The 48,162-nt window shown below is 64.4% G+C and carries 37 protein-coding genes and 1 tRNA gene; 21 read left to right on the top strand and 17 right to left on the bottom strand.

Going from position 1 to position 48,162, the window contains the following annotated elements:
- A partial coding sequence (locus VAE54_RS01765) for a glycosyl hydrolase 2 galactose-binding domain-containing protein (RefSeq protein ID WP_322800211.1) occupies nucleotides 1–787 on the bottom strand: 787 nt, incomplete at its 3' end.
- Here VAE54_RS01765 and VAE54_RS14490 point away from each other — a divergent pair.
- A complete protein-coding gene (locus tag VAE54_RS14490) occupies nucleotides 681–1,148 on the top strand; it encodes a DUF5615 family PIN-like protein (RefSeq protein ID WP_416223754.1) in 468 nt (155 codons plus the stop codon). The genes VAE54_RS01765 and VAE54_RS14490 overlap by 107 nt on opposite strands.
- Before the next feature lie 9 nt (nucleotides 1,149–1,157).
- Here the strand turns inward: VAE54_RS14490 and VAE54_RS01760 are convergent, their stop codons facing one another.
- The 3 genes from VAE54_RS01760 to VAE54_RS01750 all read right to left on the bottom strand — a co-directional run bounded on the left by VAE54_RS01760 (nucleotide 1,158) and on the right by VAE54_RS01750 (nucleotide 4,406).
- Nucleotides 1,158–1,994, bottom strand: coding sequence for an HAD-IIA family hydrolase (locus tag VAE54_RS01760; RefSeq protein ID WP_322800210.1), 837 nt, complete (start codon nucleotides 1,992–1,994; stop codon nucleotides 1,158–1,160).
- Between the two features lie 64 nt (nucleotides 1,995–2,058).
- Nucleotides 2,059–3,444: a selenium cofactor biosynthesis protein YqeC gene (yqeC, locus tag VAE54_RS01755; RefSeq protein ID WP_322800209.1), complete on the bottom strand. Its 1,386-nt coding sequence runs from the start codon at nucleotides 3,442–3,444 to the stop codon at nucleotides 2,059–2,061.
- A gap of 185 nt (nucleotides 3,445–3,629) precedes the next feature.
- Entirely contained in the window at nucleotides 3,630–4,406 is a 777-nt protein-coding gene (locus VAE54_RS01750) for a YhfC family glutamic-type intramembrane protease (RefSeq protein WP_322800208.1), read from the bottom strand.
- Between the two features lie 328 nt (nucleotides 4,407–4,734).
- Between VAE54_RS01750 and VAE54_RS01745 the strand changes: the two genes are divergently transcribed.
- Together VAE54_RS01745 and VAE54_RS01740 are read left to right on the top strand one after the other, a co-directional pair.
- Nucleotides 4,735–5,409, top strand: coding sequence for a response regulator transcription factor (locus tag VAE54_RS01745; RefSeq protein ID WP_322800207.1), 675 nt, complete (start codon nucleotides 4,735–4,737; stop codon nucleotides 5,407–5,409).
- Nucleotides 5,406–6,446: a sensor histidine kinase gene (locus VAE54_RS01740; protein WP_322800206.1), complete on the top strand. Its 1,041-nt coding sequence runs from the start codon at nucleotides 5,406–5,408 to the stop codon at nucleotides 6,444–6,446. The genes VAE54_RS01745 and VAE54_RS01740 overlap by 4 nt, the downstream gene beginning before the upstream one ends.
- 50 nt (nucleotides 6,447–6,496) lie before the next feature.
- Here the strand turns inward: VAE54_RS01740 and VAE54_RS01735 are convergent, their stop codons facing one another.
- Nucleotides 6,497–7,537 carry a phosphatase PAP2 family protein gene (locus VAE54_RS01735; RefSeq protein ID WP_322800205.1) on the bottom strand — a complete coding sequence of 347 codons (1,041 nt, stop codon included), beginning with the start codon at nucleotides 7,535–7,537 and terminating at the stop codon, nucleotides 6,497–6,499.
- 228 nt (nucleotides 7,538–7,765) lie between these two features.
- On the opposite strand from VAE54_RS01735, the gene VAE54_RS01730 reads away from it, so the two are divergent.
- Genes VAE54_RS01730 through VAE54_RS01720 form a run of 3 tightly spaced genes read left to right on the top strand, consistent with a single transcriptional unit; the run spans nucleotide 7,766 to nucleotide 10,898 of the window.
- Complete coding sequence (locus VAE54_RS01730) at nucleotides 7,766–8,776, top strand: TIGR03617 family F420-dependent LLM class oxidoreductase (RefSeq protein WP_322800204.1); 1,011 nt, start codon at nucleotides 7,766–7,768, stop codon at nucleotides 8,774–8,776.
- A complete protein-coding gene (locus VAE54_RS01725) occupies nucleotides 8,746–9,966 on the top strand; it encodes an ATP-binding protein (RefSeq protein ID WP_322800203.1) in 1,221 nt (406 codons plus the stop codon). The genes VAE54_RS01730 and VAE54_RS01725 overlap by 31 nt, the downstream gene beginning before the upstream one ends.
- An 8-nt stretch (nucleotides 9,967–9,974) precedes the next feature.
- The gene (locus VAE54_RS01720) at nucleotides 9,975–10,898 is read left to right on the top strand and encodes an RluA family pseudouridine synthase (protein ID WP_322800202.1); all 924 of its coding nucleotides are present in this window, start codon (nucleotides 9,975–9,977) and stop codon (nucleotides 10,896–10,898) included.
- A gap of 21 nt (nucleotides 10,899–10,919) precedes the next feature.
- Here VAE54_RS01720 and VAE54_RS01715 read toward each other — a convergent pair whose 3' ends face one another.
- Nucleotides 10,920–11,738, bottom strand: coding sequence for a ParB N-terminal domain-containing protein (locus VAE54_RS01715; RefSeq protein ID WP_322800201.1), 819 nt, complete (start codon nucleotides 11,736–11,738; stop codon nucleotides 10,920–10,922).
- A 265-nt stretch (nucleotides 11,739–12,003) separates the two neighbouring features.
- A complete protein-coding gene (locus tag VAE54_RS01710; RefSeq protein ID WP_322800200.1) occupies nucleotides 12,004–13,017 on the bottom strand; it encodes a S1 RNA-binding domain-containing protein in 1,014 nt (337 codons plus the stop codon).
- Between the two features lie 207 nt (nucleotides 13,018–13,224).
- Here VAE54_RS01710 and ndk point away from each other — a divergent pair, with 207 nt between their 5' ends.
- The gene (gene ndk, locus VAE54_RS01705) at nucleotides 13,225–13,677 is read left to right on the top strand and encodes a nucleoside-diphosphate kinase (RefSeq protein WP_416223756.1); all 453 of its coding nucleotides are present in this window, start codon (nucleotides 13,225–13,227) and stop codon (nucleotides 13,675–13,677) included.
- A gap of 85 nt (nucleotides 13,678–13,762) precedes the next feature.
- Here ndk and fabD read toward each other — a convergent pair whose 3' ends face one another.
- From fabD to VAE54_RS01680, 5 genes are all read right to left on the bottom strand, one after another.
- On the bottom strand, nucleotides 13,763–14,710 hold the full coding sequence (fabD, locus tag VAE54_RS01700) for an ACP S-malonyltransferase (protein WP_322800198.1): 948 nt from the start codon (nucleotides 14,708–14,710) through the stop codon (nucleotides 13,763–13,765).
- On the bottom strand, nucleotides 14,707–15,651 hold the full coding sequence (locus VAE54_RS01695) for a hypothetical protein (protein ID WP_322800197.1): 945 nt from the start codon (nucleotides 15,649–15,651) through the stop codon (nucleotides 14,707–14,709). Before VAE54_RS01695 ends, fabD begins: the two co-directional genes overlap by 4 nt.
- Nucleotides 15,652–16,031: 380 nt before the next feature.
- A complete protein-coding gene (locus tag VAE54_RS01690) occupies nucleotides 16,032–16,793 on the bottom strand; it encodes a ParA family protein (protein ID WP_322800196.1) in 762 nt (253 codons plus the stop codon).
- A gap of 65 nt (nucleotides 16,794–16,858) precedes the next feature.
- On the bottom strand, nucleotides 16,859–18,247 hold the full coding sequence (locus VAE54_RS01685) for a replication-associated recombination protein A (RefSeq protein ID WP_322800195.1): 1,389 nt from the start codon (nucleotides 18,245–18,247) through the stop codon (nucleotides 16,859–16,861).
- Between the two features lie 17 nt (nucleotides 18,248–18,264).
- A complete protein-coding gene (locus VAE54_RS01680; protein ID WP_322800194.1) occupies nucleotides 18,265–18,969 on the bottom strand; it encodes a guanylate kinase in 705 nt (234 codons plus the stop codon).
- A 360-nt stretch (nucleotides 18,970–19,329) separates the two neighbouring features.
- Here VAE54_RS01680 and VAE54_RS01675 point away from each other — a divergent pair, with 360 nt between their 5' ends.
- From VAE54_RS01675 to coaBC, 3 genes are all read left to right on the top strand, one after another.
- Nucleotides 19,330–19,761 (top strand): zinc ribbon domain-containing protein, encoded by a 432-nt coding sequence (locus VAE54_RS01675; RefSeq protein WP_322800193.1) that lies wholly within the window; start codon nucleotides 19,330–19,332, stop codon nucleotides 19,759–19,761.
- 100 nt (nucleotides 19,762–19,861) lie between these two features.
- Nucleotides 19,862–20,434, top strand: a complete 573-nt coding sequence (gene xpt / locus VAE54_RS01670) for a xanthine phosphoribosyltransferase (RefSeq protein ID WP_322800192.1) — start codon at nucleotides 19,862–19,864, stop codon at nucleotides 20,432–20,434.
- A 76-nt stretch (nucleotides 20,435–20,510) separates the two neighbouring features.
- Nucleotides 20,511–21,737, top strand: a complete 1,227-nt coding sequence (gene coaBC / locus VAE54_RS01665) for a bifunctional phosphopantothenoylcysteine decarboxylase/phosphopantothenate--cysteine ligase CoaBC (RefSeq protein WP_322800191.1) — start codon at nucleotides 20,511–20,513, stop codon at nucleotides 21,735–21,737.
- Nucleotides 21,738–21,858: 121 nt separating this feature from the next.
- On the opposite strand, the gene VAE54_RS01660 is transcribed toward coaBC, so the two are convergent.
- Entirely contained in the window at nucleotides 21,859–22,401 is a 543-nt protein-coding gene (locus VAE54_RS01660) for a CvpA family protein (RefSeq protein ID WP_322800190.1), read from the bottom strand.
- A gap of 555 nt (nucleotides 22,402–22,956) precedes the next feature.
- On the opposite strand from VAE54_RS01660, the gene secA reads away from it, so the two are divergent.
- The 3 genes from secA to add all read left to right on the top strand — a co-directional run bounded on the left by secA (nucleotide 22,957) and on the right by add (nucleotide 34,946).
- The gene (gene secA / locus VAE54_RS01655) at nucleotides 22,957–27,030 is read left to right on the top strand and encodes a preprotein translocase subunit SecA (protein WP_322800189.1); all 4,074 of its coding nucleotides are present in this window, start codon (nucleotides 22,957–22,959) and stop codon (nucleotides 27,028–27,030) included.
- A 357-nt stretch (nucleotides 27,031–27,387) separates the two neighbouring features.
- Nucleotides 27,388–33,774, top strand: a complete 6,387-nt coding sequence (locus VAE54_RS01650; protein ID WP_322800188.1) for a GAF domain-containing protein — start codon at nucleotides 27,388–27,390, stop codon at nucleotides 33,772–33,774.
- An 80-nt stretch (nucleotides 33,775–33,854) separates the two neighbouring features.
- Nucleotides 33,855–34,946: an adenosine deaminase gene (gene add, locus VAE54_RS01645; protein ID WP_322800187.1), complete on the top strand. Its 1,092-nt coding sequence runs from the start codon at nucleotides 33,855–33,857 to the stop codon at nucleotides 34,944–34,946.
- 136 nt (nucleotides 34,947–35,082) lie between these two features.
- Here add and VAE54_RS01640 read toward each other — a convergent pair whose 3' ends face one another.
- Nucleotides 35,083–38,316: an ATP-binding protein gene (locus VAE54_RS01640; RefSeq protein ID WP_322800186.1), complete on the bottom strand. Its 3,234-nt coding sequence runs from the start codon at nucleotides 38,314–38,316 to the stop codon at nucleotides 35,083–35,085.
- Nucleotides 38,317–38,596: 280 nt separating this feature from the next.
- Between VAE54_RS01640 and VAE54_RS01635 the strand changes: the two genes are divergently transcribed.
- The 3 genes from VAE54_RS01635 to VAE54_RS01625 all read left to right on the top strand — a co-directional run bounded on the left by VAE54_RS01635 (nucleotide 38,597) and on the right by VAE54_RS01625 (nucleotide 40,715).
- A complete protein-coding gene (locus VAE54_RS01635; protein ID WP_322800185.1) occupies nucleotides 38,597–38,959 on the top strand; it encodes a hypothetical protein in 363 nt (120 codons plus the stop codon).
- A 57-nt stretch (nucleotides 38,960–39,016) separates the two neighbouring features.
- Nucleotides 39,017–39,490 (top strand): RpiB/LacA/LacB family sugar-phosphate isomerase, encoded by a 474-nt coding sequence (locus tag VAE54_RS01630; RefSeq protein WP_322800184.1) that lies wholly within the window; start codon nucleotides 39,017–39,019, stop codon nucleotides 39,488–39,490.
- Between the two features lie 82 nt (nucleotides 39,491–39,572).
- Nucleotides 39,573–40,715 (top strand): helix-hairpin-helix domain-containing protein, encoded by a 1,143-nt coding sequence (locus VAE54_RS01625; protein WP_322800183.1) that lies wholly within the window; start codon nucleotides 39,573–39,575, stop codon nucleotides 40,713–40,715.
- A 257-nt stretch (nucleotides 40,716–40,972) separates the two neighbouring features.
- Here VAE54_RS01625 and VAE54_RS01620 read toward each other — a convergent pair.
- The 3 genes from VAE54_RS01620 to VAE54_RS01610 all read right to left on the bottom strand — a co-directional run bounded on the left by VAE54_RS01620 (nucleotide 40,973) and on the right by VAE54_RS01610 (nucleotide 43,010).
- Nucleotides 40,973–41,048: transfer RNA gene (locus VAE54_RS01620), tRNA-Asn, on the bottom strand.
- Between the two features lie 22 nt (nucleotides 41,049–41,070).
- Nucleotides 41,071–41,784 carry a Maf family protein gene (locus tag VAE54_RS01615; RefSeq protein WP_322800182.1) on the bottom strand — a complete coding sequence of 238 codons (714 nt, stop codon included), beginning with the start codon at nucleotides 41,782–41,784 and terminating at the stop codon, nucleotides 41,071–41,073.
- A gap of 83 nt (nucleotides 41,785–41,867) precedes the next feature.
- Nucleotides 41,868–43,010 carry a hypothetical protein gene (locus VAE54_RS01610; protein WP_322800181.1) on the bottom strand — a complete coding sequence of 381 codons (1,143 nt, stop codon included), beginning with the start codon at nucleotides 43,008–43,010 and terminating at the stop codon, nucleotides 41,868–41,870.
- 191 nt (nucleotides 43,011–43,201) lie between these two features.
- Between VAE54_RS01610 and VAE54_RS01605 the strand changes: the two genes are divergently transcribed.
- From VAE54_RS01605 to VAE54_RS01585, 5 genes are all read left to right on the top strand, one after another.
- On the top strand, nucleotides 43,202–44,113 hold the full coding sequence (locus VAE54_RS01605) for a patatin-like phospholipase family protein (RefSeq protein ID WP_322800180.1): 912 nt from the start codon (nucleotides 43,202–43,204) through the stop codon (nucleotides 44,111–44,113).
- Between the two features lie 19 nt (nucleotides 44,114–44,132).
- Nucleotides 44,133–44,801 carry a response regulator transcription factor gene (locus tag VAE54_RS01600; RefSeq protein WP_322800179.1) on the top strand — a complete coding sequence of 223 codons (669 nt, stop codon included), beginning with the start codon at nucleotides 44,133–44,135 and terminating at the stop codon, nucleotides 44,799–44,801.
- Nucleotides 44,802–46,082, top strand: coding sequence for a hemolysin family protein (locus VAE54_RS01595; RefSeq protein ID WP_322800178.1), 1,281 nt, complete (start codon nucleotides 44,802–44,804; stop codon nucleotides 46,080–46,082).
- 93 nt (nucleotides 46,083–46,175) lie between these two features.
- On the top strand, nucleotides 46,176–46,904 hold the full coding sequence (locus tag VAE54_RS01590; RefSeq protein ID WP_416223755.1) for an amino acid ABC transporter ATP-binding protein: 729 nt from the start codon (nucleotides 46,176–46,178) through the stop codon (nucleotides 46,902–46,904).
- 202 nt (nucleotides 46,905–47,106) lie between these two features.
- Nucleotides 47,107–47,997, top strand: coding sequence for a transporter substrate-binding domain-containing protein (locus VAE54_RS01585; RefSeq protein WP_322800176.1), 891 nt, complete (start codon nucleotides 47,107–47,109; stop codon nucleotides 47,995–47,997).
- The last annotated feature ends 165 nt before the right edge of the window (nucleotides 47,998–48,162 follow it).

Below are 48,162 nucleotides of genomic sequence, written 5' to 3'. Positions count from 1 at the left end.
GCTGCGCTCCCAGCCCGCTGGGCCACCATAGAAGGGGACGCTCGATAGGGATTTCGATGGTGAGGCTCTCTTCCCGCAAGGGGAACTCCCAGCGGGAGACGTTGCCTTCCGGGTCCACCAGGGCAATCCGGAGCGAGAGGGGGAGATCCTGCCATCGCTCCACGCGGGCTCGCAGCATGAGGGTCACGCGCCCGTCGGCATGGCGCTGACGGATGTGCAGATCCTCGATGCGGGCGATGGAGAAACCCTCCAGGGCGACTGCCTGCCAGATCCCCAGGGTGGGGAGCTCCGGTCCCCAGTCCCATCCGAAGTGAGCGGGCGCCTTGCGCAGATGGGCGACCCCGGGATGTCCGAGGCCGGGGAGCGGGCGACGGCGATGCTGTGTGCGGACGAAGGCAAGGGGCGAGCGCAGGCGGATCATCAGCGTGTTCATGCCAGGCCGGAGAAGCGCCCGGATCTCCCAGCGATACGAGCGGAACATGTTGCGGGTCTCGCCCAGGCGTTCCCCGTTGAGGAAGACCTCGGCCAGGGTATCCAGGCCGGCGCAAACCAGCTCCACCCGCTCGCAGAGGGCGAGCGCGTCGTCGGGCTGGAAGTCGCACCGGTATTCCCAATCCGTCTCGGCGATCCAGGCGACGCGGGAGAGGTGATCGCTCAGGAAGGGATCCGGGATCCGACCTATGGAGAGCAGATCCAGATGGACGCTGCCAGGCACCCGCCCCGGCAGCCACTCCGCACCCCCTACCGGGCGAAACCACCAGGTTCCCGAGAGGATCTGTCGGCGCATGGTCGGCGGGCATGTTCCGATGTCTTGCCTTCGCTGCGGACGATCTGGCCTAGGAAGAGATTGTCTTCGCCGAGGGAGAACACCCGTGAGATTCCTGGCCGATGAGGGCTGGGATGCCGGGCGGATAGACGCCTTGCGTAGCGATGGTCATGATATCCTCTACGTTGCGGAAATCCTGCGCGGAGCTACGGATGACGAGGTTCTGATCCGCGCCTTCTCCGAGGGCCGTCTCCTTTTATACTGTCCTTCACTCCGCCTGTTCCCGTTGCCTATGGCGAAGATGACGGAGACCCACCTCCTGGTATCTAAAGGCCATAGGGGTAATCCCACGATGGGTAACACCGCTCGGTATCCGGACTGATCGATGGGATCACCTGAGGCGTTGAGGGCATTCCTTCGGATCGGGTGCGGTGAGGGCTGCTTCCCAGGCCGCGGTGAGCGCCCGGATATCGGCGAAGACCATATCCGGCTGCACCGGGCTTTCGGCCAGCATCGATGGGGTAGTCGCCCCGGAAAGCATCAGGATGGTGCGGAGGCCGGCCCGCTTCCCCCCGAGGATATCCGTGGGCAGCTGATCGCCGATCACCGCGGTGGTTTCCGGAACAGCGCCCATCCGCTGCATCGCGATCTGGAACATGAGAGGCTCTGGCTTGCCGACCACGATCGGCGAGACGCCGGTGGCCCGTTCCAGGAAGGCCAGGGTCGCTCCATTGCCCGGATACAGGCCGTCTTCCCCCGGCCACACCGGATCCGGGTTGGTCCCGATGAAGCGGGCGCCGTTCCAGATCGCCCGAGCGGCCCGGGCCAGCTTGGCATACGTCAGGCCCCAATCCAGGCCGACCACAACGAAATCCACATTCTCCTCATCGACCACCTGAAAGCCCGCCTCACTCAGGGCGGCGCGGAGGGCCTGTTCCCCCACGACCAGCACCCGGGCACCGGCAGGGGCGATCTGCTGAAGGTAGAAGGCCGTGGCGTCGCAGGAGGGCAGCACCTCCTCGGGGCGCACGGTCACCCCGAAACGGGCGAGCTGCTCCACGTAATCCATCCGGGAGCGGCTGGCGTTGTTCGTGGCCAGGACGAAGCGGATCTCATGGCGTCGCAGGAAAGCGAAGAAGTCCGTGAGGCCTTCCATCGGCCGCTTCCCCCGCCACAGGACGCCGTCCATATCGATGATCAGATGGCGAAGGCGACGAAGTTCTTCCATGATGGATCGCCCCCATGAGAGAAATGAGACAGCTTTTCAGGTGCAGGCGATGGGCTGCGCGCGCTCAGAGCCTGGATAGCCGCTGATAGGCCTCCGGGGTGTCGAAATCCATCACCCACGTGGGATCGGGCACCGGGATCCGCGCGACAGCTTCGGGGAACGCCTGGATCAGCGGGCGCCCGCCCTGATCCCCCCGGAGCTCCCGCAGCGCGGGGAACAGCGGTCGGGCGAACAGCGCCGGCGGACGCGGATCTCCGCCCACCGTGCCGACGACCAGCGGCCGGGCGGTTGCCCGGTGGACCTCGATCAGCTGGCGTAGCCAGCGCGGGCGCACCATGGGCTGGTCCACCTGAAGGAGCACAAACGCTTCCACCTCCGGGGGAAGGGCCTGCAGGCCGGCCTGGATGGAACGGCTCATCCCCTCCGGCCACGCGGGGTTCTCCACGATGCGCACCGGCAGGCCGATCAGCGCCTTCCGCACCGAGGTCGCTTGGGCTCCTACCACCACGATCACGGGATCCAGCCCGGCGCGTTGGGCCAGCGCGACCACATGGCGCACCAGGGGGCGGCCGTGCCAGTCGGCCAGCGCCTTGGGCCTGCCGAACCGCCGCCCCTCGCCGGCGGCCAGCACGATCCCCGCTACCGGGGTGTGGAGGGAACCCACCCGGGCCACCGGCTCGCCGTCCACCAGAGCCACGATGCATTCGAAGGGGGAAGGGTCCAGCGCCGCGCACACCGCTTCGAAAGCCTGAGGATCCCAGGTTCGCTCCCGGGTGAGCAGCAGGAGGCGGCGCGCCCCCGGCGGGATCCCTTTTTGCCCGCCCTGGGGATGGCGGATCAAAGCGGCGATCCATTCCGGAGTGACCGGATCGTTCAGCTCACCTCCCAGGTGAGCGATCGCCTGCCCGGCTCGGTGCGTCACGGTGCCGATCGGGCGCCCCAGGGCTTCCAGGCTGGCCACTGCGGCCACCGCGTCGATCTCCTCGGGCAGGGCGGGCTCATGGGCAGCAGGCCATTTCAGGAGCATGCGGCGCGCGCCATCGGCCTCGATCAGCCACGAGGCCTCCGGCATCCTCGGGATCAGACGGTCCAGCTGTTCCGGCGACAGCCCCTTCAGTTTCCACGGATGGGCCGGGTAAGGCCCGTCCGGGGGCTCCGGCAGCGCCTCGGCCCGCCGGGCGCCGAGGACCCAGCGGGGGAGCCGCTGGAGGAGGGGCCGGAGCATCCCGGGGATGGGGTTCTCGGTGAGCAGCAACCCTGTTCCCTCCGGAAGGATCGGCTCGACGATGTGGGTCGTCGTGGTCCACACCGCTGGAGCCCCAGGCTGCCCGAGCTCGTGGAGCAGCCGCCAGGCGGCTGTCGTCTTTCCGCCCGCTCCAACGAAAGCGATCACCGATCCGGGGACCAGTCCTATGGCCTCATACAGGGGAGAGGGTGTGTCGAAGCGCATGCAGGCGACTCCCAAAGACGTTTGAGGGCCCGAGGGGGGCGTGGCAGGCCCCCTGGCGCTCCGGTGATTTTCCCCTTGCCATCGCTCAATCGGCTGCGGGAAGGAAGGGCCATCTGCTCTCTCCGTGATCCAGACAACCGGTATCTGAAATTCATCGCCGGACCATGTCCTCGCACCATCGGTTATTATCGCACGGGGGATGGCGTGCCAGAGAAGGATCGCCTCGCCCGTAAAATCATCAGCCCGCTGGCCAGCGCCCAGAGGGCGGCCATGCCTTCAGCCCCCCACATCCCCCAGCGGGCCCTGACATAGCCGACGGTTCCGTCCACCAGCGTGTGCAGGAGCACGGCGGCTCCCCACCCGATAGGCTGTCGCCGGCGAATCCCCCACGCGATCAGGAAAGCAAAGCCGATGTGGATGAGGATGGCCATTCCCCGCTCCAGCGCGCCCACCCAAGGAAGCCAGGCGGGTGTCGCCCAGTAGGCGGTGACGGCGCCCTCCATCCCTGGGGGGATCGGAAGCACGCCTTCCTGCATCAGCCGCATGACGATCAGCTGGATCCATCCCAGCAACCCTACCCAGAAGGCCTCTGTGCCGCCATGGGCCAGGCCCAGCACCAGGATATCGGTATCGTCCAGGCTCTTCCCGGCGCGCGTCTGGCGACGGTGCGCCCAGCGCATCCCCAGCCAGCGGGCGGTCTCCTCAAAGAGGCCAGCCGAGAGGCTGAGGATCACCAGATTCAGGATGTGGGGGTCGGAGGGCCGGGGGAGCCATCCGCGCTGAAACAGCACGGTCAGCCCGGCCAGCAGGGGCCATCGCAGGGCTTGTGCCCCTGTGAACGTCAGGGCGCCGACCCCTAGCCATGCCGCAGGTCGCCTCCATCGGGCCTGCGCCCCCAGAGCCAAGGCGGGTCCTCCCAACAAGATCAGCAGCATAGCGCTGGCTCGAACCCAGACATCCATTTCGTTTCCTCCTCTGAGTCGTGCTCAGGCTCCGCGTCGGAATGGATCCAGTTTGCCCTGGGAATCCCGGTTTGTCGAATCTGCGGTTTTATTTAAAAATGAAGACAGTGGGCTTCCTCCCGAAGGCCCGGGGGATGGCTGTCCTGATCTCTAAGGGATCTTTTTCTCCCTTTCCCCGCGGCCCTCGGAGTCGTAGAGAAGGCCGATCCCGGCCTTCCCGATCGAAGGCCAGTCGCGCCAGCCCCGAATGAGAACGCGCAGGGTGATCGGGAATAGGAGACGGAGTCCTGGCGGGCTGCGGGAGGTGGAGCGATCAGGAGGTGCGGCGATGACGGTTCGGGTGCTGATTGTGGATGACCATCCGCTATTTCGCAAGGGTGTGCGGGATACGCTGATGCTGGAGCCTGGCCTTCAGGTGATCGGCGAGGCCTCGGACGGGCAGACTGCCCTGGATATGATCCGGAGATTGAACCCCCATCTGGTGCTGATGGACGTCCATCTGCCGGGCCTCAATGGTCTGGATGTGATCCGGCAGGCCCGGTCCCATGGGTTTGAGGGTGCCATCCTCGTTCTGACCGCTTATGACAGCGAGGAGCAGATGCGCCATGCCATCCGCATCGGCGCCAGCGGGTACTGCTCCAAAGATACACCTCCGGATCGGCTTCTCCAGAACATCCGCCATGTGCTATCCGGGCGCTGTATCCTGGGATGGCGGGTGGTGAGCGCTGCTGAGGCCCAGCAGATCGTGGGCGTAGCCGAGGCCTCGGAGGATCACGCGCTTTCCCCGCGGGAGAGGGAGATCCTCCAGTATGTCGCCCTGGGATACAGCAACAAGGCGATTGCGGAGCGATTGGGGATCAGTCAGCAGACCGTTAAGAATCACATGACCGCAATCCTGCGCAAACTGGATTTGAGCGATCGGACCCAGGCGGCGATCCTGGCGATCCGCCGTGGATGGGTGCGCCTGCCGGAAGAGCCTATCTTCCCGGAGGAAAAGCCGTGACCGATACGATCTCACCTCTGCATGATCTGGCGAATTACTGCCGCGAGGAGCAGGAGGCGGTCCAGCGACAGCTCGCGGAGCTGCAGGCATTGATCCGGCAGACCTCCACAGATGTCGAGCGGCTGGCCCAGCGCAGCCTGCATCTGACGAATCAGATCAAGCAGATGGAAAGCCGCCTGGAGAGCATCCCGCCAGCGGAGATCATCGAGGCCTATCAATCGGCCATGGATGTTCAGAAGCGGCTATGGCTGATGCGAGGGCAGCTGGAGAAATTTCAGAGCCTGGAGGCTCAGCTTCAGCGTTATCGGGAGACCCTGGATCGCATCCTCTCTCTGCTGGCCACGGTTCAGGAAGATAGGGCGACCTCCCGCCCCAACGTGGAATCCGGCCTAATCGTCCGTCTCTTTGAGGCCCAGGAGCAGGAACGCCAGCGGCTGGTCCGCCAGCTCCATGATGGGCCCGCCCAGGCGCTGACCAATCTGGTGTTGCAGGCGGAGATCTGCGAGCGGCTCTTCCAGCGGGACCCGGAGCGGGCGAAGGCGGAGCTCGCCGCCCTGAAAAGCGCCGTCGTCGAGACCTTCCAGCGCATGCGGGAGTTCCTGTTTGACATCCGCCCAATGAGCCTGGATGATCTGGGTCTGGTCCCCACCGTGCGGCGCTATGTGGAGGCTTTGAAGGACAAGGTGAAGTTCTCTCTCAGCCTGCAGATCAGCGGGGAGGAGCGCCGGCTGGCGGCTCACCAGGAGGCCGCGCTCTTCCGTATGGTGCAGGAGCTCCTCACGAACGTGCGCCTCCATGCCCAGGCCTCCCAGGTCGCGGTCCGCCTGGCCTTCCAGCCCCAGGGGGTTCGCCTGGAAGTGGAGGACAACGGCGTGGGCTTTGATGTGGAGGAGGCGCTGGCGAACGCGCCGCGGCGCAAGACCATCGGCTTGACCTCCATCCGTCAATGGGTGGAGATGCTGGGAGGGCAGCTCTCCATCACCAGCGCCCCTGGAAAGGGGACACGGGTGACGGTTTTCCTGCCCTCGTCGGTCTGACCGTTGGGGAAACCCGGCGCGCCATTTCGGGAACGAAGCGATCCCTGGCGTTACGGCGAACCCCCTGGGCGTTCAGGGAGCGACAGATGTCGGCCGATCTGGCGCGCGATGCGGATGCTCCATTCCTGCAATCCGCGGGTAACCCCCAGGCTCAGCGCAGCGCCCAGCAGCGCCCCGATCAGCACATCCAGCGGGTAATGCACCCCGCCGTAAACCCGGGCCCAGCTGATCCCCGCCGCCAGCAGCATCCCCACCCGCCCCACTTTCGGATCGCCGGTCCCCAGGGACACGGCGATCGCCCAGGCAACCGTGGCGGCGTTGCTCGGGAAAGAGGAATCCGAGGGGTGATAAAACAACAGGTTCACCTCGTGGTCGGTGAAGGGACGGGGGCGGAAATAAAGGGCGTTCATCGCCTCCATGATCAGACCGCTGAGGGGAACCGTCAGGATGGCCCGCAGGACGGCCGCCTGGCGCTTCGGATCTCCCGTCAGCCACATCGCCCAGGCCAGCATCGCCAGCGCGGTGGGCACAGCATAGTCGTTGATCAGCAAACGCGCCAGCAGGTCTATCCCGGGCGTCCGCCCGGCATACCGGTTCATCGCGAAAAACAAGGGGACATCCCAGCGCCAGATGGCGAGGATCGCGGCGATCCCCATGCCCCATTGGATCCAGCGAGCTCCTGCCTGCCTCCCCGGATCCCGTGTCTTTGGCGGGGGGAGGATGACGCCTGCCCCACTCGAGTCGATTTCCCGGGATGAAGGGAAGAGGGGAGGCGCCCCTGTCCAGCGGGTTCTCTTTCCGCCGGGAAGGAACGGGGCAAGCATCTGCCAGGCCCGGAAGACGGCCCACGCCCCCAGGATGGCGAGCCCGGCCATCGCGCTGAGCTCCGTGCCCGCTGGTCCGGGGGTCCAGATCTCCGGCACCCCGGCGAAGAACCCGATCCCGCTTCCCAGGAGGAGCAGAACCCCGGCGATTCGAAACGGCCGGGAGGTGGAGACCTGGCCCCAGCGCAGGAGGATCACCCCCAGGGCAGCGGCCCACGCCGCCCCTGTATAACCGATCACCAGATACCCGGGAAGATAGGCGCGCATCCCTTGCCGCCCCCGAAAATCCCCTGGCGGATCCGGCCGGGATCACCCCCCCATTCGATCGGGAGACCAGGGCGGACGGGTGAAAAGGCGATGGGTGGTTTCCCTGAGCTTGAGCAAAGCCATCCTCCCGATCCCCGGAGGGGCTTCCAGAGCCGGAATGTCCGTGGGCAAAGCCCCGTCCCCTCATTATAAAATTGGGGAACGTAAGGCCTTGTGCGGAGCTCCACCATGCGTCTCGATGCCCATCTCCATTTCGACCGGCTTCTGGAGGTCCCCGCGCTGGCCCGGGAGGCTGAGGCGCTGGGATTCGATGGGATCTGGACCCATGAGACCCGCCATGATCCGTTTCTTCCCCTCGCCCTGGCAGCAGAGCACACCCATCAGATCACCCTGGGGACGGGCGTGGCCATCGCCTTCGCCCGCAGCCCCACCGTCATCGCCTACACCGTGTGGGATCTGGCGGCGGCCGCCCCCGGCCGGGTGATCCTCGGCCTGGGCACTCAGGTGAAAGCGCATATCGAACGCCGCTTCGGCATGCCATGGGATCCCCCTGTTCCGAAACTTCGGGAGACCGTCGAGGCGATCCGCGCGGTCTGGGCGTGCTGGCAGCTGGGGAACCGTCTGAACTACCGGGGGCGGTTCTTTAAGCTGACCCTGATGTCGCCCTTTTTCGACCCCGGGCCGATCCCGGACCCCCGGATCCCCGTGGTGCTGGCCGGGGTGAACCCGCCGCTGGCCCGTCTGGCCGGGGAGGTTGGTGATGGGTTCTTCGTTCATCCCTTCCACACCCCGCGCTACCTGCGGGAAGTTCTGCTGCCGGCCATCGAAGCGGGGGCGCGGAAGGCGGGTCGGAGCCGGAAGGATCTCACGATCGTCGGCAGCGTGTTGGTGATCACCGGCCGGAATGAGGCGGAGATACGGGAGATGCGGGAATTCGTCCGCGCCCAGGTCGCCTTCTACGGTTCCACGCCCTCTTACCGTCGGGTGTGGTCGCTGCACGGGTGGGAGGCGATCGGGGAGGAGCTTTCCGCCCTCGCGGCGCGGGGTCGCTGGGAAGAGATGCCCTCTTGGATTTCGGAGGATATCCTGGAGGCTTTTGCTATCATGGCTCCGCCCGAAGCCGTCTGGGAGCGCCTGCAGGCCGTTTATGAAGGCCTGCTGGATCGGGTCATCCTGTATCGCCCTTTCCGGTTGCAGGATCGGGACCTATGGGAGAGGATCCTGAGCGCGCGTCGTTGAGCGCGGAGGCCCCGCCGGAGACGCCCCGGCGGACCTCGATGCTGCTCCGGTTGCTGGAGGAACAGAGCCCTGCAGCCCGGGTTCTCCGCGCGCGCCCTCCGATCGACCGGCCCGCGGAGGAAGCCGTTCGTTTTCCTTTCTTAGCCATTGTGGGCCAGACCGAGATGAAGCTCGCCCTGGTGCTGGCCCTGATCAACCCCGCCATCGGGGGCGTGCTGTTGATGGGCGCTCGGGGGACCGGAAAAACCACTGCGGTTCGGGGATTGCTGGATCTGCTTCCACCGGTTGAGCGTTCGCTCTGCCCCTATGGTTGCGAGCCGGAGGCGGCCTACACCCTGGGCTTCCATGCGGTTTGTAAGGATTGCGCCCGCAAACTGGGCCAGGGGGAACCCATCACCGCTCCGGATCGCATGCGTCTGATCGAGCTTCCCCTGAACGCACGCCTGGAGGATGTGATCGGAGGGATCGACGAGCAGGCGGCGATGGAAGGCAAAGTGAGGATCCGGCACGGGCTTCTGGCCCAGGCGGATCAGAATGTGCTCTATGTGGATGAGGTTAACCTCCTGGACCCGGAGATCGTGAATGCGATCCTGGACGCGGCGGCGCTGGGCCGGTATACCGTGCGGCGGGGGCCGCTAATAGCGACCTATCGCGCTCGCTTGATCCTGATCGCCTCTATGAATCCGGAGGAGGGCGCATTGCGGCCCCAGATTCACGATCGCTTCGGGCTGCGAGTGGTTGTGCGCGGCCTGAGCAATCCTCAGGATCGGCTGGAGGTTTACCGTCGGGTGCGGCTCTTTCGAACCAATCCCTATGCGCTGGCGGCGCAATGGGCGCATGAAACCGCGGCGGCGGCCGCAGAGATCATGGAGGCCCGCCAGCGACTGCCCCGGGTGACGATTCCCCCGGAGCTGGAACAGGAGGCGATCCGCTGGATCCACCGGCTGGGGATTGAATCCAGCCGGGCGGAAGTGGCCCTGCTGGAGGCGGCGCGGGCCTACGCCGCTGCCGATGGTCGGGAGGGGGTGACCCTGGAGGATCTTCAGGCGGTCGCCCCGATGGCGCTCCGCCAGCGTCGCAGCGCCTTCATCGCCGCCTTCATCGCTCGACAGGAGAAAGAGGACCAGGAGATCCTGGACGTCATTCATAACCGGCACCGTCGATCCAGCCGGCGGCGTAAAGCGGGGTAGAACCGTCCATGCGGGTGGAGACTTTTATCGCAGAGGCCAGCGATCGTCTGGATCGCGCCATCGCCACACGCTTGCCCGAGCTCACCCGCTCCGCGGCCCAGCGGTTGATCGAAAGCGGACAGGTATGGGTCAATGGGGCGCCGGTCCTGCGGCCGGCCCATCGGATCCGTCCGGGGGATCAGATCACCGTTCAGATCCCCCCTCCGGAACCGGTCGACCTGATCCCGGAGCCCATCCCGCTGGATATCCTGTATGAGGATCAGGACGTGCTGGTCATCCACAAGCCCGCAGGGATGGTGGTGCATCCCGGGGCCGGGCACACGAGGGGCACCCTGATCCATGCCATTCTGGCTCACTGCCCGGATCTGGAGGGAGTGGGCGGGGTCCTGCGCCCGGGGCTGGTGCATCGCCTGGATAAGGAGACGTCGGGGGTGTTGCTGGTCGCCAAGAATGAGCGAGCCTATCACTTCCTGCAGGCACAGTTCAAGGCGCGCACGGTGCGTAAAGTCTACGAGGCGCTGGTGATCGGGCATCCGCCTCCGGAGGGGATGATCGAAGCGCCGATCGCCCGGGATCCCCGTTACCGCAAGCGGATGGCGGTGGTCCCCACCGGTCGCCCGGCCTGCACCCGGTATCAGGTGTTGAAAACCTATGAGGGGCGGTGGGGGCGCTACGCGCGGCTGGAGGTCTATCCGGAGACCGGGCGCACGCATCAGATTCGGGTGCATCTGGCGTATGTCGGGTATCCGATTGTGGGCGATCCGGTCTATGGGCGGCGAACGCCATTGCCATGCCCCCGGTTGTTCCTCCACGCCCGAGCGATCACCGTGCGCCTGCCCTCCCGCCCTGAACCGATCACCTTTGAGGCGCCGTTGCCGTCCGATCTGCAGGAGGTCCTGCGCGTTCTGGAGGAGATGTCCCCCCGCGGATAGGCGGCGCTTCCGCGATGCGTTTCACTCATCGAAGATGACGACGCTCTCCTCGTAGACACGAATCTCCCGCGCGGCCAGTTTGCGGCGGAACCATTCCATCAGCCATGCGTTTTTCTCTTCCAGGGAGAGGGGAGCGGCCAGGATCTCCAGCGGGATATTGATGCGCAGGGCCCGGTAGGGGATGATGTGGCGGGTGATGCCAGCGGGGAGCCGCGCGCCGTTACGGGCCAGCTCGATGATCTCCGCTGGTTCATAGCGCGGGAAGACCACCACCGCGATCACCTGCTCGTAATCCGACAGGATCTGCTCCAGCTGATCGGTGGTGGTCCGATAGAACCGGAAACGGGATTTATAGACATCCACCAGGCGGTTCAGCAGAGCGGTCCGACGGTAGAGATCCCCTTCCGCCCGAACCAGGTAGATATCCCCCGGGGGGCAGATCAGATAGGCCAGGGCCTGACGGCGGGCCAGCTCCGCCCGGGCATGCAGATATTCGGAGGGTTCCAGGGTGATTCCCTCCATTTTATGGATCGTGTTGAAAAAGCTCTCCGGGCTCTCGCCGCTGATCACATGGGTCCAGGCTTCGACCCTCAGGCGGGGATCCTCATAATCCACCACCTGCACGACCAGATGGGGGAGCCCCAGACGCCGGGCGGCCTCCACCCGGTTGGCCCCATCGAGCACCACATAGCGGGGATCGCCGGGGATCGGCGCCACCACCGGAGGGTTCTTCAGGATCCCTTCGGTCTGCAGCCGATGGACGAGGGGGGCTGTTCGCACCTGATCCGCCTGCTCATGGGGGATCAGGTCTTCCACTGGGACAAACCGCAAGATGGGCATTCGCTCCCTGGGATGTAATGTTCCCATCCTTTCCTTACCCATATCCTATTCGATTTCGAATTCGAAGGGATCGCGGGGCATGCGCCTGGGGTTCAAGGTAGCGCTCATGATGCGGCTTTGGGTGGAGCTTTGAACAAAACAGACCGCCCCCTCTTCGCAAGGTTTCGCCGCACGAAGAGGGAGCGGTATCCTATCTCTCGCTTGCAATCCAAGGGATCATCCCGGTCGCTCAGGGCGCTGGCCGCTCGAGAGACTTGGGCTGGGATTAATTCGCAGATAACGATTCCAGAGGCGGGATCGGGCGGCCGCGGGCCCGAGCTTCCTCCAGCGCCCGCTTCAGGGCATAGGCCATCACCGTAAGCTCCTCCTCGGTGGGTTCGGCCTCGGGGGCAGGAGCGGATCGCGGGGGAACCGCTTTCTGGACCGACGGTTCGGGTTCCACTTCTTTGACGTGGAGGAGCCCGCGGAGGCTGAGGCGGATCTGCTTTTTCTCGGGGTCCACCAGGATAATGCGGGCCTCGATCTCCTGACCCTCCTGGAGCACCTCGGAAGGATCCCTCAGGTTGCGCACCCCGAACTCGCTGATATGAATCAGGGCATCCCGCTCCGCCCCGATATCCACGAAGGCTCCGAACTTCTCCACCCGGGTGACCTTGCCCCGGATCAGCTCGCCGACCTTCAGATCTTCCCACTTCACCGAAGGCGGCGGGATCATGGTCAGGCGCAGCCGGCGCTCGCGGCGGCTGGCGCTGATCACCCAGACTTTCACCTCGTCGCCCACCTGGAACAACCCGGTGGGATCCACCCGGCCCTCCCGGCGGATCTGAGAAGCCGGAACGAACCCTTCCACCGGCGCGTCGATGTCCACATACACGCCGCCCGGCTCCACCCGCGTGATCCGGCCGGTGAACTCCCGGCCCGGCTTCAGCTGCCCCCAGCCATACGCCGCCGGGCGGATCATCGTGAGGCTCAACAGGTTTTTCTTGCGGTTGACCTGCTTCACCCAGGCCGTCACTCGATCGCCGGGTTTCAGCACATCGGATACCCGGAGGACGGGTTGTGGGCTGAGCTGGGAGAGGTGGATGAAACCGGGGATCTCAGAGCCGATGTCGACGAAGGCACCTGCCGGGGTGACCGCAATGACGACTCCTTCCACCTGCATTTTCGGACGAAGCGATCGAAGGGGAACCTTCACAGAGCTCTCGGCCTCCTCTTGCTGTTCCAGGATCCCAGGGCTCGTTTCCATTTGCTGTTCCAGGATCCCAGGGCTCGTTTCCATGGCGGCTTACCCCCTCCTTGCAAGGGATCTGGGAGGATCATGAGCGCGATCCGTGCTTGCTTTCACAATTTTACGTCGGAGCGGACAGGCTGGCAAACGATGGCCGGGCGCAGCCGGCCGCCCGGGCGAATTCGCCGTTATTTCTCTCCCCTCTTCCCGGGGCGCTATAATTTCATCCTTGTGAATCCTGGCTCAGGAGGTCAGATCGTGGAGCGGACGCTGGTCCTGATCAAGCCGGATGGGGTTCAGCGGGGGCTGGTTGGAGAGATCATCTCCCGGCTGGAGCGCCGTGGGTTGAAGATCGTGGCCATGAAGATGCTGCAGATCTCCCCAGAGCTGGCCGCGCGCCATTATGCGATCCATCAGGGCAAGCCTTTTTATGAGAGCCTGGTGCGTTACATCACCTCCGGACCGGTGGTGGCGATGGTTGTGGAGGGCCCCCAGGCGATCGAAGTGGTGCGCAAGACCATGGGCGCGACCGATCCGGCGAAGGCGGAGCCCGGGACGATCCGGGCGGACTTCGGCCTCACCATCGGACGCAATCTGGTTCACGGATCGGACGGGCCGGAGACGGCGGCGTTCGAGATCGCGCTGTTCTTCCGGGAGGATGAGATCCTCTCCTATCCGCGGGACGTGGATCGATGGATTATGGACAGTTAATCGAATGCGGGGCACCGAAGGTGCCCCGCATTCGATTTCTTCTGGGAGCAGGTGCGCCAAAGGTGCGTCTATTGCATCCGAGCGCTCAGGCCAGCGCTCGCAAGGCCTGCTCCAGGGTCTCAGGGTCCTCCACTCGAAGCGTGCGGGCTTCCGGAGCGATCCGGCGGATCAGGCCACTTAACACATCCCGGGGGCCAAATTCCACAAAAGCCCCGACGCCGTTCTCGAACATCCACTGCACGCTCTCCGTCCATCGGACCGGCGCGGTCAGCTGCTGGGCCAGCTCCGCCCGCAGGTCTTCGGGATCGCCCTGGAGCGGGCGGGCCTGCACGTTGCTGATCACCGGGATGCGGGGCCGGTGAAAGGGCGTGGCCTTCAACGCGGCCCGGAAGGGCTCCACCGCGGGGGCCATCAATGGGGAATGGGCGGCGATGCTGACCGCCAGCGGGACGACCCGTTTGGCCCCGCGACTTCGGGCGAGCTCGCTCGCCCGCGTCACCGCGGCCTTGCCCCCGGAGATCACCAGCTGGCCCGGGCAGTTGTCATTGGCGACGACGACCGCTTCCCCGGTTTCCTGGCTGGCCTCGGCGCAGATCGCCTCCAGAGCGGCCCGCTCCATCCCCAGCACGGCGGCCATGGCCCCCGGCTGTTGCTCCCCCGCCCACCTCATCAGACGTCCCCGCTCCTGCACCAGGCCCAGGGCGTCCGGAAAAGAAAGGGCGCCTGCGACCACGAGGGCGGTGAATTCCCCCAGGCTGTGGCCAGCCACGAAATCGGGCGTGGGTCCCCCCCGGGCCTGCCAGGCCTGCCAGGCCGCGATGGAGACCGTGAGGATGGCCGGCTGGGTATAAAAGGTGTCGTTCAGCTGCGGCTCCGGCCCCTCGAAGCACAGGCGGGAGATGGCGTAACCCAGCCGGACATCCGCTTCCTCGAACACCTTGCGGGCTTCGGGGAAGGCCTCGTAAAGGGCCCGGCCCATCCCTACATATTGCGAGCCCTGTCCCGGGAAAACAAAAGCGAGGCGCCCGTTCATGCGTTGCTCCTGGGGTTCGGAGTGAAGGTCTGGACAATCCGATCGATGAGTTCCAGGAAGAACCGTTGCCGGAAGCCGGCAATGAAAGCCAGCAGATACATGAAGAGTGGATTGGCCGGCGTAGGCGTCCCCTGGATGGTGAGGAAGCCCACGGTGATGATCATATAGATGATCATCCCGATCATGCTCCCGAGGAGCGGCTGGACGAGATACCACATCACATACTGGCGATCGAAATCTCGTTGGATGGCCACATGCCAGTAGAGGCTGTAGAAGATGCCGCATACTCCGCCCAGGCCGCCCCACATGATGGGCTCCCAAATGCCTTCGTAGCCCGAAGGGACCACCCGGGCGCTGTAGCCTCGGCCCTCCGTCAGCGCCCAGAGATAAAGCCCCAGCCAGGCGGCGCCCCAGAGGAAGACAAAGAGCCCGTAGGTATAGGACCAGCGCCATAGCCGACGGGCGATGGCGTAGCGGGTCTGGGCGAGGCTGTAGTAGTATTCCGCCTCATCGTAGCCGTCGGGGGAGAGCAATGCCTCCCGGGCCTGTTTCAGCCACGTCAGCGCCTGCTCTGCGGTTCCCGGATCGGGGATCGCCCCGCTGGCGATGCGGCGGTAAAGCTCATCGATCCGCGTGTGGAGTTGACGGACATGGGCTTCATCCACCCCGCGAGAGCGCGTTGCCTGTGGTTTCTCCAGAAGGCCAGATGGAGTGGGGACCTGTTCCATCGGTCGCTCTCCTTCGGCAGGGGTTGCGGCCATCGCTTCCGGGGAGCCCTCGATCGGGTGGAGGGCTTCCGGCATCAGCAATCCGGGAATGCGCAGGGCCCGCATCGGCGCCCGGGGGTCCACGGCGACGGTCTCCGTGGGCGCGGCCGTGGGCTCCCAGCGCCAGTCGGGCGGAGGCGCCCAGTTCGGGATCTCGAGGCGGGCTGAGGCCACGCGTGCGGCCTCCAGGGCGAGAAACCGGAATCCATCGCCATCTTCCGGCGGGAGCGAGGCGGCGTCCGCCGGAGCATGGGACGGTTCAGGCGGACGGCTGAATTGAGGAGAGGGAGCCGGGGTTTCCGGGCCCCCCTCCCGACCTTCTGGCACTCCCCTGGAGGAAGGGGTGGAAAGGGATTCTCCCGAACGCGGCTCCGGCCCGGAAGCCGACATCTCTGGCCTGCGCGCAAGAGGATCTACGGGCTCCACCCATTCGGTGAGCCCGTCGAAGAGCGCTCGACCCCGGCCGCGAATGGAGATCTCAGGCTTTCCTCGCTTTCCCATTGGGCATCGCTCAGACTTTATATAGTAGGGCAACTGCACGCAGTTGCCCTACTTCACCTCCCGCTGGCCTCCTCGATCAGCGCAGCCAGTCGCCGATAGGCCTGGGCCCCAGGGTGGTTGGCCATGTAATCCAGAAGGCTCTGCCCGGCGACCGGAGCCTCAGCGAACCGGATGCTTTGAGGGATGAAGACCTGGAACACTTTTCTCCCGAAAGCGGCCGTCAATTCCGCGAGTACGTCCCGATGATGGCGCAGGTGGAGCTGCACCATCGTGGGCAGGATGCCCATCAGCTCGATGGAAAGCCCCAGTTGCTGGCGTAACCGCCCCACAGCGATCAGCAGCCCTTTCAGGCTGCGAAGGGAGAGATAATCCGGCCGGATGGGGATCAGGAAGGCATCGGCGGCGGCGAGGGCGTTCACCGTGAGGGGGCCCAATCCGGGCGGTGCGTCGATCAGGATGTAGGCATAACGCCCCTGCACCGGTCGAAGGGCCTCTCGAAGCTGGTAAGGCCAGCGCGGGCGCTGGTGCAGGATCAGCTCCGCCTGGTTCAGCTGAAACGAGGCGGGGGCGATATCCAGACCTGGCCGCAGGTTCCGGATCACCTGGGTGATCGCAATGCCTTTTATCAGCGAGGCCTCGACGGTTGGCGAGAGATCCTCGTTTAACCCGAAAGCCGCCGTTAACGCCGCTTGGGGGTCGAGATCCACCAGCAGGGTGGATGCGCCGCGCTCCGCCAGCGCGACGCCGAGATGAACCACCGTCGTGGTTTTGCCCACCCCCCCTTTCTGGCTGACTACGGCAATGGTTCGAGCCACGTGGACCTGCCTTCGGCTCTGCGGGCCGATGCGAGCGGATCAGGAATTATGTCGTTGGGCCTGAATCAGGAAGATGCCTCGCCCCTTTCACCCTCCGGCATCGGAGATCCAGGGCCTTCAGATCCCTCCATATGCTCTCCCCACCAGCGGCGGAGCCGCTCCGCGATCTCCCGTTCGTAACCCTGGTCAGATGGCGCGTAAAAGCGAACGCGGGGGAGCCCGACGGGCCAGTAGGATTGCCGGACGAAGTGCCCCGGAAAAGCATGCGGATATTGATAGCCCCGGCCATGGCCCAGGGCCTCGGCATCGCGGCTGGCGTCCTTCAGGTGGGCGGGGACCTCACCGGCCCCGTGAGCGCGAAGGAATTCCAGAGCCTGGAAAAAGGCCCCCGTGCGGTTGCTCTTGGGGGCAGTCGCCAGATACAGCGTGGCCTCCGTTAGATGATAGGCGGCCTCGGGCATCCCCACCCACTCCACGGCCTGGGCGCATGCGGCGGTCACCACGATCGCCATGGGATCCGCCAGTCCCACATCTTCCGCCGCCAGGATCAACAGACGCCGCATGATAAACCGGGGATCCTCGCCCGCCTCCACCATTTTCGCCAGCCAGAGCAGGGCGGCATCGGGATCGCTTCCCCGGATCGACTTGATGAAGGCGCTGATCGTATCGTAATGGGCTTCCCGGTCGTAAGCCAGCGCCCGCCGCTGGACAACGGCCTGGGCGATTTCCATTGTGATGCGGATGGTCCCATCCGGATCGGGGGAAGTCGCGCTGACGGCCAGCTCCAGCGCGTTCAGGGCGCTGCGGGCGTCCCCTTCGCTCAGGCGGGCCCAGAATTGAAGCACCTCTTCGGGGACTTCGATCGGCTGCCCCCCGTAACCGTTCTCCGGATCCGAGAGCGCGCGTCGAAGCAGCTGAAGGATCTCCTCTTCGGTCAGAGGCTGGAAGGAGAAGACGCGGGAGCGGGAGACCAGGGCGGGGACGACGGCGAAGTAGGGGTTCTCGGTGGTGATCCCGATGAAGACCACCGTGCCGTCTTCCACGTAGGGCAACAGGGCATCCTGTTGCACCCGGGTAAAGCGATGCAGCTCATCGACAATGAGGATGGTTCGCTGACCATAGAGACGGCGGCGATCCTGCGCCTCCTGAATCACCCGGCGGAGGTCCGGGAGGCCGGCGGTGACCGCGCTCAGAGTCTCCACATGGGCCCGGGCCGCCTGGGCGATCAGCAGAGCCAGAGTGGTCTTGCCGGTGCCTGGCGGACCCCAGAAGATCATGGAGTTCAGCAGCTTCCCTTCTTCGATGAGGCGTCGAAGGGGTGCGCCGGGCCCGATCAGGTGAGCCTGGCCCACGAATTCTTCAAGGCGTCGAGGGCGCAGGCGCGCGGCCAGGGGGGCTTCCCGCCGAACCGCTTCCGCCTGGCTATAGGAGAAAAGATCCTTCTTTCCGGCCATCTCGGCGGGATGTCCTTTCATTCGCCTTGCGGGTCTCGAGCCGAAAAGTCCCGATCCGCCTGCCGGGGATGCACCCGGCAATGCTCCGCCCGGATGATCGCCAGGATATCATTCACCGCCTCGTCCAGCCGTTGATCCCGATTCACGACCACATAATCGAACTCGGCCCAGTGTTTCAGCTCCTCCTCCACGGCCTGGAGCCTCCGGGCGATCGATTCGGTGGTTTCCGTGCCGCGGGCCCGGAGGCGCTCGATCAGCTCTTCCCGGGAGGCAGGGATGACGAAAATGAATACCGCGTCCGGGATCAGGCGACGGAGCGTGGCCGCCCCCTGCACATCCACGCGCAGGATGACGTCCTTCCCGCTGGCCAGGGCGTTTTCGATCTCCCAGCGGGGGATCCCTTTATAGTCTCCATAAACGATCGCATATTCCAGGAACTCCCCGGCCTGGATGCCTGCTTCAAACTGTTCCCGGGAGAGGAAATGATAATCCACGCCATCGACCTCATCCGGGCGAGGGGGACGGGAGGTGGCGGTGACCACGAAGTGGAAAGGAACGTTCAATTCCTTCATCCGCCGGATGAGGGAATCCTTCCCGGCTCCGGAGGGCCCCGAGATCACCACCACCAGGGGCCGGGCCGGACGCTGAGCCAGTCCCTCCAGCGTGGAAGGCTCCTTTAATGGAATTGCCTCGGACGTCTGGGGACCTTTCCGGTCGCTCATCGGGCTCCATGAGCTCGAAGGTGGTCGGTTCGGGACGCGCGCAGCTGGATTTTGGCTCTCCATGGGGGCCGGGGGGAAGAACGGGCAATGGATCGGAAGGCCCGCCCGGCCCCGGATCGCCGGGAGCTCCCTGGCTTCTCATTTTACCCGCGAGCGGGAGGAAGCGGCAGGGGATCCGGGACCTCCGGTTTTCGTTGCCATGGAGTTCCTCCCGCACGGATGTCATTTACCCATCTGCTCGCCCGGCCATCCAACCCACTCCCTGGGTTCTGAGCTCTATCGGCGGAAATCCCTGAGGCTCCTGTAGGAGCGCTCTCTGGATATAATGGAGAGCGAATCCGGGAAACGGAGGGGGAGAGGATGCCTATCTATGAGTATCGCTGCCGGCAATGTCGTCGTCGGGTTACGGCGTTCTTCCGCACCTTCTCCGAGGTGGATCACAGCCAGGTCGCCTGCACCTACTGCGGCAGTCGCGATCTGGTCCGGTTGATTTCCCGGGTGCGGGTGCTCCGCTCAGAGGAATCCCGCCTGGAATCCCTGGCGGATGCAGACTGGATCGGGGATGTGGATGAGAAGGATCCGCGCTCCATCGGCCGCTGGATGCGCCGGATGACCCAGGAGCTGGGCGAAGAGCTGGGGGATCTGGGGCCGGAGTTCGAGGAGGTGATCGAGCGCCTGGAGGCCGGCCAGACGCCGGAGGAGATCGAGAAGGCAATGCCCGAGCTCGCCGGCGAGGGAGGGGAGGGGGAAGGAGGAGAGGAGGGCGAGGCCGACCTGGAAACGGAGGATTGAGGATTGCGCGGGATCCGGGGGCTTTTTGAGGTTTGCGGAGAAGCGAAAGCCTTAGCAATCTGGATCATGATCTTGTTGCAATGCAAAGAGGAGGGACCCTGTGGAAGCCCTGCGAGAGGCCATCCGTCGTTACGGCCGCCATTTGGGGAACGGCATCATTAAAGTGGACGCCTTCCTGAACCATCAGATCGATCCGACCCTGATCGCGGCCTGCGGCCAGGAGCTCGCCCGGCGTTTTCGCCCCCGCAACCCCACCAAAGTGTTGACCGCGGAGATCTCCGGCATCGGGCCGGCCCTGATGACCGCGTATGCCCTCGGGGTCCCGCTGGTCTTCGCCCGCAAGCATAAGCCCCTCACCATGGGGGAGGATGTGTTCTTCGCCACCGCGCCTTCGCACACCAAGGGGGGCGATGTGACGCTGCTGGTGGCTGCGGATTACCTCCGGCCCGGGGATCGCGTGCTGATTGTGGACGACTTTCTGGCGACGGGGGCTACGATCCTGGCCCTGGCCCGGCTGGCTCAGGCGGCCGGCGCGCAGGTGGTCGGGATCGGAGCGGTTATCGAAAAGCGCTTTGAGGGAGGTCGGGATCGGCTGCAAGCGCTGGGCGTGCCCATTGAGTCCCTGGCCGTGGTGGTCGGTGTGGAGGGGGATCAGATCCTGCTGGAGGAATAGGGGCGGAGCGCCTTCGTTATGAATGGATGATCCGGAACGCATCCGGCTTGCTCATTCTCCCTGGGAGCGCAGGGGTGTGGAAGCGATCCCGGTTTTCAAACAGCGGCGGGTGATTCTCGGGGTCACGGGCGGCATCGCAGCGTATAAAGCGGCGGACCTGGCCAGCAAGCTGACTCAAGGGGGGGCGCAGGTGGATGTCGTGATGACCGCTGCCGCCACTCGCTTCGTGGCCCCGCTCACGTTTCACGCGCTCACGGGTCGACCGGTGTGGACCGATCTGTGGACGCCCACGCCGGAGACGGCGATCCCTCACGTGATTCTCGGGGAGGCAGCGGATCTGGTGGTCATTGCGCCGGCGACGGCGGATTTCATCGCCAGGATGGCCCACGGGCTGGCGGATGATCTGTTGAGCGCGCTGTGCCTCTCCACGCGGGCTCCGATCCTCATCGCCCCGGCTATGGATGGGGGAATGTGGACGAACCCGGCGACCCAGGAAAACGTGGAGCGCCTTCGGGCGCGAGGGATCGAGGTGGCGGGCCCCGCCTATGGGCGGATGGCCTCCGGTCTGGAGGGCTGGGGCCGCATGATCGAGCCCGCCGAGCTGATCGGGCATATCCGTCGGATCCTGGGCCGTAAGGGGCCCCTGGCCGGCCGCCGCGTGGTGGTGACCGCCGGCCCCACCTACGAACCGATCGATCCGGTTCGATTTATCGGGAACCGCTCCTCGGGGAGGCAGGGCTTCGCCCTGGCCCAGGCCGCCCTGGATCGCGGCGCGGAGGTGGTGCTGATCGCCGGCCCGGTGGCCCTGGAGACCCCGGTGGGTGCCCGCCGTATTGATGTGGGAACTGCGGCGGAGATGGCCGAAGCGGTCTGGCGGGAATGCGGGGAAGCGGACGTCCTGCTGATGGCCGCGGCGGTGGCCGATTACCGTCCAGCCCGGGCGCAGCCGTTGAAGATCAAGAAGGGGGCCGCGTTCACCCTGGAGCTCGTGGCCACGGTGGATATCTTGGAGGGCGTGGCGGCCCGCCGGGTGGAACGGGGAAAGCCCCGGGTGGTGGTGGGCTTCGCGGCCGAGACCGGGGATCTGCTGGAGAACGCGTGGGCAAAGCTGCAGGCCAAAGGACTCGATCTCATCGTCGCCAATGACGTCACCGAGCCCGGGGCCGGGTTTGCCGTGGAGACGAACCGGGTCACCCTGATCGACGCGCGGGGACGCGTGGAGCCGCTTCCTCTGATGAGCAAGGCCGCCGTCGCGGAAGCCATCCTGGATCGCGTGGTCGATCTTCTGCAAGAAAAAGGGTAGCATATGAGCTTTCCTCTATGGACTTTGCGGATCATAGGCCGCTGCACGCGTCCCATCCGGCTCTTCATTAGAGGAAGAGCCAGTCCGCCTCCCGGATTCATGGCGGGGGCGCGTATCCTGCTCAGGGCCACCCGGTCAGGATGGGGGGAAGAGGGTGCATCAACAGCCGGATAGGAATGAGGGCATAGTTCTTGAAGAGCATCGCCAGGGTGGGAAGCGTGATGGAGGCGCTGAAATCCGAGCGGATCGCCGCCGCAAGGGGGGCCAGCTGCCACGTCCATGGAACGGTGAGACTGTAGAAGAGCAGGGTGAGAACCGCTCCGACCAGGACCAGCCACCAGAGGAGCCCGCCGAGTCCCCCCAGCAGGTAATCCATCAAGCCCAGGGCCGCCAGGCGGGTCTGCCGATAAAAAGTGAAATTCAAAAGCTCCAGCCCGATGTAGGCGATCAAGAAGATCGTAACAAAGAAGAATATAGAAGTTTCTACGGTGATTAAACCCACAGCGCGGGTGAAGGCGGTCACCATGAGATCTTGAAGGCCAATGGCAAGCACCAAGGCGAGATAAACGGAGGCCAGGCTGAGGATTTGTTTGACCAGCCCTCTGCGTCCTCCGATAAGCCCGCTGATCAGCGCCCCAAGCACCAGCACCAGATCGAAAATCATCCTGTCCTCCTCTGATTCGAGGATCCAGACCGTTGCGGTGGAGGAGCGAGGGGGAAAGCCCCTGTTCTCCCCTTGCAACCATTTGCCTTCATTATAGCGAAAGGGCGGGTTCGGTTAAGCGACCTGTGCCCTCCGGCTGGATCCCATAAGGGATTTTCACCGATTCAGGGGTTGGGGCCGCCGAAGGCGTTCTCCTATCCCCTTCTCTCCAGGTCGCGGCGTGCGGCCATTCGCTCTTTCGGAATCCGGGCCCGCCCGGATCCGAAGGGATCCATGGGCCAAGCGAAAGGCCAGGCCAACAGAACGCCAGGCTGGATGTTCTGGATTAAACTTAAACAGAGAAAGCGGGCCGTCCTGTCCCGGGGTCCTTTTCACGGCATTAGGATGGTGCTTGATCCTGCGCGCATGGATGGGGACGGCGCCGCTGGCCTTCCTCAGCCGCTTTCGAGGCTGGGCCGGCCGCCGGGGCTGTCCCGCCTCATCCCTCAACCTTCACCGAGGGCGGGATCCATTCCTGTATAAACGCAAGACTCCATATGGTCGGAGAGGCGAGCGATGCTGAAACAGATCCTGGGGAAGATCCTGGGAGATCCCTCTGATCGCTGGTTGCGCCGGTGGGCTCCGCTGGTGGAGGCCATTAACCGCCTGGAGCCGGAGTTCGAGGCGTTGACGGATGCCGAATTGCGGGGGATGACCGACCGGTTCCGGACGCGGATTGCGGAGGCGATCGCCAGCCATCGGGAGGCGTATCGCCGGGCCTATCTGGCCTGGCTGGTGGAGCGGGATCCAGATCGACGCACTCAGCTGGAATACGAAGTGAAGCAGCGCCTGTCCGAGTTGCGCCAGGCGGAGGAGGCGATCCTGGAAGAGCTCCTCCCTCAGGCTTTCGCTGCCGTGCGGGAGGCTTCAAAGCGGACCCTGGGGTTGCGGCATTACGACGTGCAGCTGCTGGGGGGCATCGCGCTCCACTTCGGCAAAGTCGCTGAAATGAAGACCGGCGAAGGGAAGACCCTGGTCGCCACCCTTCCCCTCTACCTCAACGCCCTGCTGGGGCTGGGCGCTCATCTGGTGACGGTAAACGATTACCTGGCCCGGCGAGATGCCCGCTGGATGGGTCCGATCTACCATATGCTGGGCCTTCGGGTGGGGCTGTTGCAGGCCGGGGAGGGCAATGCTTACATTTATGACCCCGATTACGATGGGGGAAAGGAGGATTTCGCCCAGCTGCGTCCCGTCTCGCGCAAGGAGGCCTACCTGGCGGATATCACCTATGGGACGAACAATGAGTTCGGCTTCGATTACCTTCGGGATAACATGGCCTTCACCCTGGAGGCGCGAGTCCAGCGGCTGGAGCGTCCACACCGTTACGCCATCGTGGACGAGGTGGACAACATCCTGATCGATGAGGCGCGGACGCCGCTGATCATCAGCGGCCCAGCGGAGGAGGCGACCGAGGAATACATCCGGTGGGCTCAGATCGTGAGGCAGCTGCGGCCTGGCGATTACGAGATCGATGAGAAGCACCGGACCGTCCATCTCACCGATTCCGGCTATGACCGGGTCGAGCAGCTCATCGGCAAACCCCTCTTCGATCCGGAACGCCCCGAGGAGCTGACCCCCGAACAGATGAAGATGATCCACCACCTGGAGCAGGCCCTCAAGGCCCAGTTCCTCTATCATCGCAACCGCGATTACATCGTGCAGGGGCGTCAGGTGGTGATCATCGACGAGTTCACCGGCCGCCTCATGCCGGACCGCCGCTGGTCCGATGGCCTGCACCAGGCGATTGAAGCGAAGGAAGGCGTGCCCATCCGCCCGGAGAACGTCACCTATGCCACCATCACCATCCAGAACTACTTCCGCATGTATGAGAAGCTGGCCGGGATGACCGGCACCGCGGCGACGGAGGCGGAGGAGTTCCAGAAGATCTACGGGCTGGATGTGGTGGTCATCCCCACCCACCGTCCGATGATCCGCGTGGATCACCCCGATGTGATCTATCGGACAAAGGAGGCCAAGCACCGGGCGATCCTCCGGGAGATCGTCCAGATGCACACGATGGGCCGGCCAGTGCTGGTGGGGACCACTTCGGTGGAGGCCTCGGATTACCTGAGCAAGCGTCTGCAGGCCGAGGGCCTGCGCTGGCTGGCGCTGGTGGACCTGGTGAAGGATGCGTTGCGGCGTCGCGAAGCCGATGGGAAAGATATCCCGCTCTCCGAGGAGGAGCGGGGACTTCTCGGCCAGCCGCCGGAGAAACTGCCTGGGGGGAAGCTCCGGTCCTGGGCCCGGGCCCTGGGGCTGGATCCAGATCCGCTGTCCCCGGCCAATCTGGAGCGTCTCGCGGCGTTGTGGCGGGTGGACCAGCCGGATCGGCTCCGACGGGTCCTGGAGCATGGGGTTCCCCATGAGGTGCTGAACGCGCGTCATCACGACCGGGAGGCGCGCATCATTGCCCAGGCTGGCCGGGTCGGAGCGGTGACCATCGCCACCAATATGGCGGGGCGTGGTGTGGACATCAAACTGGGCGGCGAGCTGCCGGAGGAGGTGCTGGGGGATGTCAACCGGGTCCTGCGTCGGGCCGGGTTCAACCCTTATGAGATGACATTTGAGGAGCGGGCTGCGGCGCTGCGCCAGCTGGATCCCTCTCAATATGGGCTGTATCGGGAGGCGGTGCAGCGCTTCCTGGAGCATATCGAGGGCGAGCGCACGGTGAAGGCGCTGGGGGGCCTTCACGTGCTCGGCACGGAGCGCCATGAGGCACGGCGGATCGATAATCAGTTGCGCGGCCGCGCCGGCCGTCAGGGAGACCCGGGCTCCTCCCGTTTCTATCTCTCGCTGGAGGACGACCTGCTCCGGCGATTCGCCGGGGATCGCCTGCGCGGCTGGATGGAGCGTGTATGGGGAGATGACGATGAGCCGCTGGAGCATCCCTGGTTGAACAAAACCATCGAGGAGGCCCAGCGGCGAGTGGAGGGCTACAACTTCGACATCCGCAAGCACCTGCTGGAATACGATGATGTCCTCAACCGCCAGCGCGAGCTGATCTACGGCCAGCGCCTCCGGTTGCTCCTGCGGGACGATCTCCACGACGATCTCTGGGCGATGGTGGAGGCGGAGGTCGGACGCCGGCTTCAGCAGATGAAGCCCGGCGAGGGATGGAAGGTCATCGAGTGGCTGGACAGCGTTCAGCCACCGATGGTGCTGAGCGACGGCCAGTTCCTTCCTTCCTTCAGCCTGGCGTTGCTTCTGGATCGCCTGGCGTCCGGGGAGCCTTCCCTCCAGAAGGTTGCCGGATTGCTTCATGAGGCGGCGCGGGCAGCGGCCGCTCACTGGGCGGAAGCAGCCGCCCGGGCCGTCCAGGCGGTGGCGGAGCGCAGCCGGGATACCCTCTCGGATTGGGTGGATGCGGCGGAGCGGGCGTTTGAGGACTGGCTTCAGGAAGGCTCGGAAGGCCGCCAGGGGTTGAATCTGCACAACCTCCTGGAGCGAGTGCGTGAGCTGACCGGCCTGGAGATCCGACTGGAAGGCCTGCGGGCCGCCGCGCCGGAGGAGGTCCGGGAGCGCCTGATGGAGGCGGTGCGGGAAGCCGGGCATCGCGCGCTGCGCCTGCAAGCCCTCACCGCGGCGGTCCGGCGAGCGGGCGTCGGGCTCACCCTGGGGGAGATGGATCTGCTGGAGACGCCATGGGAGGAGCTGGCCGAGATCATCCGTGAGGGGATTCTCCAGGAAACCCGGGCCCGGCTGGAAGCCCACCTTCGGGAGGTGGAAGGGATCCTGGCCGATCGCCTGAACGGCCAGCGGGATCCGGCCGCGCTGGCGCAGGCGCTCTGGGAAGCCCAGTTCACCCGGCAGACCGCCTTTGATACGCGGACCCATCAACGGGTGACGTATGCGCAGGTGGTGTTCCCGCTCTCCTATCTGGCCGGGCAGCTGCTGGAGGAGATCCCCGCATCGGAGCGCGGCCCGCGGATCCTGGAGCATCTCCACGGGGTGCTGGAAGCCCGTGAGGAGGAGCTGGGCCGTTCGGTATGGGTTTCGATGGCGGAGCAGCGGCCCGTCGATCTGGAGGAGGCGACCCGCCTCAGCCTGATGAGCTGGCTGGGGGCGGAGCGATGGACGATGGTGGCGGAAACCCCCTTCGGGCACTGGCCGCCGGAGCTTCAGGAGGAAGCCATCCGGTTCTTTGGGCGTCGGGCCTTCTCCACCGCGGCCCGTAACCTGTTGCTCAGTCTGATCGGTCAACTATGGGTGGATTATCTCACGGCGATTGAGAACCTGCGGCAGGGGATCGGGCTGGAGGCGTTCGGCCAGCGGGATCCTCTGGTCGAATACAAGCGGCGGGCTTTCGAGATGTTCCAGGATCTGTTGACCAACATCCGGGCGGAAACGGTGCGGCGGCTTTTCCTGATCGCGCCCACCGGCCAGGCCCTGGCCCGAGAACGCCGGGGCGCCCCCGCATCCCGAGCGCAGGTCCAGTCGGACACAGCCTCCCGCTCCATCGGGCGGAACGACCCGTGCCCATGCGGCAGCGGCAAGAAGTATAAGCATTGCCATGGCCGGCCGGGGGCACCCCCTCTGCCGGGAACGACCTCCGCTCCTCCATCGACAGCCGAACGCCGTCGCCGATGACTACAGGAGTTGCCCAGGAGGGGGCGCCTCTGGCGACCCGTTCCAGCGTGTACTTTTTCTTCTCCGAGGCCCGGAAGGCCTCAGGGAGGGGTCATCCTGCCGCTCCCGTGGTTCCTGGGGGCCGCTCTGACTGGCCACGGCGGGCCTTTGGCGGGGCTATCCGGCAGGGAGAGGCTTTCGCCTCGATGATGAGTCGCCGGCGAAGCGGCTTCTGAGCTGAACGGGCCGGCGGGGGGAGAAGCGATTCCCCCACCTGGATCGAAGCCAAACAACGGATGTCCTGAGCGCTATGGAAAGGCCCCGGGGCTCCCGGGCCTGCTGGAGGGCGCGATCTGTATTTCGGATGAGGAGATGGGGATGGGCCGGCAAAAGAGGATTTCGGGCGCCTTCAGGGCTCGTCTGGACCTGCGCAGCGGTCGCTTCCTTCCGGATGAGCGGCTCGCTGCCCATCTCGAAGCGTGGCAGGAACGCCGGGGACCTCTCCGGGCGACCGAGTGCATCCTGAGAATCGCCCCCTCCTGGTCTGCTCTGGAAGAGGCGGCCCGAAAACGGGAGCCTCTCGCCGGATCTCTCTGGTTGACCCCCCGGGCTTTCCCATGTCGCTTTATCGCTACGATGGGGCGTTCCCCCCATATCCTTTGGCTTCATCTCGATCCCCTGATTCCGGTTGAGCATCTGGCTCAATGGGAGGCTCTCAGGGATCCGCTGTATGTGCTGGACCTGGAAGGGAGGGTCCTCTGGCTGAACGCCGCCGCCTCCGCTTTCTGGCAAATCCCGCGCGGGAATTTCCTGGAGCGTTCACTCTGGGACTGGATCGACCCGGCTCAACGGGGGGCGCTGGAGGAGGCGTGGCGCCGGCTCTTTAACGAGGGCCTTCCGGCGATCTGGGAGATCGTCCTCGGATCCCAGGAGCGCGGTCAGGCCCGCTGGCTGGCCACCCCGGGTCCCTCCTGGGGCGTGATCCGCCAGATCGCCTCGAGCGCGGAGGAGCGGCTTCAACGGGAGCTCTCCCAGACCCTGGGGATGCTGGCCGAGCTGGGCCATCACCTCCATGACCCCCAGGCGCTCATCTCCAGCGCCCTTCATTTGCTGATGGAAATATGGAAAGCCGATGTGGGAGCGGCTTATCAGGTTCATGGTCGGCGCATGGATTTGCTGGTCGGCTTCGGCCTGGATGAGGGGTTCGCGGCCCGATTCAGCCATCTGGAGATGGATGAGCCCACTTATATGGCCTTCCTGGCCCATCGCTACGCCTGGTATATCGAGGATACCCGGACAGCCTTGCTGGCGCCCATCACGCGGGGGATCGTGGAAGCGATCGGCGTTCGCACCCTGGTGATGCTCCCGTTAATCCATCAGGGAACTCCGATCGCTCTTCTGACCTTGGGTTACCGATGGCCCCGTCCAGCTTTCTCCATGGAACGCGATATGCTGACTCTGATCGCCAATCAGATCGCTATCGCCCTGGTGACCGCGAGGAGCTTGCAATCCACCCGGGCGGAGCTGGAGCGATATCACCAGGCGGTCGCTCAGGTTTCGGAAGCCGGTCGCGAGGTGGCTCAGATCACCGATGCAGAGGAGTGGCTGCGCCAGGCCCTGCGAATCATCCTGAAACTGGCCCGCGCGGAGACCGGGATCCTGCTCCTGCCCGTTGAGGCTTACTCTTCCCTTCCCGCAATCATTGCCGTCGGTTTAACGGACGAGCCTGGGGGATGGGTTCCTCATGCGGTGCAGCGGAATTTTCAGGTTTTGATGGGAACGCAGGGTTTTCACGGGGTCCTGTGGGACCATCTCCCGGATCCTCTGAAGGATCTGTTGCCGGCCTCCACCTTCGCCTCTGTCGATGGGATCCCGCTGCGCTTTGCGGGCCGCCCGCTGGGTCTGATGATCCTCGGACGAAGTCAGCCGATCTCGGGGAGGACGGAGGTGGAGGCGCGCCTTATGGAGGCCTTAAGCGGGCTGCTCGCCTCTACGATCTATGTCTTCCAGTTGCTGGAGCGATCCCGGCGGATGGCCCACGAGCTCTCCGCTTTCCAGGCGATGATCGGCCTGTCCGGTTTGATCCCCGATGTCTCTCGACTGGCTGAGGAAGCCCTGGAATGGCTATTGGAGGATCTGGGCCTGGAGGGAGGGTGGCTGCTTTTGCCGGAAGGCGAAGGGAAAGGATGGTATGTGAGGGGGCGCGATCCGGAAGCGGTGCGGACGCTGATGGCGCAGCTGCCTCCGGAGATACTGGACCAAGCGCTTCAGGCCGATCGAGTGCAGATCCACCGGTTGCCTGGGGCGGGATGGCCTGAGGGCATGCAGGCCCTGGTCCTGGCTCCGCTTCGGGCGCAGGATCGGACGATCGGCTTATTGGGCCTGGTCTCTTCACGCCCGGAGCAACTGGCCCCCTCCGAGCAGGCGTTCATCCTGGCGATCGCCGATCAGCTCGGGGCGATCCTGGAAACGGCTCGAATGAGCCAGCGGGAGCGCCGCCGAAGCCGGCTCATGGCCCGGCTGAGTCAGGCGATGGCGCAGCTGGCCCGCGAGATGGATCCGGAGGTCATCCTGGATCAGGCGGTCAGGACGGCTTGCGAGCTCTTCGATGCGGAGGGCTCCCAGATCTGGATCTGGGAGCCCTCCGGGCGGGATCTGGTTCTGCGCGCCACAACGGATCCCGAGCGATGCCCTCCCGGACGGCGTCTATCCCGGGAGCAGGGGAGCGCCCTTTTTGATGAGCCCCCGACGGGACCCCGCTTGCTGGCGAAGGATGGCGATGCGGGATGGTTCGGGGGGAGTTCGGAGGCCCAGGTATGGGGAGTGCCACTGCGGCATGGGGAGCGGTTTCTGGGTTACCTCACGCTCCTGGTCGATGCGGCAAGGGATTTTCGGGCAGAAGAACAGGAGGCCATGCAGCTCCTGGCCTTCCACGTGGCGGTTACCTTCCAGAATGCAATCCTCCATTGGGACACCCAGCGCCGGATCCGGGATCTGAGCGCGCTGGTCGTAGGAGCGGCCCTGGCGGCTTCCACGCTCAGCACGGAGGAGGTCCTCTGGCAGACATCCCGTCATCTGTCCGGTGTGCTCCAGGTCACCAACTGCACCATCTCGCTTCTGAACCCTTCGGGCGATGCCCTGGTGGTTTACGCGGATTACACTCCCCCGGAGCGGCTGGCGGAAGATCCCCATTTGCCGGAGATCGGCCGTCCTTATCCTCTGTCGGAATATCCAGCGACCGCACGCCTGTTGCAGGAGGGGGATTTCCTGATCGTCCGGATGGATGATCCGGAGGCCGATCCCCACGAGAAGGCGTGGATGCAGAGCTTCGGCTATCAGACATGTCTGATGCTTCCGCTCTGGGTGCGAGGTCGCGCGATCGGCCTGATCGAGCTCAGTGATACCCGGCTTCGCCATTTCACCGAGGAGGAAATCCAGCTGGCCCGGGCGCTGGCGGATCAGATCGGGGTGGCTCTGGCCAACACCATGCTGTATGAGGCCGCGCAGCGGCATGCCCGCCTGCAGGGAGCGTTGAGCCGGATCTCCCAGGCGTTGACTGCCACCTTGCGCTCCGGGGAAGTATTGGAGATCGCGGTGCGAATGGCCGTTGAGGAGATGATCGGCGAGGGGGCGGCGGTTTTCATAATGGGGCCGGACCCGGACCAGCTGGAGGTTGCGGCCTCGGCGGGCTGGCTATCCGAATACCTCAGGAAGGGCAGCGTCCGGCCGATGACAGGACCTCTCGCCCGGGCCCTTGTTCAGGATGCGACGGTGTGGATAACGGATGCCCTGAGGGATAAGGAGGATCTCTCTCTCCTACCTGAAGGAACCGATCCGATCCGCTCGATGATCGCAGTTCCTCTTCGCATAGAGGGCTCGATCATCGGCGTCCTCGCGTTTTTCTCTGTCCACCCTCATGCTTTCTTGCGTGAGGATGAGCCGATCTTTCGCTCGCTGGCCGATCACATCAGCCTGGCGCTCCATAACGCCCGGCTTTATGAAGAATCGCAGAAGCGGATCGCGGAACTCAGTGCCCTTCAGGAGATGGCCGCCCAGGTCACGTCCACGCTGGACCTCCATCAGGTGCTGGAGACAGCAGGACGGCACTTGATGGAGTATACCCGCGCGGATCGGGTATACATCCATTTGCTCGGCGAGAGCGGGGAGCGCTGGCGTTCCGGGATGACCCTCACGCGGGAAGGGGAGATTCTCCTCGAAGCACCCCGTCCGCGCCCGGAAGGGGTCACGGAGACCGTGGTCCGAACAGGACGCCCGTTGGTGATCCCAGACACATCCGCGCATCCGCTGTTCCATGACCCTGAGGCGCAGGCCTGGGGGATCGGGGCCATTGCGGCGTTCCCGCTCCGGCATGCAGGCCGGGTGATCGGCGCTCTGCACGTGGTGTTTGAATCCCCTCGTCTGTTCGGCGCGGATGAGCTCCGCTGGCTCAACACCATCGTCGATCAGATGGCGGTGGCGATTGCCAACGCCCGCCTGTATGAGGAGGCCATGAGCCGCCTGCGGGAGCTGGAAATCCTCCATCGGGCTTCCGCAATTGCTGTTCGCCTCACGGATTTCGATGCGCTGGTCCGTCAGATTCTCCGGTTGCTTCAGGAGGAGCCGGCCTTTGAGTTTGTCGCTCTCTTCCTGACGGATCCTGCTGACCCGAATTGGCTGGTGCGGTATCGAACAGGTGAGCGAGAGGAAGAAGCCCGGCGTGTCCATCGCCTGCGGTTGGGGGAGGGCGTGGTGGGACGCGCTGCGGCGACCCGATCCCCGGTGCGGGTGTCGGATGTCCAGGAGGATGAGGGATACCTGCCGCGGATCCCCCAGACCCGGGCGGAGCTGGCCGTTCCCCTTTTGCTGGGGGATCGCCTGATCGGCGTCCTGGATGTCCAGAGCTCCGAACCGGGGGCTTTTCGGGATGATCACGTCCGTCTGCTCAGCGCCCTTGCCGGGCAGCTGGCGATCGCCCTGGAGAACGCACGGCTCTTCCATCAGGTTCGTCGTCGCCTGAATGAGCTGAGCGTCCTCTACGAGGTGATCACGGCGGCGACGGCCACGCTGGATCCGGAGCGCGTGGTCCATCAGGCTCTCCTCGCCATCCAGCGAACGCTGGGCTTTGAAGCGGTGGAATGCCTGTTGCTGGAGGAGGAAACGGGCTGCCTCCGCAGCTTCGGGCATTACGGGTTCTCCGAGCAGGCGATCTCCGCTCCTCTCACGATCCATCAGGGGATCACCGGCCGGGTGGCCCGGACAGGGATCCCCGCTCTGGTCCCGGATGTCACGCAGGATCCGGATTATGTGGAGGCGGAACCTGGCACCCGCTCTGAGCTGGCCGTCCCGATGAAGATCGAGAACCGGGTCATCGGTGTGCTCAACGCTGAGAGCCCGCGCCTGAACGCGTTCACGGAGGAGGATCTGCGCCTGATGACCACCCTGGCGGGCCATCTGGCGGTGATCCTGGAAAACGCCCGCCTTTACCGCGAGACGGCCCAGCGTCTGCGAGAGGTCACCACGCTGTATGAGTTCGCCCGCCGCATGAGCACCACGCTGGATCTGGGGATCCTGCTGGATTCGGTGGTGATGACCCTGCGGGAGGTCCTTCATTGTCGGGCGGCGAATATCATGCTGTTCAATCCTCGCACGGAGCTGCTGGAGATCCGGGCCGCTGCCGGGGTCAAGGATCGCTGGCGGCAGGAGGCCCGCCTGCGGATCGGCGAGGGGATCGCCGGCCAGGTCGTCCAGCAGAAGCGCCCGATCTATGTCCCGGACACCCGGGAGGATCCCCGTTTCGTGGTGTTCGATCCCTCGGTCCGCTCGTTGCTGTGTGTCCCCCTGATGGTTGGCGATCGGGTGATCGGCGCTCTCTCGGTGGACCATGAGATCCCTAACGCCTTCCAGCCGGAGCATGAGCGTCTGCTGACCATCGTGGCCACGCAAGCGGCGGCTGCGATTGAGAACGCCCGTCTGTTCTACGAATTGAAGGCCCATGCGGAGGAGCTGCGTCGAGCCTACGAAGAGCTTCAGGAGGCGGATCGCCTGAAAGATGAAATCGTGCAGAACGTCTCTCATGAGCTGCGGACTCCCCTGACCTTCATCAAGGGGTATGTGGATCTCCTGCTGGACGGCTCGATGGGGCCGTTAACCGACGCGCAGCGAGAGGCGGTGGAGATCATCGCGGAGAAAACGAACCTGCTGAGCCGGCTGGTCGGCGATATCGTCACCCTCCAGCGGATCGAGCGAGGGACCCTCAACTTTGAGGCGGTGGATATCGCGGCCCTGGCCCGGATCTCTGTCCAAAACTTCCAGCTCACGGCCTCCCAGTCCGGCCTGGAGTTCGCCGTGGAGGATCCAGGGGGTCCGGTCATCGTCTGGGGGGATCGAGAGCGGCTCTCCCAGGTCCTGGATAACCTGCTGCATAATGCGGTGAAGTTCAGCCCGAATGGGGGGCGTATCACCGTTCGCGTTCAAGACGTGGATGATCATGCGCTCGTGTCCGTTCAGGACACGGGCATTGGGATCCCGCCGGATAAACTGGAGCGCATCTTCGAGCGGTTTTATCAGGTGGATGGATCCACCCGCCGGCGGTTCGGCGGGATGGGGTTGGGCCTGGCCATTGTCAAGCGGATTGTGGAAGCCCATGGCGGCCGGGTCTGGGCGGAGAGCGAGCTGGGGAAGGGGAGCACCTTCTATTTCACGATCCCCAAGCCGCCGACCGCGCCTTCCGATGAATTGCTGGAGTTTCTCTTCGGCGAATCGTAGGTCGTCCAGCGATGAATGCGATGCGAGGTCGCGAGGATAAGGGGTCAAGATCCCTGGAGGGATTTCCGGAGCGCGCACGGATGCGCCTGCGGCGTGGTCCAGTGGCGCATGTGTGGCGTTCCATGCTTCATCGCCTTCCCAAAGTCGATCTGCACCGGCATCTGGAAGGCTCCCTCCGCCTGAGCACCCTAATGGAGATCGCCCGTCGCCATTCGATCCCCCTGGAGCTACATCTGGGGACGGCGGAGCTGGAGCCCCTCATTCGGTTCACCGTTAGCGAGGCCGCGGATTTCCACCGCTTCCTTGCCCGTTTCCGACTTCTTCGTCTGTTTTACACCAGCGAGGAGGCCATCCGCCGAATGGCTTATGAAGCAGTCGCCGACGCCGCTCTGGATCATGTTCGCTATCTGGAGCTTCGTTTTAACCCCGCGGCGCTCGCCCAGGCTCAGGGTTTTCAGCTGGAGGAGGTTATTGAATGGGTTCTGGAGGGTGTGGAGCAGGCCCTGCATGAGTTCGACATTCAGGTGCGCATGATCCTGACCATTGTGCGGGGGGAAGATCCGGAGCTGGCCTGGCAGATCGCCCGTCTGGCCGTCGCCTATCGCTCCCGGGGAGTGGTGGCGCTGGATCTGGCGGGGGATGAGCTTCAGGCGTCCGCAAGGGATCTGGTCCCGATTTTCCGGTGGGCCCGGGAGCAGGGGCTTTTCCTGACCGTCCATGCGGGGGAAGTGGGCCCTCCGGCGAACATCCGCCACGCGATCCTGATCATGGGCGCTCACCGCATCGGCCATGGGATCCAGGCCATCCACGATGTCGAGGTCCTCCGATTGCTGCATGAGCGAAACATCCCTCTGGAGATCTGTCCGACCAGCAATTTGCAGACCGGTGCGGTTGCGGGTTTCCACTATCATCCCCTCCCGGATCTCTATCGGTTAGGCCTCAAGGTCACGCTGAACACAGATGATCCCAGCATCAGCGACACGACGCTGACCGATGAATATCTATTCGCTATGGCAGGTATGGGTTTGCAGTGGAAGGACCTGTTGCGGATCCTGGAGAACGCTGTGGAGGCGGCTTTTCTCGGCCCGGAGGAGCGTCAGGCCCTGGCCCAACGCCTCCGGAAGGAAATCCAGAGTATCGAGCAGAGCTGGCACCTGGGGGAAGGGAGGTGAATCCTGGGTTTTGGGGTCTGGGACTTGCGCCGTTCGGCCTCCATGTGGGAGACCATGGGTTTCAGGGCCAGGCCGTCTCAGGAAGCCCTCGAGGGGATCCCCTCGCGCCATCCCTGAACCGGACAGGCCGATGGGGTTACGCGCTGGCGGGGATTATGGTCATCGGGAGGGCGATGTAGAATGTGCTGCCCTGGCCCAGCTGGCTCTCCACCCAGACCCGTCCTCCGTGCCATTCCACGATGGATTTCACCAGCGCCAGCCCCAGGCCGCTTCCTTTCACATGGGCGGTCTCTTTACGGCGCACCCGGTAGAACTTCTCAAAGATCCGGGCCTGATCCGCTGGCGCAATACCAGGTCCTGTATCCCTCACCCAGACCACGACCTCGGCGTTCTGTTCGATCAGACCCAGGGAGATGCTCCCTCCTTCCGGAGTGTATTTGATGGCATTGTCGACCAGGTTTGTGATCGCCCGGCGCAGCCACATCGGGTCTCCTTTCACGATCCCGTGCCCGTGGATCTCCATGGTCATCCGCAGCCCTCGGGCCATCGCATGAGGACGCATTTCATGGAAAACATCGCGGATCAGGTCGCTCAGGCGACAGATCCCTCGCTGGCCGATCCCCTCCTCAATCCGCTTCAGATCCATTAGATCCTCGATGAGCCGCGTCATCTGATCGATCCCGCTCATAATCTTCTCCACATACTCCTGCTGGCGAGAGGTCAGGGGTCCGGCCATGCCCAGCATCGTGACGAAGCCTCGCATATACGTGAGGGGAGAGCGCAGGTCGTGGGAGACAGCGGCGATGAAGTCAGACTTCAACTGATCCAGCGCTTTGAAAGGCGTGATGTCCCGCACAAACAGCAACCGGCCGATCTCCCGACCGTCCTCCAGGCGCAGATCGTAGCGCCCCGCCCAGAACGCCCGACCATCGGGCCGTCGGAATTCCCGGCTCCGGATCTGCCCGGGGGGGATCGGTTCATCCAGCAGCTCGCGCAGCTCCCCATCCTTCAGGAACGAAGCCACGGGTTGGCCCAGCGCCCGGGAGGCTGGAAGGCCCAGGAAACGCTCTGCGGTGGGGTTCAGGTAAAGCAGATCCCCATGCCGATCGATGAGTATCAGCACATCTGGACTGCTTTCCAGGACAGCCCGGAGCCGTTCGCGTTCGGCTAAAGCCGCCTCCTGCAGACGGGCCCGGGCAATAAATACCGCCGCCTGGCTGAGGATCAAGCGGGTCAGTTGTTGTTCCGCCATAGTCACCCGCCGGGGTTGCGGGAAGGCGATCCAGGCGACCCCCACGAGATCCTCCCCCCAGTAAACCGGGAGGATCCCCAGCGCCCGCCCCCGGTCTTCCTGCCGGAAGATCGGGGGGAGTTCCGGATGGCGAAGCACGTGCTCGACCCAGAGGGGTTCTCTTCGCTCCTGACCCAGCTTCCAGCAGGCCTCATCGAGCGGCCCCGGATTCCCTTCGCCGGTCGCGGTGAACACCCGCAGATCCCCATGAGACCCGGAGATGAGAATGCGGGCGCCCGCGGATGGAACCGCTTGCTCCAGCGACCGCGCGACCTCGGGCAGACCATGCGCCAGATCGAGGGTCTCCACCAGTCGCCGATTCAGTTCCAGCAACAGAGAGAGATCGGTCAGCCGGGCTCGTAAAGCATGGCGCATGCGTTCCATGGTTTCCGCCAGGTATCCGATCTCATCCGGGGCATCGCTCGGGATGGGCTTCTCCAACTCTCCTTCCGCCATGCGCCCTGCGGCGGCGGCCAGTTTCGCCAGCCGTTTCGCCGCATGCCCGCTCAGAGCATTCAGGAGCAGCGCGCCGATCGCGCTGAATCCCCCCAGGAGGACCCCCGTAGGCAGGATCCGCTCAAGGGCTCGCTGGATCCGCGAGGATCGGGGGTAACGGATAACGGCCCACCAGTCCGTTCCTGGAACCCGGCGAAGGTGGAGCTCGGTAACGGCCCCTGTGGGGGACCGCTGGGCGATGTCGAGAGGTCCGGGAAGGGAGGATGTGGGGAGCGGGAAGACGTCCAGCACGCGCTGGGGGTCCGGGTGCAGCAGAATCTGCCCCTGGCGGTCGATGAGGAATCCCTCGCTGGCCGGCAGGCCCCCCCTCAGAGAGGCCAGGGCCTCCTGGAGAGCCGGGTGCTCCGTAATCCGCACCCGTCCGATCAGGAAGCCGGTGGGGGGATCTCCCTCCAGCGGCGCTACGAAAGATAGGCCCGGTGTGCCATCTGGAAGGCGATGGATTTCGGTGTGGATCACGGCACGAGCCGCACGGCTCTGGGCGATCGCTGCGCGTTCGAAGGTCGAGAGCCCCCATGCCGGCTCTCCCGCCGGATAGGCGGCCAGGATCTCCCCCTCGGTTCCAACCAGCAGGACCGCATGGTAAATCGGCCCGGTTTGAACGAAGCGCTGAAGGATGGAGGCAACGACCGGAGAAGCCTCGCCTCGGGGGATGCCCAGGGCAGCCAGATCAGCCAGAAGGGTTTCCCCGGTATGCAGAAAATATGCGATCTGCTCGCCCGTACGGCTGACACCCTGGTTGATCGCTTGCGCCTGCTCCTTATCCGCCTGGCGGATGGCGATAGCGGTCAGGAACAGAAAGAGGGTCAGGACCATGGCGACGATCCAGCTCGAGAAGAAGAACAGGAAGCGCCCCTGGATCTGCCGGGCATAAGGTGGCCATTGGGGAGGCCTGGAAGGGGAAAAGATCCGGGGCCATCGGAGATGGAGCCCCTGGGCGATCAGCCCGCAGATCAAAGCGCTTGCCCACGAGGGGAGCGCGATGGCCGTGATCAGAGTCCAGATCCCATCCAGGGCCTCCGGCCATGAAGCGTAAAAGCTACCCCAGGAAACAGATTGCAGAAACACCCATGCGATCCAGCCCGCTATGGCGGCTGTTAGCGGTTGATGCAGGATGCGGAAGAAGCGCCCCACGTAATTCTGGGAGAGCAACCCGCCGATCAGCGCCGCGTCCAGCGCGATAATCCAGGGGAGGTGCAGGAAACGGCCATCGCCTATCCATCCGATGACAGCACCCATCATCAGCCCGACCAGCGCCAGCGCGCCCGGCCGAAGCCGTCCGCCCCAGATCAAATAAGGAAGCCAGAGCAGGACCGGAAAGCCGACCCGGAAGGGAAGGCCCGGGAATTCCCAAGTGAGCACAGGGGTCAGACCGGTCAGGAGGGCCAGAAGCAGGAAGCCCCCCACTTCGGCGAGGCGGAGTTCCCTCCAGGCGCGGAGATCGTGGGGTCGTCTGAGCCATAAACCGAAAAGGGCCAGGAACCCGACGATCGTCCACCCCCATCCCCACAGGGAGCCGGGCCCTGTCAGATTGCCTGGGAAGCTCCAGAGCTCCAGCCGCATGAGGCCGCTCCCCCTTCCGGCGATCCCTCCCTCATCGTTCCCGCTGGCAATCTTAACCTGGATTGCGATTTCAGGGGAAACGAGCGATCCGCCCGGTGAGATCGCGGCTTTATCCGCGGGGAGGGGTCCCCTTCCCCGTTTCGGGGAGGGTGTGCCGAGGCGGTGGGTGCCCCCCGCCCTCTCCGCTCTCAAACCATACCGTTTGCCTCGCCCCATCGTTTTCCAGAGCCTGCGGAGTATAATGAAAGCGAATTTGAGCGAGGGAAAGGAGAGGGATCCGGTGTTTCCATTTCCTCGAGTAAGGGATCAACTGCAGCCCTATCGTCACCGGTCGCCGGTGATCGTCGCCCTGGAACCGAAGCCCGAACCGGAGCGCCTCCAGTGGTGGGAGGCGGCCCATCAACCGGTCGCCGAATCCGGAGCAACCCTGATCCTTATCGCTCCTGCGACGGTGACCTCTGATCGCGTGATCTGCTTCGGGGATCCCAGGCTGCTCCCTTCAGCGCTGGAAAGCCCGGAGGTGTGGATTCTGGATGCCTATCTGGAGCCCCGGGCCTGTCTGGATGCCTCGCGCCTGGATCCAGGCCTGCTGGGTCGGATGCTGGCCTGGGTGGAGGGGATTCAGCACGAATGCCCGGAGTGAGGCGCGCCGGAATGGCCCGGTGGGCCGGAGTCCTTTGCCTGAAAGGAGGGGTTGGCCATGCGCATCGTCGTTGGAAGCGATGAGCGCACCCACGTGACGGATGTCGTCCTGGAGGAGTTGCGGCGGCGGGGGTTCGAGGTGGAGCCGGTCGGCCCCCTCGCCGGCGTCCAGCAATCCTGGTCTGAGGTGGCCCGGATTGTGGCGGAGAAGGTCGCGCGGGGAGAGGCGGATGAGGGGATTCTGTTCTGCTGGACGGGGACCGGGGTGAGCATCGCCGCCAACAAGGTCCCGGGGATCCGGGCCGCCCTCTGCGAGGACGCTGAGACCGCTCGAGGGGCTCGCCTCTGGAACAACGCCAATGTGCTCTGTATGAGTTTGCGCCGGACTTCCGAGGCGATCGCCCGGGAGATCCTGGACGCCTGGTTCAACACCCGTTATATCCCGAACCCGGAAGATGAGGCCTGCTTGGCTCAGGTTGCGGAGATCGAGCGGACTTACTGGAAGACCTCTGAGCCCATTACCACCGGGTGATTCCTGGAGGCCTTTTGGGCCTCTCCGACCGGGCTTTTCAATTCTTCCTATGGTCCATTGGGCCACAAGAACAGGAGTTCCCGTGGATCTCGAGACGAAGCTGGCTCTCCTGACCCAGGCGGCGATCTGGGAACCGGCGGAGGAGACGGATCCCTCCGGGCGGCCCCGGCTGCCGCTGATGGATTGTATTTATGAGGCGCGGGCTCATGGCCGTCCTGTCCGCCTTCTGAAAGTTCTGTTAACCTCCGCGTGCGAACGGGATTGTTTCTACTGTCCGTTCCGGGCGGGCCGGTCCTTCCGCCGCGCCACTTTCCAGCCGGACGAACTGGCTCGCGCCTTCTACGCGATGCATCAGCGGGGGCTGGTGGATGGGTTGTTCCTGAGCTCCGGGATCCTGGGGGGAGGAGTGCGGACTCAGGATCGGTTGCTCGCGGTCGCGGAGCTGCTCCGGCAGCGCTATGGCTACCAGGGCTACCTTCATCTTAAGCTAATGCCTGGTGCGGAGCCGGATCAGGTGAGGGCGGCCATGCGCTGGGCGGACCGGGTGTCCATCAATCTGGAAGCCCCCAACCCGGAGCGGCTGTCCCGTCTGGCGCCTCACAAGGCCTTTATGGCGGAGCTGGAAAGGCCGCTCTATATCGCCGGGCGGATCCGTCGGGAAGAACCTCTCACGCTCGCCTGGTCCGGGCGCCGACCATCGTTGACCACCCAGCTGGTCGTGGGGGCGGCGGGGGAGAGCGATCGGGAGATCCTGGAAACCACGGCGCGGCTGCATCGGGAGATCGGCTTAGCTCGTGTCTACTATTCCCCCTTCCAGCCGGTGCCCGACACGCCGCTGGAGGATCTCCCGCCAACCCCGCCGTTGCGCGCCCAGCGCCTCTATCAGGCGGAATGGTTGTTGCGGGTTTATGGCTTTCGATTGGAGGAGCTACCCTTCGATGAGAACGGGAACCTGCCCCTTGCGGAGGATCCGAAGCAGGCGTGGGCACGTCGAGCGCTGGCAGACTGTCCGGTGGAAATCAACCGGGCCTCTTACGAGGAACTGATACGGATCCCCGGGATCGGCCCGAAAACCGCGCGGGCGATCCTGCGAGCCCGGCGAGAGGGTCGCTTAACTCGACCCGAGGATCTGGCGGCCCTCGGGGTTTTTACGAAGCGGGCGGCCCCTTTCATCACCCTCAACGGGCGGCGGCTTCCTCAAACCCCTCCGCAGCCGATGCGCTAACATCGATCAGGGATCAGAGCAATCTCGCATCCGCCCGCAATTCGGGCAACGGAGTTTACAGTGGATTTCCTCTATGGGAAATCCACAAATCTCGCACCGGCAGTCCTCGAGGAAGAGATCGGTTGCGGAAGAATTCTCCGGAAGGAGCGGGGTTTCCGCAAACATTTATACCTCCTCGCACCCTCCATGCCGGGATGGTCCCCTCGCGCTCCTGCGGCGCAAGCCTTAAAAACAAAAGGCCGCCCAGCGGCGGCCCCTGGCTCCCCGGGGAGGACTCGAACCTCCAACCCGCCGGTTAACAGCCGGCTGCTCTGCCTGTTGAGCTACCGGGGAAGGTCATTAAAATTATAAAAGATCAGCGGGAGCGCGTCAAGGAGCCTCCAGGCCCCTCATGGTTTTTCGATCGACGATTTTCTTCCCCCGCCAGGATGTCCGGGTAAACGCTGCAGGCGTGCCCCAGGGTGGATTGACATCGTGTGGGCAGGTCCTCCGGCGGAGACCATCCCCAGCGGCGCAGGGCCCGGGCGAGGTGACAGAGCGGCAATCCCACCACCGCTGCATAGCAGCCTTCCACCCTCCGGGCGGGTTGAAAACCCAGATGCTGGATCGCGTAAGCGCCGGCTTTATCAAGGGGATCCCCCGTAGCCAGATACGCCTCGATCTCTTCATCGGTGTAGGAGCGCATCCAGACCTGGGTGGTGGCCACTTCCAGAAGAAGCTCATCTTGCCATGGGTGGTAAAGCGCAACAGCCGTATGCACGTGATGGGGGCGTCCGCGCAGAGCTTGAAGCATCGCCCGCGCCTCCTCCACCCCCTCCGGCTTGCCCAGGATCGCCCCGTTCAGATCCACCACGGTATCTGCCGCCAGGACCAGAGCATCAGGGGCGAGCCGCGCCCCCGCGGCGGCTTTGGCGAGGGCCAGACGGGCCGCGCAGGCTGCCGGGTCCTCATGCGGCGCTGGGGTCTCATCGATCGAAACCGGCAGGAGCTCCACCGGGTGTCCGAGGAGCTGGATCAATGTGCGGCGCCGCGGCGAAGCCGAAGCCAGAACCCATCGCTCAGGGAGCATCTCACGATCCCTTTCAACTCATCAGGAATTGGTGGGGTGGGGCCGCGCATGGGGTTGAAGCCGATCGAACCCAAGGGATGTTTTTAAGGGTTGGGATGGGCTCGGAGGTAATCTGCAAACATCTCACGAAAAGGCTCCACCATGATCTCATAGGACGCTTGGTCTTCGTAAGCCCCGGCAATGTAGATCGTTGCCCCAATCACATAGTCATCCTTTTGGAGCTCTTCATCATACCACCACAGCTGGCGCAGGTAGAAGAAGTGGGGGTTCCCATGCCCTTGTTGTTCCCAGTAGCTCATGTAGTTCCGCCAGCCCCGGCTGGGAGGCCCCTGGAAGGTCGGGATATCATCGATCCCCAGCTCGGTGATCACGATCGGGATTTGATAAGCGGGCGGCACCATATAGCGATATGCCTTTCGATAGCGCAGGGTGAACCATCCCTCTCCGATCTGATGATCCACCCCTGCATCCAGAGTGGGCGAAGCGTATTCGTGAAGCGCCAGGATCCCGCCCAGCTGTTTGGCGACCTGGAGGGCGGGGAGGAAATCGACCCACAGCTCCAGATCCGGCGAGCCGTTCGGGAAGTTCCCGATGGCGCACTTCAGGCCTCGCTGGGCCATCAGTCTCATCCGCTCGATCTCAAACTGCGCGAAGAGGCGCATCACCTCGTGATTGTGGGGCCGCGGCTCATTGTGGCCTTCCCAGTAATCGATATGCGGGTTCGCCAGATATTTGTCCATAAACTGGTTGACATACCACTCGGCGGCCGCCCGCATATCCGTGCGCCCATCCCGGATATGCTCCCCGAAATCGAAGTTATGGGTGATCCGGCCGATCAGGATCGTGTTGGGGGATCCCGCTTTGATCTCCGGTGCCCGGCCGAAATCGTCGATGATCTTCGCCACGCGCATCCGGGTGTTCACGATCAGGTTAACGATATGGACATCCCGGAACCACTGGACAACGATCCCCAGCTTGCTGGGGCGTGGGAACATCGGCCAGGGCGTCTTGGTCGGCGTGGGCGCGGGCGTCGGCGAAGCGGGCACCGGCGTGTCGGTCGAGGTCGGCGTGATGGAAGGCGATGGGCTGGGGGTGAGGCTGGGGGAGGGGGTCGGGAAAGGGGTCGGGGTGGGGAGCTGGAGCGCACGGGCGCAGGCCCCAGCCGCCATGCCCAACCCGATCCAGCCCATCTGTTTCAAAAGCCTCCGACGGGTCCAGCGAGACATGGATGCCTACCCTCCTTTTCCTGCCTCACTTTTATTCGGTCCTCAAATTATAATAGGTCTACGAGGTTAAGCTGGAACGGGAAAAGCTGGATTTTTCCTCCCCGGGGCGATGGGGGGAGGGGCAGAGCGTCTTCGGCGCTCCACCGGGCCTCCCACGCCCTTCCAGAGCAACAGGCGGATGAGGACCCGTTATGCCGAAGAACGCCCTGATGCGCTGGGGCATCCGGCGTCCGCATCGGCTGGGGATCGCGTTGAGCGGTGGAGGGGCGCGGGGATTCGCGCATATCCGGGTGCTTCGGGTGCTGATTGAGGCGGGCTGGCGGCCCGAGATCGTCACCGGCACCAGCGCGGGCGGGATCGTGGGGGGATTGTTCGCCGCAGGACTTTCGCCGGAAGCGATCGAGGCGCTGGCCCGTCGGATCGGATGGCGGATGTTCATGCGACTGGACCCGAACGGGAACGCCCTGGTTGGAACGGACCGCTGGGCTCGCTTCCTGCGGGAAGCCGTGGGAGATGTCCGGATTGAAGATCTTCCTGTTCGCTTTGCGGCCGTGGCTGTGGATCTGGATACCGGGGAGGAAATCTGGATCGATCGGGGCCCGCTGGTGGAGGCCATGCTGGCCACCAGCGCGTTTCCCGGCGTCTTCCCACCGGTCTGGTGGGAGGGGCGACGTCTGGTTGATGGGGGGGTGCTGAATCCTCTGCCCGTGGATGTCGCTCGGGCGCTGGGGGCCACCTTTGTGATTGGGGTGGATCTATCGTGGGTGGAACATGGGCGGACGGATCGCCGTTTCCCGGAGGAGCTGCCTGGCCCCTTGCTGATCCGATGGTTGATCCGCCGGGCGCGCTGGAGTCGGACCCTGGAGGTCGTATTCTGTTCTGTGGGAATCATGGCGCGATGGATCACGGAGTCCCGCCTGGCGCAGGCGCCGCCCGATGGCTTGATCCGTGTGCCCACCGGGGATATCCCGGTGTTTGCTCTGGATCGGGCGCCGGAGATCCTGGAGCGGGGAGAGCGGGCCGCGCGGGCTGCTCTCGCCGGGTTGGAGCAGGCCATAGCCCGTCCGCGCTGGCTGCGTCGGCTTCTACCTCAAGGCGCATGAATTCGGGAGGGGATTGGGAATGCGGACGGTACGGATCATGATTGTCGATGACCATGAGGTGGTGCGCGTGGGTTTGCGGGCACTGCTGGAGCGGCGGCCGGACTTCCGGGTGGTGGCGGAGGCCGGATCGGCTGATGAGGCTGTTCAGAAAGCGATGGATCACCGGCCGGATGTGATCGTGATGGATATCCGCCTACGCGGTGGAAGCGGCATCGAAGCCACCCGTAGGATCGTCGAGGCGCTTCCGGAAACCCGGGTGATCATGCTGACCTCCTATGCGGAGGATGAGCTGCTTCTCGAGTCGATTGAGGCGGGAGCTTCCGGTTATGTGCTGAAACAAATCGGCAGCGATGAGCTGATCACGGCCATCGAACGCGTGGCCCGAGGGGAAGCCCTGATCGATCCTTCGATGACACCTCATCTGCTTCGACATGTGCGGGCGGCACGGCGCAGCGCCATGGCATCCGCCTTTAAGGATCTGACTGAACAGGAGCTGCGGGTGCTGGCCCTAATCGCCGAAGGAAAGACGAACCGCGAGATCGCCCAAACGCTCTTTCTCAGCGAGGGGACGGTGCGGAACTATGTGAGCAGCATCCTCAGCAAGCTCGGGCTATCGAACCGCGCGGAGGCGGCTGCCTACGCCGTGGAGCACAATATCAAGGCTTACCTGGATGAGGGGCTGGGTTAAATGGAAGGAAGGAGCGCCTGGATCCTCGGATTGGTCGTGCTGGCCGGCCTGATGCTGCGGGCCTGGATCACGGCCTCGGAGGCCGCGATCCTGGCCCTTCCAGAGGAAAAACGCCGGGCATGGGCTGAGGAGGGGCGCTGGCTGGCGGCATGGCTGCAGCGGCTGGCCGAGGATAGCGCGATCCGGTTGCAAAGCCTGCGGCTGGGGCTTCTCTTTCTGGACCTCGCGGTGGCCGGTTGGGGGACCTTCTGGATTTTCCATCGTTCAGGGCCTTCCCTGTGGATGCCCCTTTTCTGGCTGATCCTCGCCTGGCTTCTGCATGGCCCATGGGAATACTGGCCGCGAGCCATAGGCCAGCGCTGTGCTGAAGCGCTGGCCATCCCGGGCGCCCTGACCCTGATGCCGTTGCGATGGCTGACGGGCCCGTTGCGCTATCTCGCCCGGCGCGCAGGGCCCCGGATCGAAGGGCGAGCGATCCCGGTCATCGATGAGGCCGAACTTCGCACCCTGGTGGATGCCGGAGAGGAAGGGGGAGCGATTGAGGCCACGGAGAAAGAAATGATCGTCTCGATCTTCGAGCTCCATGATACCGTCGTTGGGGAGATCATGGTCCCCCGACCTGATATGGTCGCGATCCCCGTGACGGCCTCTCTCTCCGAAGCGCTCAATGTGATCCTCCAGGCGGGTTACTCCCGCATCCCGGTGTATGAGGGCACCATCGACCATGTCGTTGGTGTGCTGTATGCGAAGGACCTCCTTCGCCTGATGCGAGATGGAATCCGGGAAGCATCGCTGAAAGAGCTATTGCGCCCGCCTTACTTCGTCCCTGAAGGCAAACGCATTGTGGATCTCCTTCGGGAAATGCAGCAGCATAAGGTTCACATGGCAATCGTCGTCGACGAATACGGGGGGGTGGCTGGCTTGGTGACCATCGAGGACATTCTGGAAGAGATTGTGGGCGAGATTCAGGACGAATTCGACCGCTCGGAGGAACCCCTGGTGTTGCCCATCGATGCGCACACCTATCTTTTCGATGGGCGGGTGGACCTGGATGAGATCCAGGAGTTGTTGGGGGTGACCTTATCGTCGGAAGGGGCGGACACCCTCGCCGGGTATGTCTATGAACGCCTGGGGCGCATTCCGGCGGCAGGAGAAACCTTTACGGACGAGGGGCTGGAGTTCCGGGTGGAGGAGGTCATCGGCCGTCGCATCCGCAAGATCCGGATCCGCCGGCTGGAGCCCCAGGCTCATGAGATCAATGAGAGCCCATCTCACCCTTGATCATCGGGACGCGTGTTGGAGATCCATGGCCTCGCCCGAGGGATGGCTTTTTCCAAATTCGAGATGGAGAAGCGGATCATGGGAGGACGGCCGATCATCTCGTTCCGAAAGGTCAATAAGTGGTTTGGGAGCCTTCACGTTCTGCGAGACATCACCCTGGATATTTATGAAGGGGAAGTCGTGGTGATCTTCGGCCCCAGCGGGGGCGGGAAGAGCACGCTCATCCGCACGATCAACCGGCTGGAGCCCATTGACTCCGGAGAGCTGTGGGTGGATGGTATCCCCGTTCATGATCCGAAGATCAACGTCAACCGGCTCCGCCAGGAGATCGGCATGGTCTTCCAGCAATTCAATCTCTTCCCGCATCTGACGGTGCTGGAGAACATCATCCTGGGGCCCGTGCATGTGAAGAAAGTGCCGCGGGCCGAGGCGGAACGGCTGGCGATGCAGCTGCTGGAGCGGGTGGGGATCCCGGAGAAGGCCCATGCCTACCCGGCTCAGCTCTCCGGCGGCCAGCAGCAGCGTGTGGCCATCGCCCGGGGTCTGGCGATGCGACCGAAGATCATGCTGTTCGACGAGCCGACCAGCGCCCTGGATCCCGAGATGATCAAAGAGGTGCTGGATGTGATGGAGGACCTGGCCCGCGAGGGGATGACCATGGTGGTGGTCACCCATGAGATGGGCTTCGCCCGCCACGTGGCGGATCGCATGGTGTTCCTGGAGGGCGGGCGGATCGTGGAGATCGGGACGCCGGACGAGATCTTCGAGAACCCCAAACATGAGCGCACCCGTGTCTTCTTGAGCCAGGTCCTTCGCCACTGAGGCCCTGCTCGATTTTCTCCTCATCCCGGTCCGAAAGGCCGTGGGGAGCGGGCTTACAGGGGGAGCCCGTTCCTTAACAGGAAACGACGTTCTGGGAGAGCGGGCGAACGGAGAAGCGGCCCATCCCCTTCATCCGCGGGGCATCGGGGATGCCTCGCCCCATCCACCTGTTTCGGATTTTTATTTTTTAAGGAGGTGACCCATGCGCTCTGGGCTCTCTCGATGGTTATGGATCGGATGGATCCTGGCGCTGCTGCTGGCGGCCTGTCAGGCGCCAAGCGGCGCCCCGCCAGCGCGAAAAGGACGTGCCCCGCTGGCCCCCGAAGGAACCCTCCTGCGCAAGATCCAGGATCGCGGCAAGCTCATCTGTGGCACGAAATACGATATCCCCACCTTCGGTTATCTGAATCCCAAGACCAATCAGGTCGAGGGTTTCGATGTGGAGATCTGCCGGGCAGTCGCTGAATATATCTTCGGAGATCCCAATGCTGTGGAGATCAAAGAAGCCATCTCCAAGAACCGCATTCCCTTCCTCAAAGAAGGGGTGGTCGATATCGTCGCCTCCACGATGACCATTAACGAAGAGCGCCTGAAGGAGATCGATTTCTCCATCGTTTATTACGTTGCTGGACAATCTCTCCTGGTCCCCAAGAACAGCCCCATCAACGGCCTGCAGGATCTCAAGGGCAAGCGGGTGGGCACGGTGAAGGGCTCCACCTCCGAGAAGAACATCCGCGCCATTTCCGATCGGCAGGGCCTGAACATCGAGGTGGTGCTCTTCGATACCTACTCGGAAGCGGTCGCGGCCATGGACGCTGGCCGGGTGGATGCAGTGACCACTGACGATATCATCCTCTACGGTTTTGTGCGTCAGGAGCCTGACAAATGGAAGGTCGTGGGGGGCCGGTTCACCGTGGAGCCTTACGGCGTCGGGGTCAAGAAGGGCGAGAAGGAGCTGCTCGAAGTCGTCAATACCGTGATCAAGGAGTTGAAGGCCTCCGGCCGCTGGAAGGAGATCTACAAGAAGTGGATCCCCAGCGATACAGTGCCTGAGCCCCCGCCCGACGATTGGCGGGCGGTGAGCCAGCCCTGATCGCTCGCATCGGTGAGGGGAAGCGGAAGGCATGGCGGGCGGATTTGCCGCCCGCCATGCCTCTTGCCTTTCCCTGGGGGGCCAGCCGATATCCCATTCCAGGAGCCCTGTTCCGTCGATGAGCACAGCGGACGTCTGGCACTATCTGCTCCTGGGCCTATGGAC

Source organism: Thermoflexus sp. (assembly GCF_034432235.1).
Classification (GTDB): Bacteria; Chloroflexota; Anaerolineae; order Thermoflexales; family Thermoflexaceae; genus Thermoflexus.
Note: the sequence above shows the minus strand (reverse complement) of the source record. Positions and strands in the feature narration are given on the sequence as shown.

Excerpts from the sequence above, each read along its gene's own strand:
- VAE54_RS14490 (WP_416223754.1), top strand. The coding sequence starts at position 681 with ATGGAGAGCAGATCCAGATGGACGCTGCCAGGCACCCGCCCCGGCAGC.
- VAE54_RS01760 (WP_322800210.1), bottom strand. The coding sequence starts at position 1,994 with ATGGAAGAACTTCGTCGCCTTCGCCATCTGATCATCGATATGGACGGC.
- yqeC (WP_322800209.1), bottom strand. The coding sequence starts at position 3,444 with ATGCGCTTCGACACACCCTCTCCCCTGTATGAGGCCATAGGACTGGTC.
- VAE54_RS01750 (WP_322800208.1), bottom strand. The coding sequence starts at position 4,406 with ATGGATGTCTGGGTTCGAGCCAGCGCTATGCTGCTGATCTTGTTGGGA.
- VAE54_RS01745 (WP_322800207.1), top strand. The coding sequence starts at position 4,735 with ATGACGGTTCGGGTGCTGATTGTGGATGACCATCCGCTATTTCGCAAG.
- VAE54_RS01735 (WP_322800205.1), bottom strand. The coding sequence starts at position 7,537 with ATGCGCGCCTATCTTCCCGGGTATCTGGTGATCGGTTATACAGGGGCG.
- VAE54_RS01730 (WP_322800204.1), top strand. The coding sequence starts at position 7,766 with ATGCGTCTCGATGCCCATCTCCATTTCGACCGGCTTCTGGAGGTCCCC.
- VAE54_RS01725 (WP_322800203.1), top strand. The coding sequence starts at position 8,746 with ATGGGAGAGGATCCTGAGCGCGCGTCGTTGAGCGCGGAGGCCCCGCCG.
- VAE54_RS01720 (WP_322800202.1), top strand. The coding sequence starts at position 9,975 with ATGCGGGTGGAGACTTTTATCGCAGAGGCCAGCGATCGTCTGGATCGC.
- VAE54_RS01715 (WP_322800201.1), bottom strand. The coding sequence starts at position 11,738 with ATGCCCATCTTGCGGTTTGTCCCAGTGGAAGACCTGATCCCCCATGAG.
- VAE54_RS01710 (WP_322800200.1), bottom strand. The coding sequence starts at position 13,017 with ATGGAAACGAGCCCTGGGATCCTGGAACAGCAAATGGAAACGAGCCCT.
- fabD (WP_322800198.1), bottom strand. The coding sequence starts at position 14,710 with ATGAACGGGCGCCTCGCTTTTGTTTTCCCGGGACAGGGCTCGCAATAT.
- VAE54_RS01685 (WP_322800195.1), bottom strand. The coding sequence starts at position 18,247 with ATGGCCGGAAAGAAGGATCTTTTCTCCTATAGCCAGGCGGAAGCGGTT.
- VAE54_RS01680 (WP_322800194.1), bottom strand. The coding sequence starts at position 18,969 with ATGAGCGACCGGAAAGGTCCCCAGACGTCCGAGGCAATTCCATTAAAG.
- VAE54_RS01675 (WP_322800193.1), top strand. The coding sequence starts at position 19,330 with ATGCCTATCTATGAGTATCGCTGCCGGCAATGTCGTCGTCGGGTTACG.
- VAE54_RS01660 (WP_322800190.1), bottom strand. The coding sequence starts at position 22,401 with ATGATTTTCGATCTGGTGCTGGTGCTTGGGGCGCTGATCAGCGGGCTT.
- secA (WP_322800189.1), top strand. The coding sequence starts at position 22,957 with ATGCTGAAACAGATCCTGGGGAAGATCCTGGGAGATCCCTCTGATCGC.
- VAE54_RS01650 (WP_322800188.1), top strand. The coding sequence starts at position 27,388 with ATGGGCCGGCAAAAGAGGATTTCGGGCGCCTTCAGGGCTCGTCTGGAC.
- add (WP_322800187.1), top strand. The coding sequence starts at position 33,855 with ATGCGCCTGCGGCGTGGTCCAGTGGCGCATGTGTGGCGTTCCATGCTT.
- VAE54_RS01640 (WP_322800186.1), bottom strand. The coding sequence starts at position 38,316 with ATGCGGCTGGAGCTCTGGAGCTTCCCAGGCAATCTGACAGGGCCCGGC.
- VAE54_RS01630 (WP_322800184.1), top strand. The coding sequence starts at position 39,017 with ATGCGCATCGTCGTTGGAAGCGATGAGCGCACCCACGTGACGGATGTC.
- VAE54_RS01615 (WP_322800182.1), bottom strand. The coding sequence starts at position 41,784 with ATGCTCCCTGAGCGATGGGTTCTGGCTTCGGCTTCGCCGCGGCGCCGC.
- VAE54_RS01610 (WP_322800181.1), bottom strand. The coding sequence starts at position 43,010 with ATGTCTCGCTGGACCCGTCGGAGGCTTTTGAAACAGATGGGCTGGATC.
- VAE54_RS01605 (WP_322800180.1), top strand. The coding sequence starts at position 43,202 with ATGCCGAAGAACGCCCTGATGCGCTGGGGCATCCGGCGTCCGCATCGG.
- VAE54_RS01600 (WP_322800179.1), top strand. The coding sequence starts at position 44,133 with ATGCGGACGGTACGGATCATGATTGTCGATGACCATGAGGTGGTGCGC.
- VAE54_RS01595 (WP_322800178.1), top strand. The coding sequence starts at position 44,802 with ATGGAAGGAAGGAGCGCCTGGATCCTCGGATTGGTCGTGCTGGCCGGC.
- VAE54_RS01585 (WP_322800176.1), top strand. The coding sequence starts at position 47,107 with ATGCGCTCTGGGCTCTCTCGATGGTTATGGATCGGATGGATCCTGGCG.